34 protein-coding genes and 1 pseudogene (1 of these 35 only partly in view) are annotated in these 41,426 nt (G+C 68.8%); 9 read left to right on the forward strand and 26 right to left on the reverse strand.

The features are described 5' to 3' along the window. From Pka01_RS22185 to Pka01_RS22220, 8 genes are all read right to left on the reverse strand, one after another. On the reverse strand, positions 1 to 789 hold the 5' portion of the coding sequence (locus Pka01_RS22185) for a hypothetical protein (RefSeq protein ID WP_203884748.1). 36 nt of this gene lie to the left of the window's left edge; 789 of the gene's 825 nt are visible here — the first part of the coding sequence; its start codon is at positions 787 to 789; its stop codon lies off the left edge, out of view. Positions 790 to 841: 52 nt separating this feature from the next. Further along, positions 842 to 2,710, reverse strand: coding sequence for a hypothetical protein (locus Pka01_RS22190; protein ID WP_203884749.1), 1,869 nt, complete (start codon positions 2,708 to 2,710; stop codon positions 842 to 844). After that, positions 2,707 to 3,693, reverse strand: a complete 987-nt coding sequence (locus tag Pka01_RS22195) for a PD-(D/E)XK motif protein (protein WP_203884750.1) — start codon at positions 3,691 to 3,693, stop codon at positions 2,707 to 2,709. The genes Pka01_RS22190 and Pka01_RS22195 overlap by 4 nt, the downstream gene beginning before the upstream one ends. Then, positions 3,690 to 6,251, reverse strand: a complete 2,562-nt coding sequence (locus Pka01_RS22200) for a Z1 domain-containing protein (protein WP_203884751.1) — start codon at positions 6,249 to 6,251, stop codon at positions 3,690 to 3,692. Before Pka01_RS22200 ends, Pka01_RS22195 begins: the two co-directional genes overlap by 4 nt. 160 nt (positions 6,252 to 6,411) lie before the next feature. Further along, positions 6,412 to 7,713, reverse strand: a complete 1,302-nt coding sequence (locus tag Pka01_RS22205) for an AAA family ATPase (protein WP_203884752.1) — start codon at positions 7,711 to 7,713, stop codon at positions 6,412 to 6,414. After that, positions 7,710 to 9,161: a hypothetical protein gene (locus Pka01_RS22210; protein WP_239115193.1), complete on the reverse strand. Its 1,452-nt coding sequence runs from the start codon at positions 9,159 to 9,161 to the stop codon at positions 7,710 to 7,712. The genes Pka01_RS22205 and Pka01_RS22210 overlap by 4 nt, the downstream gene beginning before the upstream one ends. Before the next feature lie 5 nt (positions 9,162 to 9,166). Next, complete coding sequence (locus Pka01_RS22215; RefSeq protein ID WP_203884754.1) at positions 9,167 to 10,258, reverse strand: hypothetical protein; 1,092 nt, start codon at positions 10,256 to 10,258, stop codon at positions 9,167 to 9,169. Beyond that, positions 10,255 to 11,022 carry a hypothetical protein gene (locus Pka01_RS22220; RefSeq protein ID WP_203884755.1) on the reverse strand — a complete coding sequence of 256 codons (768 nt, stop codon included), beginning with the start codon at positions 11,020 to 11,022 and terminating at the stop codon, positions 10,255 to 10,257. The genes Pka01_RS22215 and Pka01_RS22220 overlap by 4 nt, the downstream gene beginning before the upstream one ends. A gap of 109 nt (positions 11,023 to 11,131) precedes the next feature. On the opposite strand from Pka01_RS22220, the gene Pka01_RS22225 reads away from it, so the two are divergent. Next, the gene (locus Pka01_RS22225) at positions 11,132 to 11,590 is read left to right on the forward strand and encodes an NYN domain-containing protein (RefSeq protein WP_203884756.1); all 459 of its coding nucleotides are present in this window, start codon (positions 11,132 to 11,134) and stop codon (positions 11,588 to 11,590) included. A gap of 122 nt (positions 11,591 to 11,712) precedes the next feature. On the opposite strand, the gene Pka01_RS22230 is transcribed toward Pka01_RS22225, so the two are convergent. Together Pka01_RS22230 and Pka01_RS22235 are read right to left on the reverse strand one after the other, a co-directional pair. Beyond that, positions 11,713 to 12,222, reverse strand: a complete 510-nt coding sequence (locus Pka01_RS22230; RefSeq protein WP_203884757.1) for a hypothetical protein — start codon at positions 12,220 to 12,222, stop codon at positions 11,713 to 11,715. Positions 12,223 to 12,462: 240 nt separating this feature from the next. Continuing rightward, the gene (locus Pka01_RS22235) at positions 12,463 to 13,635 is read right to left on the reverse strand and encodes a hypothetical protein (RefSeq protein WP_203884758.1); all 1,173 of its coding nucleotides are present in this window, start codon (positions 13,633 to 13,635) and stop codon (positions 12,463 to 12,465) included. Here Pka01_RS22235 and Pka01_RS22240 point away from each other — a divergent pair. Then, positions 13,625 to 14,524 carry a hypothetical protein gene (locus Pka01_RS22240; protein WP_203884759.1) on the forward strand — a complete coding sequence of 300 codons (900 nt, stop codon included), beginning with the start codon at positions 13,625 to 13,627 and terminating at the stop codon, positions 14,522 to 14,524. The two genes, Pka01_RS22235 and Pka01_RS22240, sit on opposite strands and share 11 nt — an antisense overlap. A 105-nt stretch (positions 14,525 to 14,629) precedes the next feature. On the opposite strand, the gene Pka01_RS22245 is transcribed toward Pka01_RS22240, so the two are convergent. The 8 genes from Pka01_RS22245 to Pka01_RS22280 all read right to left on the reverse strand — a co-directional run bounded on the left by Pka01_RS22245 (position 14,630) and on the right by Pka01_RS22280 (position 23,453). Then, on the reverse strand, positions 14,630 to 15,019 hold the full coding sequence (locus tag Pka01_RS22245) for a hypothetical protein (RefSeq protein ID WP_203884760.1): 390 nt from the start codon (positions 15,017 to 15,019) through the stop codon (positions 14,630 to 14,632). Positions 15,020 to 15,159: 140 nt separating this feature from the next. Next, a complete protein-coding gene (locus Pka01_RS22250) occupies positions 15,160 to 15,390 on the reverse strand; it encodes a formate dehydrogenase subunit delta (RefSeq protein WP_203884761.1) in 231 nt (76 codons plus the stop codon). A 4-nt stretch (positions 15,391 to 15,394) separates the two neighbouring features. Continuing rightward, positions 15,395 to 18,190: a formate dehydrogenase subunit alpha gene (gene fdhF / locus Pka01_RS22255; protein ID WP_203884762.1), complete on the reverse strand. Its 2,796-nt coding sequence runs from the start codon at positions 18,188 to 18,190 to the stop codon at positions 15,395 to 15,397. Further along, entirely contained in the window at positions 18,187 to 19,749 is a 1,563-nt protein-coding gene (locus tag Pka01_RS22260) for a formate dehydrogenase beta subunit (protein WP_203884763.1), read from the reverse strand. Before Pka01_RS22260 ends, fdhF begins: the two co-directional genes overlap by 4 nt. Then, positions 19,746 to 20,183 carry a formate dehydrogenase subunit gamma gene (locus Pka01_RS22265; protein WP_203884764.1) on the reverse strand — a complete coding sequence of 146 codons (438 nt, stop codon included), beginning with the start codon at positions 20,181 to 20,183 and terminating at the stop codon, positions 19,746 to 19,748. The genes Pka01_RS22260 and Pka01_RS22265 overlap by 4 nt, the downstream gene beginning before the upstream one ends. Before the next feature lie 228 nt (positions 20,184 to 20,411). After that, positions 20,412 to 21,230 (reverse strand): MerR family transcriptional regulator, encoded by an 819-nt coding sequence (locus Pka01_RS22270; protein WP_203884765.1) that lies wholly within the window; start codon positions 21,228 to 21,230, stop codon positions 20,412 to 20,414. 20 nt (positions 21,231 to 21,250) lie between these two features. Then, positions 21,251 to 22,573 carry a glycosyltransferase gene (locus Pka01_RS22275; protein WP_203884766.1) on the reverse strand — a complete coding sequence of 441 codons (1,323 nt, stop codon included), beginning with the start codon at positions 22,571 to 22,573 and terminating at the stop codon, positions 21,251 to 21,253. 124 nt (positions 22,574 to 22,697) lie between these two features. After that, positions 22,698 to 23,453: a FadR/GntR family transcriptional regulator gene (locus Pka01_RS22280; protein ID WP_239115194.1), complete on the reverse strand. Its 756-nt coding sequence runs from the start codon at positions 23,451 to 23,453 to the stop codon at positions 22,698 to 22,700. A 92-nt stretch (positions 23,454 to 23,545) separates the two neighbouring features. Between Pka01_RS22280 and Pka01_RS22285 the strand changes: the two genes are divergently transcribed. The 5 genes from Pka01_RS22285 to Pka01_RS22305 all read left to right on the forward strand — a co-directional run bounded on the left by Pka01_RS22285 (position 23,546) and on the right by Pka01_RS22305 (position 28,023). Next, the gene (locus tag Pka01_RS22285; RefSeq protein ID WP_203884767.1) at positions 23,546 to 24,412 is read left to right on the forward strand and encodes a carbon-nitrogen hydrolase family protein; all 867 of its coding nucleotides are present in this window, start codon (positions 23,546 to 23,548) and stop codon (positions 24,410 to 24,412) included. A gap of 12 nt (positions 24,413 to 24,424) precedes the next feature. Next, positions 24,425 to 25,789, forward strand: coding sequence for an APC family permease (locus Pka01_RS22290; RefSeq protein ID WP_203884768.1), 1,365 nt, complete (start codon positions 24,425 to 24,427; stop codon positions 25,787 to 25,789). A gap of 92 nt (positions 25,790 to 25,881) precedes the next feature. Then, the gene (locus tag Pka01_RS22295; RefSeq protein ID WP_203884769.1) at positions 25,882 to 26,373 is read left to right on the forward strand and encodes a GyrI-like domain-containing protein; all 492 of its coding nucleotides are present in this window, start codon (positions 25,882 to 25,884) and stop codon (positions 26,371 to 26,373) included. Positions 26,374 to 26,554: 181 nt separating this feature from the next. Further along, positions 26,555 to 27,103, forward strand: coding sequence for an RNA polymerase sigma factor (locus Pka01_RS22300; protein WP_203884770.1), 549 nt, complete (start codon positions 26,555 to 26,557; stop codon positions 27,101 to 27,103). Then, positions 27,100 to 28,023: a hypothetical protein gene (locus Pka01_RS22305; protein ID WP_203884771.1), complete on the forward strand. Its 924-nt coding sequence runs from the start codon at positions 27,100 to 27,102 to the stop codon at positions 28,021 to 28,023. Before Pka01_RS22300 ends, Pka01_RS22305 begins: the two co-directional genes overlap by 4 nt. Before the next feature lie 102 nt (positions 28,024 to 28,125). Here Pka01_RS22305 and Pka01_RS22310 read toward each other — a convergent pair whose 3' ends face one another. Then, entirely contained in the window at positions 28,126 to 28,572 is a 447-nt protein-coding gene (locus tag Pka01_RS22310) for a protein-tyrosine phosphatase family protein (RefSeq protein ID WP_203884772.1), read from the reverse strand. A gap of 238 nt (positions 28,573 to 28,810) precedes the next feature. Next, complete coding sequence (locus Pka01_RS22315; RefSeq protein ID WP_203884773.1) at positions 28,811 to 29,824, reverse strand: CU044_5270 family protein; 1,014 nt, start codon at positions 29,822 to 29,824, stop codon at positions 28,811 to 28,813. A 121-nt stretch (positions 29,825 to 29,945) separates the two neighbouring features. Here Pka01_RS22315 and Pka01_RS22320 point away from each other — a divergent pair. Next, positions 29,946 to 31,148 (forward strand): annotated as a pseudogene (locus Pka01_RS22320) (RNA-guided endonuclease InsQ/TnpB family protein); the annotation flags it as partial. A gap of 19 nt (positions 31,149 to 31,167) precedes the next feature. Here Pka01_RS22320 and Pka01_RS22325 read toward each other — a convergent pair. The 5 genes from Pka01_RS22325 to Pka01_RS22345 all read right to left on the reverse strand — a co-directional run bounded on the left by Pka01_RS22325 (position 31,168) and on the right by Pka01_RS22345 (position 35,500). Then, positions 31,168 to 31,758 (reverse strand): RNA polymerase sigma factor, encoded by a 591-nt coding sequence (locus tag Pka01_RS22325; protein ID WP_308442265.1) that lies wholly within the window; start codon positions 31,756 to 31,758, stop codon positions 31,168 to 31,170. A 135-nt stretch (positions 31,759 to 31,893) separates the two neighbouring features. Further along, entirely contained in the window at positions 31,894 to 32,526 is a 633-nt protein-coding gene (locus tag Pka01_RS22330) for a response regulator (RefSeq protein ID WP_203884776.1), read from the reverse strand. Then, positions 32,519 to 33,772 carry a sensor histidine kinase gene (locus Pka01_RS22335; RefSeq protein ID WP_239115195.1) on the reverse strand — a complete coding sequence of 418 codons (1,254 nt, stop codon included), beginning with the start codon at positions 33,770 to 33,772 and terminating at the stop codon, positions 32,519 to 32,521. Before Pka01_RS22335 ends, Pka01_RS22330 begins: the two co-directional genes overlap by 8 nt. 26 nt (positions 33,773 to 33,798) lie before the next feature. After that, positions 33,799 to 34,539, reverse strand: a complete 741-nt coding sequence (locus Pka01_RS22340; RefSeq protein ID WP_203884777.1) for an ABC transporter permease — start codon at positions 34,537 to 34,539, stop codon at positions 33,799 to 33,801. 1 nt (position 34,540) lies between these two features. After that, the gene (locus Pka01_RS22345) at positions 34,541 to 35,500 is read right to left on the reverse strand and encodes an ABC transporter ATP-binding protein (protein ID WP_203884778.1); all 960 of its coding nucleotides are present in this window, start codon (positions 35,498 to 35,500) and stop codon (positions 34,541 to 34,543) included. Positions 35,501 to 35,723: 223 nt separating this feature from the next. On the opposite strand from Pka01_RS22345, the gene Pka01_RS22350 reads away from it, so the two are divergent. Then, a complete protein-coding gene (locus Pka01_RS22350; RefSeq protein WP_239115196.1) occupies positions 35,724 to 38,537 on the forward strand; it encodes an ATP-binding protein in 2,814 nt (937 codons plus the stop codon). A gap of 269 nt (positions 38,538 to 38,806) precedes the next feature. On the opposite strand, the gene Pka01_RS22355 is transcribed toward Pka01_RS22350, so the two are convergent. Then, entirely contained in the window at positions 38,807 to 41,023 is a 2,217-nt protein-coding gene (locus Pka01_RS22355; protein WP_203884780.1) for a M4 family metallopeptidase, read from the reverse strand. Positions 41,024 to 41,426 lie beyond the last annotated feature (403 nt).

The raw sequence follows: 41,426 nt of genomic DNA on the forward strand, positions 1-41,426 counted from the left end.
AGCACCCGAGACCTGAGTCCTGAAATCCGCCAGGTCGCCCGGCGACGGTGGGGTGACGACGGACAATGGCGACGCTGCGAGCGTTCTTGCCAGGACGTCGCCGACGCTGTCCGGCGGCCATTCCTCGCGCTCGGACAGATCTGTACGGAGATGCAGGGCGAGTTCCAGTAGCAGCGCGGCGACTCCCGACTGCAGTTCGTCGAGCAGGGCCTGTTGTCGCTTGTCCTTGCCGCCTCGGGCGACAGCCGCGGTCAGTTCACGGTCGCGCTTATTGATGAGTACGCGGAACGTTCCGTAGAAGGGCGCGATCAGGTCTGTGCTCGTTTCCAGATGCCAACTGGCAGTGGGCGAGAGCCGCGTGTGCGTGAAGTCGATCTCATGGACCGGGAACATGGAGGACATGCTCTCCAGCACCACTCGCTGAACATGTTCTGCAAGAACCGAACCGGGGATTGCGGCCACGCCGACTCCTCGCCCCGTCGGGGGGTGAACCAGGCTGATGGTGCTACGAAGCGTCAGGATTCCGGACAGGCGTTCGCCGACGAGAACGGTGTCGAGGACTGCCGCGCCCAAAGGATCGAACCTCACCGGAGGCGCGGCTTCCGTCATACCAGTCGTCGAACTGGTCCAGGAGATGATCAGGGCGACGTCGCCGAGGTGGAGTCCCGTCTCTTGTACGAAGCGGTCGACGTCGATCTGGACTCGTCGTGCGGTTCTCAGGTCCGTCCCAGGATCCCAACCGTCGACCGCGTCCGGCAACGGACTCCACTCTGTCGCGTCCAGCAACATCCATGGTTCCCACGCGACCGTCCCCGGACTAGGCACTAGGTACGGTCGGACGTCAGCCGGCATCGGACGTCACCTGGCTCACGCGGAAACGAACTACGGCGTCCGGCACGTGTGTGGCGAAGACGTACCAGTCCGATTCCTCTCCTGGGGATATCCGGATGGTCTTATCTTGCACGACGACATCTCCAGAAAACGACTGCCATTGCATGATCCGGGGCACGGAGGCACCCAACGGGGGCTCACTCTCGCGGCCACCCCCTTCCAGGACGACTTCGACGTCCGCGGACAGGACTCGCGCGACGTCCGCCGCAGGGACCTTGACGACGGCGACCAAGTACGGTTGCTGTTGGTGGACCCGCAACATCGGTGTTCCGATCAACCGGGGCTTCCCCCCTCGTCGCAGCGTCGTACCGCCGTTCGAGCCGTTACCGCCGTTGCTGCCGAGCCCACCTCCGAAACCACCGGCATCGTGGCCTGTATCACCGGTCTTGTGCTCGCCGCTCAACCGAGCGGGGACGAGGCCGGCGAGCAGTGCCGATAATTGCCCCAGGCCTTGGCCACCTGGGCCGCCAGCCTGGGGTCCAATGCCGAGGCGCTCGTCCAACTGCTTCTGCACGAAGGTCCGTGCTCCCACGACGACCCCTCGCGCGGCTCCGCTGAGTCCCTTGGACACCCAGTCGTCGTGCGTCGGTGGCTCGGCGGACGCGAACAACGCATCGGCGTCCTCTGACGCCTTGAACACGCCACCGTAGGCCAGGCGTGGGTCCGGATGCAGCGGCCCGGGAAGGTAGTCCACCACGAGTTCAGCGACGCGCATACGGGCGACATGGTGCGAAGGTCCTTCGAACGGCCTCGCCGCCGCGATCACCAGACGCGTACTTTCACCGCCGGCGGCTCCCAGAGCCATCGCGAAGGAACCGGCATGCTTTGGAGGGACAGTCCGTGAGTAAGCGGCACCCTTACCCGCCCGAACCTCACGTAGAGCTTCGGCGAAGGGCGCCAACTCGTCGAAGCTGTCAGGTTCGGGAACGGGAACCCCCGCGCCATCGACACCCACAACGAAGTGCATCCGATGTCCGTGCTGATCCGGGACCATCTTCGACCACAGGTTCCACAGGATTGAAGACGAGATGAAGGTCGCGGCCTCCTGGGGCGTACGCTCACGTGCATTCGTCTCGGATCCGTTAGGCCCCAGATCGGCGGCGAGAACCACGATGTCCGTGCCGGTGCGGCCATCTGCGAAGCCCGGCAATTTCAATCTCTTCGAAACCGCGTCCGCCTGTTCGGCGAGCACTGGGTCGGGCACGTCGTCCTTTGCTACGAGGCCCCACCAGTGGCGACCGGTGAAAAGGCGATCGTCGAGATGCCAACTGTGTCCAAGCGCGGCACCCATCAATCGACGACCAGAGGCGCCCCCTGCGGCCGTGTGGGTATCCACGAGGATCGCGCCCACCTGACTGAGCCGATAGAAGATTCCCTTCCCGAATCCATAGGTGCCGCCGCCGAACTCGTGATCGCTCGGCTCACCAACATTACGGATGAACTGGACGAAATCCGGCGTCTCCCCATGGGATCGTTCACCTGCGCGAAGCGGACCGCCCAGCCCTCTGGTATTCCGGTCAGAGATCACCAGCACAACTGATTCGGGTCGTAGAGCCTTGTCGAGGTCGACGTTCGACCCGCTCTGTGGTCCGGGCAGCAGCAATTCGCGCCAGGCATGAACGTCGTCGCCGAGCACGCGAACATCGACACGGAACTCCACCACACCATCGGGCAGGTGTGCATCCCAACTGTTCTGCGCCGCCTCGCGTACCAGGACGGTCAACGGATCCAGCGCCGGCCGACCCAACTGCTTGACGATGCCCTCAGCCGCAGCCGATCCTTCCGGTGCGAACGGCTGTGACCACCAGCGAACACTCAACGAACGGCCTCCTCGGCGATTTCAGCCAGCGATGCCCCGGCGCTGAATGGAAGCAACGAAGCCAGGTCGACCTGATAACTGAGGTTTCCGATGCCCAGCGGGAGTGAACCCGCGACGAGGGACGACGGTACGACGCGGGGTGTGTTGAACCCGACCACAAGTCGGAGTACCTCATCGATCGAAAAAGTGTCGAGGTCAGGGCGATCAGGTTGGTTCGACCAACCTGCAGCCGATAATCGCGTGCGAAGGTCCGCGCGCGATGCGACCGCACCGCGGAGTTGATCTACAAGGTCGCTTACTGTTCGGCCGTCAGGGTCTTCCACCACGCTTAAGAGGACGAGGTCCAGTGGGCGTTCGTCGTGGGTGTTGAGTTGCTCCAACCCATGGATCACGATGCTGTCGCTCACAGCGCTGAGCCCCTTCACCTCAAGACACCGGGTGGTCGCCTCGAAGTCGTGCGGTTCGTTGAGCGGTCCCCGCCACGCATCCACAGGGAACGCGGGATCCGCTTCGACAAGAGATGAGAGGACCGTGAGCTCGGCGAACAGGCCCAACTTCGCTTGACGCGACAGACCGCGAAGCAGACTGCTTCGAAAGAGCCGCCTCCATCGCATGACCGCATCGATCGCCGCCGATGCCGGTCGCTGGGCATCGGACACGGCCTCCAGCACATCGGTCACGATCTCGTCGAACTCCGAAAAGAGGTCCGACTCTGCGCACGATACATCGACGTACGCGAGCGCCGGGCCTCCGAAGTGCAGCTTACGAATCGCCATCTCGAGCACCGCCGGTTTGGGGTCGACGGACACTGTCTCGTCGATGGCAGGAACAAGGAGATGGCGAGCGCCCTTGCCGTCGAGCGCCACGCGGCACGGCTCTGCACCGCACACGACGTCCAGCGGGAAGGAAGAGAGATCCCTTGCGCGCGGGGGCATCAGAACAGCCCATGCTCGCTCCAGCATGCTCGCTTCGATCTCCGTCACGACATCTCCTCGGTGTCGGTGTCGAGAGCCTCGTCGACGTTCTCGCTCTCGACATCCGTCAGGTCAACCGCGACATGGGTGGCCTGAACGCTCTTCGTCCGAACGTCTCCGGGGAAGGTGATTCCCAAGCCGACCACCGCCGCCACCGCCCCGAGCGCTACACGCAGCGGAGTCGCCGTATCGGTGTCCTGCTTCGGGTTGACGGGCTCACTCGTCGGCTCGATCAGGTAGAGGACGACCAGACCCCGGTCGTGATGGATCGGATCGCTGTTACGCAGTGCGACGAGATCGCTCTCGCTCAGTGCTCGTGCTTCCGCGGCCGTAAGACCAAGATCAAGCGCGCGATCCTGCTTGCTCATCAGCGTCTTGATGTCGGCGCGTTCGGCGTTGAGGTCGTGCGGGTTAAGCCGGGACCGAATCGAGTACCTGACGTCCAGGCCGCCCAGCTTGGCATCTCCGCCCTCACCGATGACGACGGCGACGGACCAGGTCGCCAGGCTCGGGGGATCGCTCGTGAGTTGCTGGTCGATGTACTTGACCATGAGCGTTGGATCCAGGTCGGGGGAGTCCTCGTGCACTTGGTATCGCGAGAGGAAGGTCTTCACGAGCGACACCGGAACGTCGCGAATCAGCCGGGCCCCACCCACGTCCTCGATCCGACCGTGCCGGACCGCCTCCTGGACCAGGTTCTCCGCGGCCTGGCGGTTGCCGTCCAGCCAGTCGGTATCTTCGTGCTTGAAGTACCGGGTTTGCAATCGACGTCCGGCGTAAGAGATGAAAGCCGGCTGGGCCGCGCCCATCTTGGCCGTGATCCGGAGCGCCGGGTGCGTTCGGATCCTCACCGCCACCTGGGTCGGCGTCAGGTTCTCCCGCTGATAACGGTCGATATCGTCCCGCATCTCGTGTTCGACGGTGGCGAGATGCCGGAACGCCGCAGAGAGGCTGGGCGTCATCCAGATCCTCGGAAGATCCTCGAATCCGGTCCGATACCCGAACCAGCGTCCCATCTGGAGCAGGGTGTCGTACGCCGTAGCACCCCTGACGAAGAAGCTGACGACAAGGCCTTCCAATGTCAGCCCTCGGGACAGGGTGTTACCGCCCACGGCGATGGCGACCACGGAGGGGTCGGAGTAGTTGAGTCGGTCCTGACTCCGGTAGTTGTCGAGAATGATGCGCGTGGCCGCGAGGACGTCGTCCAGGTGCGGCAGCACGTCGTCGAACGAGTTCTGCTTCCGGTCGAAGTCCTCGGCCGGAACCCGTGACGACTCCTTCTCCCATAGGTTTCGCCACTCATCGAGGGTCTCGGGACGACCGGAGGCGAGTCCCTCCCTGGCCTGTTGCCGTAGCGTCTCCAAGGGCGCCCGATAGCTCTCGTGAACGGCGATCTTGACGGATGTGTGGATGAGCATCGTGCTGTGGCCGCTGTCACCGCGCGCCCGGCGAGCGGCCGTGGCCAACCAGAACCAGCGGACTGCCGTCACCAATTCGTCGATCATGGTGGGAGTGAACCCATCCGCGGGTTCCTTGCTGCCAGGACGTAAGAGGGGGACGTCCTCCTCCGCAACGAGGCGGACCATGTCATAACCGTCCGGCGGACCCTGATCGTCGGCGGGCTCCCCTTCGACCGCATCACGACCGAAAATCTTTTCGGGGCCGAAGTATCCGTCGGGACGTGGCAAATTGAGAATGAACGACTTCGGATACAGATCGTCTTGCGTGGGATCCACGAAAACGTTGGCGAAAGGCGTTGCGGTGTAGCCGACGTACGTGCACCGCGGCATCAGGCTCAAGAGTCTTCGGATGAGCGGGTTGATTCGGCCCGTGGCCACCGAGGCCTGATCCGCCTCGTCATCGATGATCAGGACTGGTGCGGCCTCGAGCGCTTTCCGCCCGTTGGGCGTGTCCAGCCACTTGATGAGCTTGCTGAGTACAGCGGCGTTCTTCTTGACGACCGCCAGAACCGTCTTTTCTGGACTTAGTGCGGCCGAGGCGTCGTGTGACGGCTTCACGAAGTCGCGAGACTCCTCCGTCAGCGTCACCCAACGGTCGGGGTTGAGGTCCTTCAGATACTGGTCAAGGCGCACCTGCGTCTGACGGCGAAGTCCGTTGTGGATGCCGGAGAGCACGATGACAAGGCGGTACTGCACGTCCGCCAACTTCGCGATGACGGCGGTGAAGTTGGTGGTCTTTCCGCTCTGTACGTAGCCGACCACGAGTCCCTTCGCGTCCCACTTGGAACGTTCCGGCCGTGGAGTATGGGCGACAACGGTGCTGGAGGAATGATCCACGGAGGAAGTCCGGTCGTCCGGCCATCCTTCGGCCTTGAATCGGTCCTTCAGCGCCAGCCAATAACGGTCGGACTCCCCTGGTCCGCTGTACCAGTCGTCTGATCCGGCCGTGATGATTGGCGGACCACCGGCCTGTACCTTCGCCTTGTCGGCCTCGAACTGACGGCGAAACTCGTCGACGGTTTCTTTCGGTAGCGACGAAAAGCTGGCCACAGCCGCCTCGACGCCGTTTCGCCTGGCCCAGTCCGCGAAGACGGTGTAAAGGCCCAAGGTTCACCACCTTTTTTCCCCATCATAGGGGAGATATTCGGTCGAAAAGAAGCCATCACAAGCGAGCTTTCTGTGACGGGCGCACATCGAGTAGTTGATTTGTGGCGAACTATCCTGTGTCGAATTCAGTGGGGGTCGATGGTCATGCTGGCGGCTCCGGTCATGCTCTAACGCGGTGGATGGACAGGTGGGCGAGGACGGCGTGGTTGGCCTCCCAGCCGTCGGGGAACTTGACGGGCACGTTGAGCTGGACGCGTCCCGTGGACGGATGGTTGTCGAGCAGCTCGGCGATCCCCGCGCGGGCGACGACGATGCAGGCCTGGCGGTGGCGTGAGGTGAGCACGCACAGGCGGCCGGATTCGAGGTGGAACGCGGTGGCGTCGCGCCGTCCCGACAACGGGTGCAGGACGATGGTGACGTCGTATTCGCGGCCCTGAAGCCGGTTGGCGGTGTCGACGGTGACACCGGCCGGCACGCCGGCGGCGCGGATCGCGGCGACCTGGTCGTTGTGGGCGCAGCCGATGGCGATGCGGTCGGGACCCACGTCGTGTGAGCCGTTCTCGTCGCGGGCGACGGCTCCTCGCTGGAGGAGGCGGGTGGCCAGGCCGGCGCAGGCCTGTACGGCCTCGGCGTCGGTGCGGATCGTGTGGCGGCTCGGAAGCTCATGCAGTGCCCACCCGGTGGCGGCGGCCTCGTTGAGCGTGCGGTCCCACGGCACCGGGAAGCCGGCGGTGGTGAGCTGAAGCTCACGGTCGCCGGCGGCCGTACCGGACCGGAACGACGCGAAGGGATAGAACGCCTCGGACACGAGGGGAGCGGCGCTCGCCGGGAGCCGCCACGAGACGGGCAGCCGGTGTACGGGCAGGTCGTTGAGGCGTCCGATGACGGCGACGGCGCTCTGCATCGGGTCCCAGGCGAGGCCGGCCCAGCGTTCGGTGTCGACGACGGAGAACGGGTCGAGCTGGCCGGGATCGCCGACGAACAGGGCGCGGTCGAACAGGGCGGCGATGGCCAGCAGCTTGTCGGAGCGCATCTGGTAGGCCTCGTCGACGATCGCCCAGGTCCAGGTGCGGTCGGACACGTAGGCCCACTTGTCGGCCGTGGCGATCACCACCGTGCAGGCCTCGACCTGGTCGATCTTGTTGGAGGCGGTGACGCCCGGGTGGCGCGTCACCCTGGGCGGCACGGAGAATCCGTCGCTGTGCAGGCGGCCGATGGACAACGTGGGGACCTTGGTCGCCAGTTTGTCTGTGAGGTCGTCAACCTGCTCGTTGGTCTGCGCCACGATCATGAGCCGCTCACTGGCGTCGGCGAGGGTCGTGGCCGCGGTGACGACCAGGGTCGTCTTGCCGGCTCCCGGCGGGGAGTCCACGATCACTCCCCGGTGCGGGCCGCCGATGAAGTCGGCCAGGATGGCTTCGGTCGCCTCCGCGGCCGCCTGCCCGGGAGTCGTCGTGATCATGACCAGGCCTCCTGGGCGTCCTCGTCGGTGGGCATGTAGGGCTCGGGCGGGCCGCCGTGTGTCCACGGGGTGTCCTCGCCGGCGGGCAGGCGCGGACGTTGCCCGCCGCCGGGGTCGAGTTCGGCGTAGCAGACGACGTCGCCGACCACGGGCAGGCTGCCGGGGGCCGGGGTGGCGCCGCGGCCCATCTGGTCGTTGACCTGGATGACGACGAGGTCGCCGGTGATGTCGACGATCTCGGTCTTCTGCTTGCGGTTGCGGCTGGAGACGAGCCTCCTGCCCGGCGAGAGCCGTACGGGATCGCCCGTGCGGATCGTGACGAGGGGCCGGGGCGCCGGACGAGTTTTGCCGGCGGGGACGATCCGCCGGGTGGCGTCCACCGCGACGACCTCGCCGGAGAACGCCTTGCCGGCGACCCGGTGCTCGGTCATGACGAGGGGGTCGTCGAAGGCGCGTTGCGCCTCATAGGCCTGCAGGGCGGATTCCAGGTCGGCCAGGCGGATGGCCGCGCTGACGGCGCCGTCGACGCGGCCCCGTGGGAAGCCTCCGTCGGCGAGGCGGGCGGTCTCACGGGTGAACTGGTCACGGTCCCTCGCCCAGCGGGCCTCGACCGTCGCCGCTTCGGGAAGCCCGCGCAGTAATCGGACGCCCTGCCACATGAGCGTCCAGGTCGGCTCCAGCTGGCTCCGCAGCGCCTCGCGGATCTGGGCCGGCGACCCCGACGTCTCGTACGCCTGAATCGCGTGCACCAGCACCTGGCCGTCGAAGTCGGGATGCGTCTCGGGCCCGGCGGGCGGTGAGGTGAGCGGGTCCTCCGCGGCCAGGGCGGCCTCGGGCCCGTTCTTGCCGTCAGGTGGAGCGATCCACGCGAGCTGCGTGGCGAGGCTGGCGTCCTCCATCGAGCTCTGCCCGGTGGCCCAGTGGAGGGCGAGCGCGTCGGTCATGGAGACCAGCGACGACGATCCCGCGTATTCGGCTCGCTCGGCGAGGAAGGTCAGCCACTGGCCGAGGACCGGCACGGAAGGGTGAACCGGGTAGGGCCCGTCGGTACGGCGGAACCTGGTCGAGCGGCCGAGCAGTTTGGCGAAGGCGACGCCGCCGCGGTTGGGCACCAGGAGTTGCGGCGCGTCGGCGCACCGTTCGTACGGAGTCTTCGCCTCGACGGTCTCGGTGACCCCGGCGAAACCCTCGATGTAGGGCAGCAGCACTTCTGCGAGTTCGGCCATGAAGGCGAAGCGCAGGTCACGGTTGCGCGGTTGGGGGACCAACAGGAGTCGCGGGTTCGCCGGGTCGGTGCCGACGAGCGCCCCCAGCGGCGCCGCGGCCTCTCCGGCGAGCTTCAGGGGGATGAACACCATCGGTGCGGCGGACAGATGCACGTGCCGTACGGTCGCGACGGGCTGAGCGCACCCGGTCTGTACGGCCAGTGCCCGCGCGTAGGAGCTCATGATGCTCAAGCGACGGCCTCCGTGTAGATCCGCCGGACGTAGCGCAGCTGTTCGGCGATTTCGAGCTGTTCGGTGGACGGCAGCCGGCTCCCGTCGGCGAGGCCGAGGACGGCGGGGACGGACTCGATGCCACCCAGTTCGTCTCTGGCTGCACGCCCGAGCATGTCCGTCGACCCGTTGTCGCGCGCTTCCGCACGGCAGAAGAGGGACATTTCACAGCTCGCCAGGCATTCGGGTGCGAACCGCGCGTCGACGGTGGCGACCGCCTTGCTCACCTCGTCCGGCGACTGCGTCTCGAGGTCGAAGGTGATCCCGAGCGGCAGTTCGTCGAGGATGCGGTCGATGCGGGGCAGCCGGGACAGCTGCCGCTCGAGTGCGGCCAACTGCTGGCGGACGTCGAGCAGCGTCGCGGTGGGGTGGTTGGCGAAGTCCTTGGGGCAGACCAGCACGACGTTGTGGGAGACCCGCTCGGGGTCGAGCCCCTCGGCGGCGAACAGCGCACGCAGCGCGTGCACGTAGACCGCGGACTGGCGGGCCGCCGCCGCCACCTGTCCGGCGTCGGCCTGGTCGTCGATGACGGCGAAGGACTTGATCTCCACGATGTGGAAGCGGCCCTCGATCTGGAAGGCGATGACGGCCGGCTCGAGGTAGACCTCGTGGCCCGCGACGGTGAGCTTGAGCAGCGGGTGGTCGAAGAGGGTGCCGGCTCCGTCTCCGTCGGTGGCGGCTCGCTTGAGCAGCGCCCGCGTGCGGGTGTGCCGTACGTGGTGGTCGTCGTTTCCCCCGACGTCGGAGATGTCGGCGTAGGACGCCTCGGAGATCGACAGGTCGAGCGTGTCGCGCAGCAGACGCAGCAGGTGAGCGCAGCCGTTCGCCTTGACGAGGGCGTCGAAGGACTTGGCCCGGGTGATCGCGAACGGGGACTGCCCGAAAGGAGCAGGAAAGCCGACGTGGACGGCCGTCTTCTGCTTGTCGACCCCGGCGGCGTCCAGCAGGGCGCGCCGGTCGCAGCCGGGGTTGACGGCGAGCGCGGCGATGGTGCGGGCGTTGTGGTCGAGAGGCTCGGCGGGGCCGCGGAGCGTGTCGAGACGGGTCACGCGGTCCTCGCCGTCTTCAGCCCGGCGCCGAACAACTGGGTGACCTCGTTCAGTTGCCGCTCCGCGCGTTGGGCGGCCTCGCCGCGGTGACTGATGTCGCTCTCCTCGTGTACGGCGAGTTCGGCGCCGGCGGCGGCGATCACCTGGGTGGGATCGGCCTGGTCGAAGCCGTCGACGGCTCCCGGGATGTTCTGTGCCATCCGCGTCAGCAGGCGGTAGGCGGACGGCGAGGCGTCCTCGCCCGCGCCGGTGAGCCGCATGATGTGCTCGGCGATGCGGGTGGCCGAGGTCAGGAAGTCCGCGCGAGGGCTGAGCGGTCCGATGATGCGGTTCTGCATCGGCCAGGTGCTGACGGCCAGCAGCCCACGCGCCGGCGACAACAGCTCGGAGGTCAGCGCCGCACACAGGTAGTACGGCCGGGCGTACGGCGAGCCGCGGAAGGACTTCTCCTCGTCCCGGCGCAGGCTGGTCAGCTGGCTGGTGGTGATGTGGCCGGCGAAGAAGGCCTCGTTGACCGTCACGATCATCTTGGTGGCCGTCGGCACGCCGAGCAGGGTCAGCGCCTGATGGACCTGCTCGCGTACGGGGAGGAGGGGGGCCTTGGCCGGCTCGGGCTCGGGCTCGAGCGCGTCGTCCCAGGCCCGCTCGGCGGTGCGGAGCTCGGCACGCAACGTCCGGACGGTCGCGTGATCCCCGGCGGCTTTGGTGGCCCGTATCTCCGAACGAAGCTCGGCGATCCGTTTTTCCAGAGCGTCTAGTTCCACGGTCCCGCAGCGTATCAGAGGTCCCACGGGAAACCTATGAATTCCACTTGCTTCCATGGATTTCCAGTATTACCGTTTCATGGCACAACGCTGGTGATGGGAGTGAGCGATGCGACCTCTGCGACAGGGACGTGCGATCCATCTGCTGGACATCGAGAACCTGGCGGGTTGTCCCCAGCCCAGTACGGAAGAGGTCGAGCACGTCATGGACGCCTATCGCCGGCTGGTGCTGATCGGCCCGATGGACCAGTTCATGGTCGCGGTCAACCACAACGCGCTCGTCGGAGTCGGCCTGGCCTTCCGCGGCGTGCAGTTGCTCACGCGTTCCGGCCCCGACGGCGCGGACAGCGCGTTATCGGAGACCGCGCTCGCCGATCGGGTGGATCTGCGGTTCGAGCGCGTCGTCATCGGGTCGGGTGACGGCTACTTCGCCGACCTGGCGCGGTGGCTCGCCGATCACGGCGTCCAGGTCTTCGTCGTCGCCCGCCCCAGGAGCCTCAGCTGGCGCCTGTACGCGGCGGCCCGCGAGTTCGCCTACCTCGACCCCGCTACGCACGAGGCAGCCTGAGCGTGGATGCGGGATGAGATCGGCGACTCGAGTCTGCGTACGGCCGTGCCGAATCCGAACCCGCGACCGTGGCAAGGGTGGCGTAATGCGGACCACATTGTTGCTGGGCCGGTTCGGCGCGATCAGTCCTTCTGCAGCAAGGTGATTGTCGACTTGTCCTGCCGATCGACGAACATGACGACGAGGTTCAGCCGTTCGTGTGCGAGTGGAGGGAGTCGCTCTGCCAGGCGGCGGAACTGCGGATTGTCCGGCAGGGCGAGTCCGTACTTGGCGGTGGGGTCCCGCAGTCGTTGGACCAGTTCGCCGAGGGCTCCGATGAAGTAGTTGGCCTGCTGCGCGGGATTGCCGGCTTCACCTTTCGCTTCCAAGTAAAGGTGCTCACGACCACGATGCGCTTCGATGTCGACCCCATGATTGCGCCCCCACGCCACGGTGACGCTCCAGCCGGCGCCTTCTAGATAGGCCTTCACCGCCGCCTTGACGGAGTCTTCGCTCAGCAGATCGCCGGAACGACGGACGGCCTCGTGACCTGCTGGACGGAGAGGAGTCGGTGGGGCGACTTCGGTTGTGGGAACAGTCGAGACGAGTGAATTAACGATCTTGCCGTCCGGGCCTACTCTGCGCGCGAGCATGCCACGGGCCTCAAGTCGCCGACAGACCTGATTGATCGTTTGCCTTTGTGGCGCACCCAACCGAAACGCAAGGGTGTCATCGTCCAGAGGTCGGCTGGATATGCGCAAGGCTTCTACAATGCGCTCCGCCCAAGAGGCCATCACGGAAACTCACGCTAACTGCGGTCGATGCGATCGGCCAGAGGCGATCATGACTGAGGGCGTGTTTCCGGACGTTTTGAATTCAGGTCCAGTGGCCAGTCAGCGGTTGGCCGGATCGTGCACACTATCGCTGAACCAGATAAGGCTTTCGACCACGGTGTTGTAGACATCGGGTTCCGTCAGCTCTGCGATCTTGAATGTCGGATAGAGTTCCAGCCTGGTCGCAGGAATGTCGATGCCGGGTGCCTCGTTGAGGCGCTGACGCAGCTCTTCTCTGAACTCGGGGTTGTCGAAAGGGCGTCTGTTTTTGAGCGTGCCGAAGGGCACCTCCACGGTCGTGGTGTACAGGCGGACCATGTTCAGTGACTGCTTGCCGCGTCGAATCGTCAGCGCACAAGATGGGCTGGCGGCTTGACTGAACTGGGTGTCACCTCCGCGCTCCCTCCACCAGTCGAGCAGGGTGCGTACCGCCGTGGCCGTCTGCCGGCCGTTCGCGTCCGCGACCTGTGCGAAAAATCGCGCTTCGTGCTCAGCTGCATCCCCCGGCGTTTCTTCGATCAACTCTGGATCGATCTGTTCTGTTTCTGGACTCGGAGGAAGCGCCTGGACCGGACCGTCCAACGCGACCAGAATTGCCCTGGCCACTTGTTCCAGCCGTTCGATGACCGAGTAAGTCGTGTCGGCGTCGATGGGAATCTTCTGGCCAGAACGATCCGGATCGCGGTCGGCCTCGTGGGAGATTTTGTTCCTGCGGTTCACGATTGTTGAGATCTCATCGATCACATGTTCATGCCTGATCTTCTCCCCGTCGGGGTCATCAGAGGAAAGGACCTTGGCTACTTCCGGCCATAGCTGGACATCGCTCACCATGGCGAAGCCTTCTCGGATCTTGTTCGGATTCTGGTATGACCTCCATCCGAGTGCCTCTTTCAGATGGCTGCGGAAGGCCACCTCCAGTGACGTAGTGCCGAGATGGACCGCCTCGAAAAGTTTCATCGAAACCTGGATGTCCAGGAATTTCCGAGGCTTGGCGGTCTCCGACTGCTGCGCGATGACCGGTGCCCGATGATAGATCTCCTCATGGACCCAGTGATCGATCGCCGCCACTGCCTGCACCCATGCCGCCCGATAGAGGTCGTCCACATCGAAGGAACCGACCCCGAGGCCGGAGAGTAACTTGCCGCCCTCGACCAGGCGCTTGGCATAGTCGAGATTCCGCTGAAGATCGGCGAATGCGGGCGTGGGAGGTGAGTGCAGCACGATGATCCTCATGCTTGAGTGGCGTGTCGACTATCCGGATTATGCGGGGGGCGGCAAGCCCGTACCTCGACGTTGGCCTAACCGCAATATTCCGAGGTCCCCTCAACAGTTCTCGGAGATGCTGGAGGGCAACTTGCCCCAGGAGGGACTCCAGCGCCAATGGTTGGGCGGGCATCGCTATTGCGCTGTGGAGCGTCAGGTAATCACGCTGATTCCCATGGTGCAGATGTACCTCCGCCCGACCGCCGCCGTACGGCTCGCGGTAGAGCCCCAGTTAGCCAGTTGGGATCGTATCGGGCATCCTAGCCAGCTCCGATTGGCTCGTTTTCTGACGCATGTCGACGCCATCGCCAGGCCCATGATGACCACCACCAACAGCCGACTCGCGGTGGAACTGGTCGTAGGTTCGGCCGACGGCGCGTCGCTCACGACGGGCGGTCGTGACTTGGACAACTATTTGTTCCCGATTGCGCAGCATCTGGGTGCGACGCGGCTGGCGGCCGTGTTCGGGCGAAAAGTGTACGGGCCGTCCTCGTTCGCAGTCGGTCCCGCGCTGCCCAGCAGTATCGTGCGTCCCCCTCGATTCGCGACCCGGATGGTCGGCTCCTACTCCCGGAAGGAGTGGAAGCAGAATCTTCGAGACCGGCTGTTGCAGGCGGGAGTGGGCCGAGCCGCTCCCGGTCCGTTGGCGATGGATATCGCCGTCATCACCGGTCCGGGCCGAAACTGGGCAAATGTCTGGAAGCCGCTCATTGACTCTCTTGGTCCAATCGTGGGAGAAGACCCGTGGAAGCCTTTCCATCCCAATGATGACCGTATTGTCAGCCTCGGATTACACCATGAGGTGGACGGCGGCGTCAGGCACGATGTGATCATCGAAATCCGGTGGGCCAACCTCTGAGGACGGTCGCCGCCCAAGCGTTGAGCCCGTGGCGGCTCGCTGTGAGCTGACGGACATGCCTGAGCGGACGAGCCGGGCGGGGCCCGTCCGCTCAGATGTGGTCGCCTATCCGGAGATCATGCTGCCCAGCGCGCTGCGCGCCTCGTCCATCCTGTCGACGGACACCGCCATGACGGCTCGGCCCTGGCAGATCGACATCGGCACCAGCCACTCCACGTTGACGTTGGCGTTGGCCAGCTTGCGGGCGAACCTGCCCCCCTCGCCGGGCTCGTCGACGCAGGTGATCTGAAGCGCGGGGTGAGCCGAGTAGTCGATGCCCGCGCCCTCCAGCGAGGCGGTGACGGCCGACTCGTCGGATGCGGTGAAGCAGACGACCCCGTGGTCGCCCGCGGTGACTCCGGCCAGTTCGATGTTGACGCCGTCGCGGCCGAGCACCTCACAGACGTGGGCCAGCTCACCGGGCTGGTTCTTGAGTTCGACGGTATAGATGTTCATGGCGACTCCCCCTCGGTCGTGGCCAAATCACATCTCCATTGCGACGTTACTCCCGCCCCGCCGGCCGCCGGGCCGAGGTCTCCCCGCAGACGCCGAACGCCGGCCCGCGATCGTACGGCGGGCCGGCGTCAAGCCCTCGTTCAGCCGTGGACGGCCGGGGGCAACAGGGCGGCGGCGGCGACGGCGAGGGGGTCCAGGCCGCTGCCGGGGGCGCCCGCGTCGGCGATCAGTTTGGCCCGCATCCGGGGATCCCAGAAGGACTGGATGTGCTGGGCGATCTCCTGCGCCGCGGCGGCCGGATCCCGCTGCTGGAACTGCGCCGAGATCTCGTTGGCCAGGCGGATGTGCGGGGGCGTGTGCGTCGTCGTCACGGTGTCACTCCGCCATCGCCGGAGCGGCCGTGGCCGGGGTGGGATTGCGCAACGCGACCTCGACCGCGGTGACCTTGTACTCGGGGCAGTTGGTCGCCCAGTCCGAGTGTTCGGTCGTCACCACGTTGGCCCCCGTCACCGGGTGGTGGAAGGTCGTGTAGACGACGCCGACCGGCATCCGGTCGTCGATCTTCACCCGAAGACTGGTCTCTCCGACCCGGCTGGTCAGCGAGACCGTGTCGCCGTCGCGGACGCCGCGCACCTCGGCGTCGTGCGGGTGCATCTCCAGGAGGTCCTCCGGATGCCAGGCCGAGTTGCCGGTGCGCCGGGTCTGCGCGCCCACGTTGTACTGCGACAGGATGCGGCCGGTCGTGAGGATCAGCGGGAACTTCCTGGTGCTGCGCTCCTTCGTCGGCACGTAGACCGTGTCGACGAACCGGCCCCTGCCCCGGACGAACCCGTCGATGTGCATGATCGGCGTGCCCTCGGGCGCGTTGTCGTTGCAGGGCCACTGCACGCTGCCGACCTGGTCGAGCTTGGCGAACGAGACGCCCGCGAAGGTGGGCGTGGTGATCGCGATCTCGTCCATGATCTGGGCGGCGTCGTCGTACTTCATCGGGTAGCCCATCGCCTGCGCGATCTCGCACACGATCTGCCACTCGTGCTTGCCGGTCTTCGGCGCCATCACCGGGCGCACCCGGTTGATGCGGCGCTCGGCGTTGGTGAACGTGCCGTCCTTCTCCAGGAACGACGTGCCGGGCAGGAAGACGTGGGCGTACTTGGAGGTCTCGTTGAGGAAGAGGTCCTGCACCACGACGAGATCCATGGCGGAAAGGGCCGCGGTGACGTGCTTGGTGTTCGGGTCCGACTGGACGATGTCCTCCCCCTGCACGAACAGCGCACGGAAGGAGCCGTCGATGGCCGCGTCGAACATGTTGGGGATGCGCAGCCCCGGCTCCGACTGGAGTGTGCGGCCCCACAGCGTCTCGAAGACATTGCGCACCGCGTCGTCCGACACGTGGCGGTAGCCCGGCAGTTCGTGCGGGAAGGAGCCCATGTCGCACGAGCCCTGCACGTTGTTCTGGCCGCGCAGCGGGTTCACCCCGACGCCCTCGCGGCCGATGTTGCCGGTGGCCATGGCGAGGTTCGCCATGCCCATCACCATGGTCGAGCCCTGGCTGTGCTCGGTGACGCCCAGGCCGTACATGATGGTCGCGTTGGGCGCGCTCGCGTAGAGGCGGGTCGCGGCGCGCACGTCGGCGGCCGGGACGCCGGTGATCTCCTCGACGGCCTCGGGGCTGTGCTCGGGGCCGGAGATGAACCTCTCCCACTCGTCGAAGTCCTCGCAGCGCTCCGCGACGAACTCGCGGTCGACGAGCCCCTCGGTCACCACGACGTGCGCCATGGCGTTGATCAGCGCCACGTTGGTGCCGGGCATCAGGCGCAGGTGGTGCTGGGCCTCGATGTGCGGAGACCTGACCAGGTCGATCCTGCGCGGGTCGGCGACGATGAGCTTGGCGCCCTGACGCAGCCTGCGCTTGATGCGGGAGGCGAAGACCGGGTGGGCGTCGGTCGGGTTGGCGCCGATGACGAGGATGACGTCGGCCTTCTCGACGGACTTGAAGTCCTGGGTGCCGGCGGACGTGCCGTACGTCTGCTTGAGGCCGTATCCGGTCGGCGAGTGGCAGACCCGGGCGCAGGTGTCCACGTTGTTGTTGCCGAAGGCCGCGCGCACCATCTTCTGCACGGCGTAGACCTCCTCGTTGGTGCAGCGGGAGGAGGTGATGCCGCCGATCGCGCCGGCGCCGTGTCCGGCCTGGATCTCCAGCATGCGCTTGCCGACGTACTCGACGGCCTCCCCCCACTCCACCTCACGCCACGGGTCGGTGATCCGCTCGCGCACCATGGGCTTGAGCTGCCGGTCGGGGTGGGAGGCGTAGCCGAAGGCGAAGCGGCCCTTGACGCAGGAGTGTCCCTCGTTGGCCTTGCCGTCCTTGTACGGCACCATGCGGACGACCTCGTCGCCGCGAAGCTCGGCCTTGAACGAGCAGCCCACGCCGCAGTAGGCGCAGGTGGTGAGCACGCTGCGGGTCGGCATGCCCAGCTCGACCACGGTTCGCTCCTGCAGCGTCGCCGTCGGGCAGGCCTGCACGCAGGCGCCGCAGGACACGCAGTCGGACTCCATGAAGCTGCCGCCGGCGCCTGCGGCGATCTTGGTGGCGAAGCCGCGGCCCTCGAGCGTCAGGGCGAACGTGCCCTGCACCTCGTCGCAGGCGCGTACGCATCGTGAACAGGCGATGCACTTGCTGGCGTCGTAGTCGAAGTAGGGGTTGGAGCTGTCGGTCGGCAGGTCGAGGTGGTTCTCGCCGTCGAAGCCGTAACGGACCTCGCGCAGGCCGACGACCCCGGCCATGTCCTGCAGCTCGCAGTCGCCGTTCGTCGGGCAGGTCAGGCAGTCCAGGGGATGGTCGGAGATGTACAGCTCCATCACCCCGCGGCGCAGCTCGGCCAGCTTGGGCGTCTGGGTGCGCACCTTCATGCCGGGCGTGCAGGGAGTGGTGCACGACGCGGGGGAGCCCTTGCGGCCGTCGATGTCCACCAGGCAGAGCCGGCAGGAGCCGAAGGGTTCGAGGCTGTCGGTCGCGCAGAGCTTGGGGATGTCGATGCCGGCCTCGGCGGCCGCGCGCATCACCGAGGTGCCCTCGGGGACCAGCACGGTCTTGCCGTCGATCTCCACGGACACGGTCGCCTCGCCCGGTCGGGCCGGCGTTCCGTAGTCCTGTTCCTTGATCAGGCTCATCGGCCCTCCTCCGTCGTCGTCGTTGCGAAGTCATCCGGGAAGTGCGCGAGGGCGCTCTTCACCGGCATCGGGGTCAGGCCGCCCATGGCGCACAACGAGCCTTCGGTCATCAGGTCGCACAGGTCTCCGAGCACCTTCAGGTTCTTCTCCCGGTCCACGCCCGCGACGATCCGGTCGATGACCTCCACGCCACGTACGGCGCCGACCCGGCAGGGGGTGCACTTGCCGCACGACTCGGCGGCGCAGAACTCCATGGCGAACCGCGCCTGGCCCGCCATGTCGACGGTGTCGTCGAAGACCACCACGCCGCCGTGGCCGACCATCGCGTCCGCCGCGGCGAAGGCCTCGTAGTCCATGGGCAGGTCGAACCGCGACGTGGGCAGGTAGGCGCCGAGTGGTCCGCCCACCTGGACGGCGCGCACCGGCCGTCCCGACCGGGTGCCGCCGCCGTACCGCCCGACCAGGTCGCCGAGGGTGATGCCGAAGGCGGTCTCCACGATGCCGCCCCTGGCGATGTTGCCGCCGAGCTGGAAGACCTGGGTGCCCCGGGAGCGGCCCACCCCGAGGTCGGCGTACGCGGCGGGGCCGTCGGCAAGGATCATCGGGACCGAGCCGAGCGTCAGCACGTTGTTGACCACGGTCGGCTTGCCGAACAGGCCCTCGAGCGCGGGGATCGGCGGCTTGGCGCGGACCATGCCGCGCTTGCCCTCCAGGCTCTCGAGCATGGAGGTCTCCTCGCCGCAGATGTACGCCCCCCCGCCGACGCGCACGAACAGGTCGAAGGAGAGCTCGGAGTCGAGCACCCGTTTGCCGAGCCAGCCCTGGTCGTAGGCGGTGCCGATCGCGGCCCTGAGGGTGTCGATCGCGTCCGGATACTCCGAGCGGACGTAGATGTAGCCTTCGCTAGCCCCGACCGCCCAGGCGGCGATCGTCATGCCCTCGATGAGGGTGAACGGGTCGCCCTCCATCAGCATGCGGTCGGCGAACGTGCCGCTGTCGCCCTCGTCGGCGTTGCAGCACACGAACTTCAGCTCGGATCCCGCCTCGAGGACGGTCTTCCACTTGATGCCCGCGGGGAAGCCGGCGCCGCCGCGGCCGCGCAGACCGGACTCGGTGACCTCGGCGACGACCTGTGCGGGGCTGAGGGACAGGGCGCGGCGCAGCCCGGACAACCCGCCGTGCGCGACGTAGTCCTCGGCCGAGACAGGGTCGACGACGCCGACCCGGGCGAACGTGACGCGTGTCTGATCGCGCAGCCAGTCGATGTCCTCGGTCGGGCCCAGGCAGAGGGGGTGGCCGGTGGCGCCGTCGAGAATGCCGGCCGCGACCAGGCCCTCGACGTCCTCCGGCGCGACCGGGCCGTACGCGATCCGGCCGGCGGGAGTCTCGACCTCGACGAGCGGCTCGAGCCACAACATGCCGCGAGAGCCGTTCCTGACGACGCGCACCGGCCGTCCGGCCTGGGCCGCGACGGCGTCGGCGACCTCGTCGGCGCCCACGGAGCGGGCCGCTGAGTCGCGGGGCACGTAGACGGTGGCGACCTGTCCGGAGGCGGTCATGCGCCCACCTCCAGCATGCCGTCCAGCTGCTCGGGACTGACCCGGCCGTACAACCGGCCGTCGACCTGGACCGACGGGCCGGTCGCGCAGTTGCCGAGGCAGAAGACCTGCTCGAGGGTCACCGCGCCGTCGGCGGTCGTCTCGCCGAAACCGACGCCGAGCCGCGCCCTGGCGTTGTCCGCCAATTGCGCGGCGCCCACGGCCTGACACGCCTCGGCCCGGCAGATCCGTATGGTCTTGCGACCAGGCGGAGTCTGCCGGAAGTCGTGATAAAAGGTGATGACGCCGTACACATCGGCCCGCGACAGGTTCAACTCGTCGGCCAGGATCGGGATCGCCGCCGGATCGACGTGTCCCATTTCTTCCATGACGGCGTGGAGAATCGGAAGCAGGGCGCCCCGGTCGTCGCGATGTTCCGCGACGATGGAGCGCACCCGATCTTCCAGAGATTGCGGGGGCGACGACGTCATGGACAGCCCTTCCCAAATCGCAGGACCCTTATAAGGGCACGGTCCTGCTGTTTCCCCCTCAGGTCCAATCGAAATCCGCTATCGCCTGATAGACGCCGCCTATCAGATGTGGTCAGCCGGGTTCGCTGCTGCGAATTTTTTTCGGGTTATCGGGGCGCCGGGCTGTAATCCCCCGCTCATCAGGGGGATTTCCTACGCGAGTCGAGTGACCGCCTCCTGCAGTTCGGTGACCCAGGACGCGGGGTCACCATCGCCATAGTGGAGATACACCTCGCGAGCGATTCCCGAGCTTTGATAGCCGTTGTCTTCGATCCACCGGGCGAGTTGTTCGTACGTGCCGCTCACGTCGTCCATAGGCCCGTGATGGATGGTCGTGGCCGCCTGCTCGACGGACGGCAGGTCGACGACGTCGAAGTCGTAGGTCCTCCCCGGCTCGAGGTTCGCCGGGGCGCCTGCGTGCGCCCGCACGCCATCGGGGACCGGCTCGTACCAGGCGACCGCCGGGCCCGTGATGGTGAGTCCGGCGTCGTCCAGCCGTTCGACCAGGTCCGCGTACAGGTGCTGGATCACCGGGCCGATCTTGTCGGACTCGTAGCTCTCCGCCGTGGCGCTCAGCTCGGCGAGGCGAACCCCGGAAACACTCTTGATCACGACATCCGCGGGCATGGCGCCCTCCGTTTCGATCATTCGGAGCCTCGCCTCGACCCTCGCCAGCCGTGCGATGTCGTCGGCCACCTGAGCCTCCAGCTCCGCGTGGCGCAGCCGCAACATGCCGCGCAGCTCGGCGGGACCGACCTTCTCCTCGAGGATCGGGCCCACCTCATGGAGGCTGAGGCCGAGGTCCTTGAGCGCGAGCAACCGGTTGAGGCGGGACAGCTGCCCCGCCTCGTAGTAGCGGTAGCCGCTGGCCTGGTCGACCCGTGCGGGCCGGAGCAGTCCGAGTGCGTCGTAGTGCCGCAGCATGCGCACGGACACGCGGCCGAGCCGGGCGAAGTCTCCGATACTGAACATGGTGCCTCCGGTCTACGGCCTCACACCGTGTCAGGGTCAACCGAGCGGTCCGCCGGGCGCCACACCCCCTCGGGACAGACCCACGGCGCGCCGCCGTCCGCGGCCGACCGCAGATCGACGGCCTCCAGGAACAGCCGCGCCCGCTCCGCGGCGGGCAGCCCGACATGGTCACGTGGTCCGGCGGCGCGAGGGTCCTCGCGTTCGAGAGTTCGCAGTATTCCGTCGCCGAACCCACGCGGCTCATGGAACCCCGCCTGCCGTTCCTCGAAGACCTCGGGGGTCTCGCCGCGCAGGGCGTCGTCTCTCGCGACGACGGGAAGTCCCGCGAGAGACGCCTCCCACGCCGCGATCCCCTGGGTCTCCGTCAGTGAGGCGGTCGCGAAAACGTCCACCCTGCGGTAGAGGTCCAGCAGGGCCCCGCGGTGCACACCCCCTGTGACGACCAGGTTGGGGCCGAAGCGTGCCCGCGCCGCGTCCAGCCGTAGTCCCGTGGCGCGATCCTTGCAGGGGCCGACGAGGATCAGCGTCGCGTCGCCGCGCCGGGTCAGCACGTGACCGAACGCGTCCATCAGGAAGTCGATCCCCTTCTCCCTGCTCATGCGTCCGACGTAGACGATGCGCGAGCCGCGCGGGCGGCCCTCGACGGACTCGCGGACGTCGTCCGGCAGCGTCTCCCCGCCGATCTCGGACGCCTCGACGCCCGTCGGCAGGACGAACACCGGGGCCTCGATGTTCAACAGGTCGGTGTACTGGGCCGTCTTCTCCGACGGGACGATCAGGAGGTCGGCGGTCCCGGCCCCCCGGGTGAGGATCTTCCTGAACGCGTGCGGCTCCCGTCTTGCGACCGCGGAGAGGATCTCCCGCCGCGAGGGGCGGCCGTGGCCGTCGTCCACGCTGAGAGCTGCGGGGAGCGCGAACAGCCACCCCAGGGGGTACTTCTCGACGTAGGCCTCGAAGTCGGTGTGCCAGGAAAGGGCGACAGGGGTCCGGGTCCGGTCGGCGGCGCGCAGCGCCGCGACTCCCAGGGGGCCGATGGTCTGAACCGAGATCACATCAGGCTCGAACTCCCGGATCCGCCGGGCGATCCACGCCGCCGACGCCAGGGACAGCGGGTAGCCGTCCACCGGCGTCCTGATCGAGCGCACATCCCATCGGACGGCACCGAGCGCGTCCGTTCCACCCCCGCGGCGCCGGCCCGGGGCGATGACCGCGACGGCGCACTTCTGCTCGACGAGACCGCGGATCATCGAGCCGGTCGAGGAGGCTATCCCGTCGACGCGGGGGGCGGCGGAGTCCGTCACCACGAGCACGCGGCGCCTGGACGGGTCATCGACGTCGGTCATGGCGACTGCATCCCTCGATCCGGGGGCGGATGTCGTCAGATCAAACGATCAACTCCCTCGGATCGTAACCGTTCGCCCGCCGTCGCGAAGGGGTCGCGGACAGACGAGGGACGAGTCAGACGAGTCAGACGAGTCCGACGAACATCGTGGTGTGCAGGATCTCCACATGCCGCCTGGCGACGTCGACGGCGGCGCGGGGATCCCTCGCGGACAGGGACTCGACGAGCTCCCGGTGTTCGCCGTTGGACTCGCGCAGGTACTCGACGGGGTAGGGCAGGTAGAACTGGTACAGGTCCTGCAGGACCTTCTGATACTCCGGTACGGCTCCCGCCAGCCCGGTGGCCTCGGCGACCAGGACATGGAACCGCTCGTCGAGCGCGTGGAAGTCCGCCCAGTCCTTGACCGCGTCCATCTGGCCGACCACGTCCGTCAGCGCGGCGATGTGGCCGGCGTCGGCACGCAGGGTGGCGAGGTGCGCGACTCCGCACTCCAGGAGCACGCGATGGTCGATCAGACGGTGGACCTCCGCGGCCGACTCCTGGTAGGCGGCGATCTCCGACACGACGCCCGTCGCGGGCGCCGACTCCACCAGGGTGCCCCCGGTCCTGCCGCGCACCCGGCGCAGGACCCCGTCGGCGCACAACGAGACCAGGGCGCGGCGGACCGTGATCTCGCCGACGTCCAGGGCGGCGGCGATGTCGGCGGCCGGCGGAAGCCGTTCGCCCGGCTTGAGCAGGCCGAGATCGACGGCGAGGCCGATGCGCGCGCGAACCGTGTCCAGAGCCGACAGCCGGCGGATTCCCGCGAGCGCCGGGGCGGCGAGGTCGACGGGCTCACCGGGCATGGGGGAGCCGGCGCGCTCACTGGACGCGGGGGACATGCGATCACGGTAGCTCACCGGCCAGAATCCGGAAAATGAATCATCTTGAGCACTATTGCGAAAACTGCTCAACATGACTTATTTTCGCCGTCATGTCCCGTGTGCTCCCCCTGGCGCTCGTGCAGGACCCGCCCGCCGCAGACCTCGACGACTTCGCCGAGGCCGTTCACGCGAGCGTCGCGAGCCTTCCGCAGACACGCCTGATCGCCTACCCGGAGCTGCACCTTTGCGGCACGGACGGCACACCGGAGGAGCGGGACGCCCAGCTCACCGCGATGGCCGAGCCGCTGGACGGGCCACGTGGACGCAGGCTCGCCGAGCTCGCGGGAGACCTGGGGGTCTGGCTGCTGCCCGGGACGGTCGTCGAACGCGGTCAGGGCGGAGCGATCCACAACACCGCCCTCGCCTACTCTCCGGAGGGACGGCTCGTCGCCTCCTACCGGAAGATGTTCCCGTGGCGGCCCTACGAGCCCTACCAGCCCGGTGACCGCTTCGTGGTCTTCGACGTCCCCGACGTCGGCCGCCTCGGCTTCGCCATCTGCTACGACGCCTGGTTCCCCGAGGCCGCGCGGCATCTCGCGTGGCTGGGCGCGGAAGTGATCGTCAACCCGGTCAAGACGACCACCTGCGACCGGGCGCAGGAACTCGTGCTCGCCCGCGCCAACGCCATCGTCAACCAGGTCTTCGTCCTCAGCGTCAACGCCGCCGGACCGGAGGGCGTGGGGGAGAGCGTGATCGTCGACCCGGAGGGCAGGGTCCGCGCGGCCGTCGGCCACGCCGGCGCCGTCGTGCTCACCGACGCGATCGACCTCGACGACGTCACCCGCGTCCGGCGGTACGGCACGGCCGGCCTCAACCGGATGTGGTCGCAGTTCCTCCCGGGCGACGCACCCATCGACCTCCCGCTCTATGAAGGCCGCCTGCACCCGGACCGCTGGCGGCCTCGGACCCCCCGATAGAAAGACCGGCACATGTCCCAGCCACCCACCCTCACGAGGTCGCTCGGCCTCAGTTCCGTCGTGTTGTTCGGCCTGGCGTACATGACGCCGCTGATCGTCTTGGGCATCTTCGGCATCGTCGCGGAGACCACCGGCGGCGCCACCCCTTCGGCGTACCTGATCGCGCTGGTCGCGATGCTCTTCACCGCCCACAGCTACGGGCGGATGGCGGCGGCCTACCCGGTCGCGGGATCCGCCTACACCTACGTGCGCGGCGCCATCGACTCGCGCGCCGGGTTCATGGTGGGCTGGGCGGTCCTGCTCGACTACTTCTTCCTGCCGATGGTCATCTGGCTGATCGGCGGCGCGTACCTGTCGGCGCAGTTCCCCGCTGTCCCCTTCGCCGTGTGGATCCTCGGCTTCATCGTGCTGACGACGGTGCTGAACCTGGTGGGCGTCAAGGTCGCGGACAAGGCGAACGGCCTGCTGATGACCTTCCAGATCCTGGTCATCGTCTTCTTCCTCGTCCTGGCGGTCGGCCACCTCGTGGGCGGACCGGGCGCCGGCAGCCTGTTCAGCATCACCCCGTTCTCCGGGACCACGGCCACGTTCTCCGGCATCACGGGCGGGGCCGCCATCGCGGCCTACTCGTTCCTGGGCTTCGACGCGGTGACCACCCTGACCGAGGAGACCAGGGACCCGCGCAGGACCATCCCGCGCGCCATCCTGCTCGTCGCGCTCATCGGGGGCGGGATCTTCGTGGTCGTCGCGTACGTCGCGCAGCTCCTGCACCCGGGCGGCGCGTTCGCCGACTCGTCGTCGGCCGCGTTCGACCTCGCCAAGCTCATCGGCGGCAGCCTGTTCGGCTCGGTCTTCCTGGCCGGGCTCGTGGTCGCCCAGTTCGCGTCAGGACTGGCCGCGCAGGCCGGCACCGCCCGCCTGCTGTACGCCATGGGACGGGACGCGGTCCTCCCGCACAAGCTGTTCGGCTACGTCCACCCCCGCTTCCGCACTCCCGCGTTCAGCATCCTGCTCACCGGCGCGGTCGGCCTCATCGCCCTGACGCTCGACGTGGCCACATCGACCTCGTTCATCAATTTCGGCGCCTTCGTCGCCTTCACCTGCGTGAACCTCAGCGTGATCGCCTACTGGCTGCGGGAGCGGAGGGCGGGGCGCGCGCTCGGCGTCACGGGGCACGTGGTCGTCCCGGTGATCGGGGCCGCGGTCTGCGTCTGGCTGCTGACCAACCTGGACTCCAAGGCCATCACACTCGGTCTCGCCTGGCTCGCGATCGGCGTGGTCTATCTGGCGGTCCTGACCGGAGGCTTCCGCCGTCCGACGCCGGAGATGCGGTTCGGTGAGGCCGAGCCGGACCAGGCGTCCGCCGGCACCAGCTGACCGCATCGGGACTTTCCCCGTCGAACCCGGGGCTTCGGTGGCATTCTGACCGGAGCCCCGGAGATCCTCCGGGCCTGAGCCGGGAGGTCGCGATGCTGGAACCCACGGTCGTCGCCCGTGCCGATCAGCCGTACGTGGCGATCAGAGGCCGGGTCTCCATGGACACCATCAGTGAGATCGCCGACCGCTTCCCCGAGATCTTCGGCTGGCTGTACTCCCGCGGCATCGCGCCCGCTGGAGCGCCCTTCTTCCGGTTCAACGTCATCGACATGGCCGAGAGCCTGGAGATGGAGGCGGGCGTGCCCGTGACGGACGCCGTCCCAGGTGAAGGGGCGATCATTTCGGGCGTACTGCCCGCGGGGCGCTACGTCAGCGTGACCCACGTCGGCCACCCCGACGACCTGATGGACCTCACCGCCGAGGTGCTGAGGTGGGCCGCCGAGCGCGACCTGCGATGGGACATGACGCCGACCCCCGAGGGTGAGCGGTGGGGATGCCGGCTCGAGCTGTACAAGACCGATCCCGCGGTGGAGCCCGACATGGGCAAGTGGGAGACCGAGCTGGCCTTCCGGCTGGACGACTGACCGTCTCCCGCTGCGCGGAGTGAATCGCCTCCGCCGGACTCGCCCAGGCGCCGGCCCGAGCCACACGGGCTCCCGGCGCTGAGATTCCGCGGGCCGGCGAGAAATGATGGGCCCCTTCCGTACATAAGGAGAGCGTCCGCATATCTCGCCTACGTAGGGAAATCAGTCATGGGAACCGCTTATGGATGACGAGCGGCCGGCCAGATTCGAAGTCGTCTACAAGCGGGCGTACGGCCAGATCACGGCTTACGCCGCGCGCCGCTGCGATTCGCCGCAGGACGCGGCGGACCTGGTGGCGGAGACCTTCGCCATCGCCTGGCGGCGTGTGGACGAGCTGCCGCCGGGAGAAGAGGCCACGCTCTGGTTGTACGGCGTCGCTCGCAACGTGCTGGCCAACCATCGGCGCGGCGAGGTGCGCCGCCAGGCGCGCAGTGTCGAGCTCGACGCCGAGATGGCCGACCTCTACGGGGACTCCCCGGACAGCGGGGTAGAGCTGGAGGCGATCGCCCAGGTGTTCCGCACCCTGCCCGACGACGACCGTGAGCTGCTGTCACTGGTCGCGTGGGAGGGCCTGGACCGTCAGGAGATCGCCACGGCGCTCGGACTGTCACGCAACGCCGTACGCATCAGGCTCCACCGTGCCCGGAGGCGCTTCTCACGCGCGCTCGACGAGGCGGGCGTCCGGGTCACCTCCCAGAGCCGGCTCATCCCGGCGGAGAGGACGCTGTGAAGCACATCGACGAGATCGAAGTCTTGATGAGATCCCTTCCCCGGGTTCGACCTGGAAGGCCGGGAGGCAGTCCGTCCGACGCGGGGGCGCGGACGTTGCTGGCCTCGATCCTGGAAGAGGAGCCCGGCACGACCGTCATGGAGCCGCGACGCCGGCACGGCTTCCGGCGCCTGGCTCTGAGCCTGGCCGCCACCGTCGTGCTCGTCACGAGCGTCGTCGTCGGTCCGAGCCTGCTGCAGGGGGGTGGGGCCGCGAGCTCCTACGCCAGCTCGGAGATCGAGATCCAGCGGGAGGGGGACCAGTACGTCGCCCGGATCAAGGATCCCTACGCCGACGCTGAGAAGTACAGCAAGGCGTTCGAGGCGGTCGGCCTGGATGTGGACCTGCTCATCGTCCCCGTCTCCCCGAGCCGGGTGGGCATGGTGGTGGAGGGGAGCCTGGGCGAGGAGAGACCCGGGATCGCGAGGACGTTCACCTCGGCGATGGTGGGCCGGGACGAGGAGATGTGCAAGGCGGGACAGAAGGGCTGCTATCTGCTGCTCCGGCTGCCGGCAGACCTGACGGGGAAGTCCTGGTTCAAACTGGGACGCCAGGCCAGGCCCGGTGAGACCTACGACAGCCCGGGGCGGGCCACAGGCGCGGGCGAGGACCTCGCCGGAGCCAAGGTGCACGGACGTCCGGTCGGCCAGGTCATGGGCGAGGTGCGTAAGCGGGGTCTGACGGCCGGGTTCGAACTCGTGGAACCTTTCGGGCCGGACAAGGGCTACGCGCTGGATCCCCTGACGGCCGACCAGGTGGGAGACGACTGGACCGTATGGGACGCCGAGTCGGTCAGGGCGGGGGCGGTGCGGTTGCTCGTCACCCGCGAGCATCTGACCTACAACCCGATCTACGGCATGGACTTCCAACCGGAATCCTGACGCCGGCCGCCCCGCACCTCGCTGTGTCCCGGAGAGCAGACCGGCACGGGACACGGCGAGGTTCCGGCTCGTCAGTCGCGTCGGGCCGATGGGGACGGCCCTTCACGACGCGGTGGAGCCGGCGAACCACGCCACCCATCGGCGTTGCCAGGGCGTCTCGACCGCCCTGTGGTGGTAGTTCGCCCGAACCCAGCCGACGGCCTCGCCGGGCGGCAGGCCCGTACGGGTGACCAGGCAGGCGATGGCGGTGCCGGTTCTGCCGACGCCCCCGTTGCAGGCGACCTCGACGCCGAGGCCCGATCGTGCGCGGTCGTGCAGCAGGACGATGGAGCGGGCTGCGGCGTCACGGTCGAGGGGGAGCAGGAAGTCCGGCCAGGAGACCCATTCATGCGGCCAGGTCAGGGACGCGTCGTGGCGGCGCCGGAGAACCGCGGCGCCGAGGTAGAGGCCGAAGTCGGGCACCGGGCCCTCGGGCAGGCGATCGCGCAGCCCGCGACCGCGGATCCGGACCCCGTCGGGGAGCTGGATCGAGCCTGAGAGCGATGCCATGCGTATGCAGCTCCTACGGGCGTTCTCGAGGTTCGGCCGTCACCGGCGCCTGTGCCGGTTCGGGCGCGTTCCTACGATGCCCCCCATGATCGCGGGATCGACACGGCAAGTATTCCGGTCGTCTCGGTGTACGTCCACGCGTGGAAACCGTCGGCGCCCGGGACGGATCCGCCGTCCGGCGGGCACGACGCGGGCTGGACCGGCGAGGTGCGCCACCGTCGCACCTCGCCGGTCGTTTTCAGGACGTCTGACCCGCCCGGTCCACGATCGCGATCTTGATGATCGCGGTGGAGTCGAGCACCTGACCGGCCGTGAGCCCGTCCTGGTCCCTGACCTGCGTCGAACGTTCGCCGAGGAAGGCGTGGGTGCGCGCATCGAAGATCAACTCAGTCCTCGAGCCCTGCACCTGGGTCAGCGCCACGGCGACGCCGGTACGACCGGCCTCGTCCTTCACGTCGCCGACCACCGTCACCCCCGGAATCCGCGCCACCGCGTCGAAAACCGCGGCCAGCGTGGGAGGCGAGAGGTACGCCTCGCGGATCAGGTCGCCCGCCGCGTTGAACGCGTCCTGGTCCCGGGGATTCTTGGTGCCGCCGCCGGCCCGGTAGAGATAGGCCAGCATGCCGTCGGCGTCCGCCGGCAGATCCCTCCTGTAGTGGGCCTCCGGCTCGCACGGCTGGGTCCCGGTCTTGCCGCCCTTGCTCTGGACGCGGACCCCGTCGCGGCATCCCGGCATCTCGATGACCTTCGCACCGCCGCCGGACTTCGCTCGCTCACGGATCAGCCCGTCGCGTGTTCCGTCGGCCGAGAACCAGGCCTGGCGCCGCTGGGAGATGACGGTCATGTCGCCGGGGTCGGCGCCCTGTCCCTGTGGCATTCCGACGGCCGTGGTGATCGACTCCGCGTAGACGAACTGGTCGCCCCGGACCACCACAGCGGGCAGGTTCCGCGCCGCCGACGCGGCGCCCTGGAGGATGCGCACCGCCGCCGAGGCGGTCGACGCAGGCGGGTTCCCTCCGACGTTCACCACCTGGGTCGTCAGCACGCCTGCCGTGAGCGCGGCGGCGAGCCCTCCGGCCGCGGCGATCCGCCGGCCCGTCGAGGGCATCGTCAACCGCGGCAGCCGGAACCCGGCCCGGCCAGAATCCCGGGCGGTCTCGGCCAGCACCCGCTGACGCAGCCGCTCGGGCGGGGTCGCGGAGGCCGGGTCCAGCGCCGTACCCAGGTCGTCCAGAGTCTTCAGCTCGTTCATCAAATCTCCTTGAGCGTGGAGAGTCCCGCTTTCAGGCGGGGAGAAGACGCGGCACGGTGCCGCACGGAATAATCTCGAACACGCGTTCGGTATTGCCTGGCCGTGCCTTAGAGTGCTGGACATGTCGCAGATCGTGAAGCGGGCATTCAAGTTCCGCTTCTACCCGACCCCGGATCAGGCCGACGAGCTTGCCCGGACGTTCGGCTGCGTCCGCCTCGTCTACAACAAGGCACTTGAAGAGCGGACCCGCGCCTACACGATGGAAGGCCGCAAGGTCTCCTACGCGCAGTCGTCGGCCGCGCTGACTGAATGGAAGCGTTCGCAGGAGTCGGCGTTCCTCAACGAGGTGTCCAGCGTTCCGCTTCAACAGGCGCTGCGCCATTTGCAGGCGGCGTTCGCGAACTTCTTCGCCAAGCGAGCCAGGTACCCGGCGTTCAAGTCCCGCAAGAAGTCCCGACTGAGCGCCGAATACACCCGCAGCGCGTTCCGCTGGCGGGACGGGCGGCTGTGGTTGGCGAAGATGGACGGCCCGCTGAACATCGTTTGGTCGCGTGCGCTGCCCGACGGTGCGGAGCCGTCCACGGTGACGGTGTCGAAGGACACGGCCGGACGCTGGTTCGTGTCCATCCTGTGCATGGACCGGATTCGGCCGCTCGATCCGACAGGGACGATGGTCGGTGTGGACGTGGGGGTCACCGCTTTGGTGACGCTGTCCACCGGGGAGAAGGTCGTGAACCCTCGGCATGAGCAGGCCGACCGACGCACCCTGGCCAAGGCCCAGCGGGCACTCGCCCGTAAAGCCAAGGGAAGCGCGAACCGGCAGAAGGCGAAGCTGAAGGCGGCCCGGGTGTACGCCCGGATCGCCGACCGTCGCCGCGATCACCTGCACAAGCTGACCACTCGGCTCGTCCGTGAGAACCAAACGGTCGTGATCGAGGACCTCACCGTGCGCGCCATGGTGAAGAACCACACGCTGGCCCGCGCCATTTCTGACGCCTCCTGGCGGGAACTGCGGTCCATGCTGGAGTACAAAACCGTCTGGTACGGGCGGGAACTGGTCGTGATCGACCGATGGTTCCCCAGTTCGAAACTGTGCTCGGCGTGCGGCACCCTGCAAGGCACGATGCCGTTGAACGTCCGGGAGTGGGTGTGCGCCTGCGGCGCGGTTCACGACCGGGACGTCAACGCAGCGATCAACATCCTCGCCGCCGGGCTGGTGGAGAGGTGAAACGCCTGTGGAGCTGGTGTAAGTCCTCAAGGGAGTTCTCCTGGCGGGCGACTGGCGGTGAAGCAGGAACTCTCACGGGCGACCGTGGGAACCCCTTACTCCAAGAAGGGGAAGGTCAACGATCCTCCTCGATCACCGTGGTGGGGTTGCTTCCGCCGAGCGCTTCCCGGATCCGCCGCCGCGCCCGGTGCAGCCGTGACCGGACCGTGCCGATCTTGATCTGCAACGTCTCGGCGACCTCCTCGTAGGTGAACTGACTCCAGGCGACGAGCAGCAGCACGTCGCGGTCGGCGGGGGAGAGCCGCCCCACGGCCTGGGCGAGCGGGCCGCGCAGCGCCTGGGCGGTCACCGCCGCGGCGACCTGGTCGGCGAGCCCGTCCACGACGTCGCCCGCGCCTGCCCGGGCCAGCGTCCGGTAGCGGGCCTCCTCGGCCCGGCGTCGGCGGGCGATCTCCCTCGTGACGATGCCGAACAGCCACGGCCGGGCGTCCGGCCTCGTCAGGTCGTACTTCCGGCGCTGCCGGAACGCCGCGAGGAAGGTCTCCGCGACGACGTCCTCGGCGTGCTCAGGACCGACCCGGCGGTACGCGTACCGATAGAGCTGGGCCGAGTACCGGTCGTACAGCACGGCGAATTTCTCGGTGTCGCGCAAGGACGCCTCGATGACCGCGGCGTCATCGGCGTCCCGCGTCGTCGTGATCGTCACCACAGCGAAGCGGACTGGTGTAACCGGTTCATTGACTTCCTCCCGTCGTAGCGACATCGGACACCCATGTCTCTGCGGCAGGGAGGTTTCGAGTTCACGCTCGGCGCGCAGGACTGCCGTCCGTACGCAGGCGGATCAGCCGAGGATGCCCCGCTCGTACGCGACCGCGACGGCCGCGGCCCGGTCCTTGACCCCGAGCTTCGCGTAGAGGTGGGTGAGATGGGTCTTGACGGTCGCCTCGCTGATGAACAGCACGACGGCGATCTCACGGTTGGACGTGCCCTTGGCGACGAGGCCGAGCACCTCGCGCTCACGAGAGCTCAGAGGCTCGCCGCCGGGCGCTCTCACGCGTGAGACCAGGCGGGAGGCGATGGCGGGCGACAGGACCGTCTTGCCCTCGGCGGCGGCACGCACGGCGGTGAAGAGGTCGTCGCGCGGCGCGTCCTTGAGCAGATAGCCGGTGGCGCCCGCCTCGATCGCGGGCAGGGTGTCGGAGTCGGTGTCGTAGGTGGTGAGGACGAGCACCTTGCAGCGCAGGCCGCGGCGGGTCAGCTCGGCGATGGCGTCGACTCCGCCGCCGCCCGGCATCCGCAGGTCCATCAGGACCACATCGGGATCGAGGAGGGCGGAGAGCTCGACCGCCTGCTGTCCGTCGGCGGCCTCGCCGAGGACCTCGAACTCGGGGTGCGCGGCGAACATGCCGCGCAGCCCGTCACGCACGACGGGATGGTCGTCGACGATCAGGAGGGTGATTGCGCGCTCAGCCATGGCGCACCAACGGTACGCGAGCGGAGATGGCCGTGCCGCGTCCCGGCTCGGACTCGACGTCGAACGTCCCGGCGAGGCGTTCGGCGCGGGCGCGCATGCCGCCGAGGCCGAAGCCGCGCGCGGTCTCGCGGCGGGGCAGCGTGAGCGGGTCGAAGCCGCGGCCGTCGTCGCGGACGTCCAGGCTCACCTCGTCGTCCATGTACGACAGGGTGACGCCCACCCGCGTGGCGTGGGCGTGCCGGTCGGCGTTGGCGAGCGTCTCCTGGGCGATGCGCAGGACGGTGGCCTCGACCTCGTCGTGCAACGGCTCGACGATGCCGGTGACGGTGAACTCGGCCCGTACGCCCGTCGAGGCCGACCACGTGGTGACGAGGTTCTTCAGCGCCTCGGGGAGCGTGTGGTGCTCAAGCGCGCCGGGACTGAGGTTCTGCACCGACCGGCGGGCCTCGCCCAGGCTGTGGCGGGCGAGGGCGGCGGCGCGGTCGACGTGGTCGCGGGCGGTCGCGGGGTCCGCGCTGTCGGCGGCGGCCTGGAGTTGGGTGATGATGCCCGCCAGGCCCTGCGCGAGGGTGTCGTGGATCTCGGCGGCCAGGCGCCGGCGTTCGTCGTTGACACCGGCCTCCCTGGCCTGGACGAGGAGCCGGGCGTTCAGTTCGGCGTTCAGCTCCATCGCCTGCTCGAGACGGGCGTTGGCGTGCTCGAGCTCCGTGATGGTGGCCGCCTTGGCCTTGGCGGTCTCGGCCTCCCTCAGCCCGATCGTGCCGAAGACGATGGTGAGCGAGGCGTTGACGACGTACAGCGCCGCGAAGGCGATCCACTGCGTGCCGTCCTTGATCGGCAGACCGCCGGACTGCGAGCCCGCCATGGTCACGGCGGTGGCCAGCAGCCCGGCGTACATCAGACGCCGCGGCAGCAGCCTGGCGGAGTCGAAGTAGCCGAGCGCCGCGTAGATGGCGAAGAACGGGTTCAGCCAGGTGAGCGCGAAGCCGAGCGCGAACCGCACGACGTAGTAGGCCCGCCCCCGCACGTCGAACTCGGGCAGGCCGGGGCCCGTCCTGCTCCACCACAGGTGCAGTGCGAGCGCGGCCACGACGAGCACCCCCGCCGCGTACTGCTCGCCACGCGTCATCATCAGCAGGCCGCTGGAAAGGGCCGAGATCAGCGTGGCGAGGCCCAGCATGATGTAGGGGATCCAGCGGAGGGGCCGTTCCCCCCAGTTCGCGGCCGCGGTGTCGGCTTGCGTCACCTCGTCCTCCTCACGTTCTCTACTCCCTACTCCCACCGGAACCAGCGTGCCGCAGCGCCGACGAGGACGACCGTCCACAGCGCGGTCACGCCGAGGTGCGACCAACTGGGCCAGTCGCCGGCCGCCGCCTCGTTCAGCGCCTGCGAGGCCGCCCCGAACGGGGTGAGCAGGACGACGCGCTGCAACGCGTCCGGCATGACCTGGACGGGGAACCAGACGCCAAGCGTGAACATCGACGGGAACAGGACGGCCGAGCCGACGGCCGTGGCGATCTTCGTGGTCCGTGAGACCGCGGCGATCGTCGCGCCCGCCGCGAGGGCCGCCAGCGCGGCGAGGACCAGCGCCAGCGCGTACCCGAAGAGCTGCGCGGGCAATGCCACGCCGTAGACGAGACGGCCCACGGCCATCGCGATGACCGCCGAGCACACCGACGCCGCGCCGTGCAGCACGATCTGCGCCGTCAGCAGCGACGCCGGCCGCACCGGGGTGGTCGACATGCGGCGCAGGATGCCCATCTCCCGGTAGCTGGTGAGGACGGGCGGTATGGCCTGCACCCCGGCCATGACGATGGCGAGGAGCACGACGATGGGGACGTACAGGTCGATGACCCTGAGGCCGTCGAGCGCGGGGTCGACCGTGCGGAAGGTCGGGATCAGGCCGAGGATAGCCAGCAGCACCGAGGGGAAGGCGACGATCCAGAAGACGCTGCCCGGTTCGCGGCTGAAGAGCCGGGCCTCGGACTTCAGCACGGCGGCGGATGCGGACATGTCAGGCCTCCTGCTGGGTGAGATCCGCTGCGCGGTGCGCCGCAGGCTCCGACGGGCCGGCCGCGTCTTCCGTCGTCAGGTCGAGGAAGGCGTCGTCGAGCGTGGAGTCGGTCACGCGCAGCCGCTCGGTCGTGATCTGGTGCCGCGCGAGCAGCGTGATCACCGCGTTGACGGTCTCGTCGGTCCCGTTGACGACCACCCGGCCGTCCTTCAGTTCCACGGACGTAGCGGCGGGCAGCGCGGCCAGGTCGGCGTCGTCGAGCGGCCGGGAGGGAGTGAACGCGATGACGGTCGACGACGCGGACCTGCTGATGAGGCCCGCCGGGGTGTCCAGCGCGGCGACTCTGCCCGCGTTGATCACCGCGACGCGGTCGCACAGATGCTGGGCCTCCTCCATGATGTGCGTGACCAGCAGGACGGTCACCCCGGAGGCGCGCACGTCCTCGATCAGCTTCCAGGTGTCGCGGCGGGCTCGCGGGTCGAGTCCGGTGGTGAGCTCGTCGAGCACCACGACCCTGGGGTTGCCGATGAGCGCGAGCGCGATGAACAACCGCTGCTTCTGCCCGCCGGAGAGCTTGCCGAAGCGGGTGGTGAGGCGGTCGGTGAGGCCGAGCCGTTCGGCGAGGGACCCCCAGTCGGCCGGCTTCGGATAGAAGGCGCTGTAGAGCTCGAGCGCCTCGCGCACGGTGAGCTTCGCCTGCAGGGCGCTCTCCTGTAACTGGGTGCCGAGGATCCGCGTCAGCTGTGCGTGATCGGAGACCGGGTGGAGACCGGCCACCTGGACGGTGCCGGAGTCGGGGACCCGCAGACCTTCGACGCATTCGACCGTCGTCGTCTTGCCCGCGCCGTTCGGGCCGAGGATTCCGAATATCTCGCCTTCCTCAACGGCGAAGGACACCCCGTCGACAACGGGTCTGCCCCCGTACGCCTTGCGCAGGCCGTTAACTTCGATAATCGCCATGCACCGATGATCCTTGTGGGCCCCGTTCGTGTACATCGCCTGTCGCGCTGGGACGGCATCATCCGATCGGATGATCCACGTCTACGACCGGCCCGGCCGCCGGGGTCCCGGCGACTTGACAAGATTCGCAACTGGTCCGTAACGCCCAAGGGTTGACCTCGGCCGAACGTGCGTGGATAACTGTCCCGGGGGGTCCAGCACACCCGTTACCTTGGAGCGGTTGATGAGCGTGCCCTCGCCCGCACTGGTCGGACGCATCTCCGAGTTGCGGATCCTGGCCGGTGCGATGACCCGCCCTCCTGCGGTCGTGCTGGTGGAGGGCGAGGCGGGCATCGGCAAGACCCGGCTCGTCCGCGCCGCGCTCGGCCGCCTCCCGGCAGGCGACAGGGCCGTGCTCCTCGGCTACTGCCACCAGATCCGCGAACCCTTCCCGTACGGGCCCGTCTTCGAGGCGCTGCGCGACGTCGCGGGCCGGTTGCCGCCGGACCGTCCGCTCAACCCCGTCACCGGGGTGCTTCGCGGGCACCTTCCCGAGCTCGCCGCGGTGCTGCCGCCCTCGCCGCAACCCCTGGACGATCCACGGGCCGAACGGCACCGGCTCTTCCGTGCGATACGCGCGTTGCTCGGCGCCGTCGGGCCGGCCGTGCTGGTCATCGAGGACCTGCACTGGGCGGACGACGGCACCGTCGACCTGCTGCGTTTCCTGGCCGGGCAGCCGCCGGAGGGGCTGACCGTCGTGGCGACCCACCGGAGGGAGAGCCGCGGCGCCGCCCGCTCGCCCCTGGGGCGCGCCTACCGGCACCAGCCGGACACGACCAGCGTGGTGGTGCCCCTCGGCCCGCTGGACATGACCGACGTCGGCAACCTCGCCCGCGCGCTGCTGGAGCGCTCCGATCTGCCGCACGAGTTCGTCGTGCGGCTGCACGAACGCACGGCGGGCATCCCGTTCGTGGTCGAGGAGACGGTCAGGTCCCTGCCCGACGCGGAGGGCCCCGACGCGCTCGACCGTGCCGGCGTCCCGCTGCTCCTGCGGGAGGCGATGGCCGAGCGGATGGCCGGTCTGTCCGCCGCCGCGGCGGGAGCGGTGCAGGCCGCCGCGGTCCTCCGGCTCCCCGCCGGGGAGCAGCTCATCTCCGCGGTCGCGGGCCATTCCGCCGGGCTGGGCGAGGCCTTGCTCGCGGGCGTCCTGCACGAGCACCCCGGCGGCCGGTACGGCTTCCGCCACGCGCTCGCGCAGCAGGCCGTGTACGACGCCGTCCCCGGTCCCGACCGCCGGGCGGCGCACGAGCGTGCGATGGCCGCCCTCGGCGCCGTGGACTCGCCGCCCCTGGTGCAGCTCGCGTTCCACGCCCGTCAGGCGGGAGACACGGGCGCCTGGCTGCGCCACGGAACCGCCGCGGCCCAGCACGCCGCCGCCGTCGGCGACACCGCGCTGGCCGTCGAGGTCATCGAGGGCATGCTCGGCGATCCCGACCTGCCCGCGTCCCACCGGGTGCCCCTCGCGCTGATGCTGAGCCGTTTCGCCGCCACCGGCCTGTCCCACCAGAGGGTCGTACGGCTGCTGCGGCACGTCCTGCGCGACGGCTTCCTGTCCCGCGACGCGAGGGGCGAGGTGCGGCTCAACCTGGGCGTGGTGCTGTCCAACCAGGCGGGGGACACCGCCGCAGGACGTGCGGAGATCATGGTGGCCCTCGGTGAGCTGAGCGACCGGCCGACGCTCGCCGCGCGCGGCTGGGCGTTGCTCGCCATGCCGGCATGGGGCATCGAGCCGGTCACGACGCAGGACGAGTGGATGTCCCGCGCGGAGGCGCTCGTCGCCACGGCGGACACCCCGGAGCTCGCGGCAGCGGTGCTGGCCAACCGGGCCTCCTTCGAGGTGGCGCTCGGCTCGCCCGGCGCGTTCGCCGTCGCCGGCACGCTGCCCGTCGCCGACCCGCGCATCGCCGTACGCCGGCAGGTGGCGCGCGCCTACTGCAACATCCACGACGAGCTGGTCACCCTGGGGCTGCACGCCGAGGCAGAGAGGTACGCGCAGGAGGGGCGGCGCCTGGCCGTGGAGACGGGCGCGCAGTATCAGGCCTACCTGCTCGACGCGTCGGCGATCCGCGGCGACTGGCTGACCGGGCGATGGGACGGGCTGCGCGACCGGGCCGCGTCCCTGGCCGAGTTGGCCACCGAGACCCCGCTGATCGCGGTGGACGCCTGGCTCGTGCTGGGCCTGCTCGCCCTGGCGACGGGCGAATGGGACGAGGCGACCGGGCACTTTCACACCGCCGGGCTCGACGCGCCCGACGCCCGCTACCTGCCGATCGTGACGGCCGCCTCCGGAGGGCTGGTCGACCTGCGCCTCGCCCGTGGCGAGTTCGACGCCGCGGTCACGGAGGCAGAGGCGGCGGTCGCGCGACTGCGCCGCAAGGGCGTATGGGTCTGGGGCGCCCATCTGGTCCCGTCCGCCGTGGCCGCGTTCACCTGCGCCGGACGGCTGAAGGTGGCGGCCGACCTGGTCGCCGACTACGCCGACGGGATCGCGGGCAGGGTCGCGCCGGCCGCGCACGCCGCCCTCGACATGGCCCGTGGCGTGCTCGCCGCCGCGGAGCGGAGGTACGCCGACGCCGTCGGATGTCACGCGCGCGCCCAGGAGGCCTACGCCGTGCTGCCCCAGCCGTACGCGGCGGCGCGTGCGGGTGAAGGGGAGGCCCGCGCCAGGCTCGCGCTCGGGGACGCGGGTGCCGCGGCGGCCTTCATGGAACTCGCGGCGCGCTTCGCGCGGCTCGGCGCGACGCATGACGCGGCCCGCTGCAGGCGTGCGCTGCGGGACATCGGCGCCGAGGTACCCCTCCCACGTGGGAGGAGGGGCAACGCGAGCACGCTGTCCGAGCGGGAGAAGGAGGTGGCCAGGCTCGTCGCCCTCGGCCGTACGAACAGGGAGATCGCCGACGTGCTCTTCCTGTCGACGCGCACGGTGGAGAGCCACGTGGCCACCGTTCTGCGCAAGCTCGGCCTGCGTTCGCGGACGCAGGTCGCCCCGCCCGGCTGAACTGTGACACCGGCTGAACCGTGAAACCAGCCGCGACGGCGAAGCCCCCGGGACGCGTGGTCCCGGGGGCCTGTCCGTTCCAGGGGCGCCGCTCCGGCGGAGCCGTGCTAGGTCCTGTCTGCCAAATCAAGCCCTGCTGCGCGCGGCCCAGATGGCGCCTCGCTTCGTTGTCGTCGTCGGCCGGAGGCTCCGCTCCGACCTCCTCCTCCGCCTTGCGATGCATCCATCTGGATCCACGCTCGCGACGGGCAGCATTTGTCAGACACTCCCTAGACGGTGATGCTCCAGGTGTCGAGGACGCCGGTGTCGAGGCGGTACTGGTCGGCCACCTCGAGGACCCACTGCCCGGCCGCCTGCTGGGAGACGGGCACCGAGTAGGTCCTGGTGCCGTACTGCGTGCAGCTGGACCCGCCGCTGGTGTCGATCGTGTAGTACGTCCCGCTCGGGCCGCGGAGCCGGATCCGCAGGTCCTCGGCGCAGGTGTGCGAGATGGTGACGCTCACCCGGACCGGGGAGACCGCCGTGCCGGTCGCCGTGGACGTGATCGGGCTGGTGATGGTCGACAGGTCGTTGACCGCGTAGTCGGTGCCGTTGGTGAAGGTCCGGGTGCCGCCCGAGCCGGTGACGGTCAGCGTGAACGTCGCGGTGTGGGAGGCACTGGATCCGGTGCCCGTGACGGTGACGGTGTAGGTCCCCGCCGGCGTCGACGTGCCGGTGGTGATGCGGAAGGTGGAGGAGGCGCCCGAGGTCACCGACGTGGGCGTGAAGCTCGCGGTGGCGCCCGAGGGAAGGCCGGAGGCGCTGAAGCCCACCGTCTGCGCGCCGCCCGCGGTCGTCGTCGTGCCGACCGTGGCCGTGGCCTGCCCGCCGGGCGCGACCGAGCCGGATGTCGGGTTGAGCGACAGCGAGAAGTCGCTGGTCGACGAGCCGCATGTCGGCTCACCCGACTGCACGGGCACGCTCACCGCGTTCCACGCCGCCTTGGTGGCGGCGCACTCGGGGCTGTTCGCGCCGTACAGCTCGACCGCCGCCGCGAGAGTCGCCGACCTGACGTTGGCGTATTTCCAGGTCGATGTCTTGCGCTGCAGGGCGCCCATGTAGATCCTGCCGGCCTTCTGGAGGGAGACGCCGGTGACCGAGGAGGGGCCGCCCGAGCAGATCGGGCTGTTCGGCTTGCCGCCGCCGGGGGAGGAGCCCTCGGCGAGCAGGTAGAACCAGTGGTTCAGCGGACCGGCAGCCGAGTGCACCTCGGTGCCGGGGATCGACGACGACCAGCAGTTGGGGTCGCCGGCGAGCGACGGGTTGTACATGTAGCGGATCGGCCCGTCGCCGACGAGGTCGACCTCCTCGCCCACCTGGTAGTCCGGCGGGTCGTTCGGGTTGGCGGCGTAGGCCTCGGTGAGCGCGCCGAAGATGTCGCCCGTCGCCTCGTTGAGGCCGCCGTTCTCGTTGCCGGACCCGGCGCCGCCCGGAGTGGTCTGGAAGATGGCGTGGCCGAACTCGTGCGCCACCACGTCGATCGGCGTGGCCTGGCGGGCGCTGTCCTGCGAGTGCCCGAAGTTGGTGTAGCTGCCGTTCCAGTAGGCGTTGACGTCGTTCAGGCCGACGCGGGCAGGGAAGCCGCCGCCGTTGCCGTTGATGCCGTTACGGCCGAGCCAGGAGCTCAGCATGTCCCACTCCCGCTGTACGGCGTAGAGCGCGTCGACGCAGGCGGTCTCCAGGTTGGTGCCGGAGCCGTTGCCCCACGCGTTGTCGGTGCCGGTGTAGGCGGAGCCGTTCTGACCGCCGCAGCGCAGGCCGCTGCGGGTGGGGTCGGTCATCGAGTACGAGGAGCCGGAGCCGCTCGTGTCGATGGTGACCTGGCCGTAGTAGTAGCCGGTGCCGGTGCCCGCGCGCACCTCGTCATAGCCGTCCGCGATCTCGCCGGTGGCCGCGTCGACGAAGACGTGCTGTTTGCTCGGCTTGCCGTCCGAGATGCCGGACACGAGGCTCTCCCACGCGAGCCGCGGCGCCGCGCCCCATGCGAGGACCACCAGGCGCGGCGCGGCGCTGTCGTCGACCCGGTCCAGCCTGGTCTTCGCCGTCTCGAGGGCCTGGTCGGCGGTGACCGCCGGAGTGGTCGTCACGGCCTTGGTGGTGGAGGCCGCCGCCGCGGTGTCGCGCACGTGCCCGCTGGAGTCGGTGACGACGACCGCGTCGCCGCCCACGACGGGCAGTCCCTTGTAGGAGCGCTCGTAGGTGACGAAGTACATGCCGCCCGCGCTCGGCGTCACGGCGGTGCGGCGATAACTCTCGTCCGACCTCTTGCGCAGTTTGTCGAAACCGCTCGCCACGGCCTGGTCGGCGGCGGCCTGGGCGAGCTGGCGGGGATCGGACAGGCGGGTGGTGCTCGCGGACGGCGCTGTCGCCGCCGCGGGAGTGGTGGGCGCCGCCACGGCGATCGTCGCCAGGGCTGCGGTCACCGCGAGTAGGGCTCTGCGCCTCATGGGCGTCTTCCTTTCTCTGCCTCCCACACCGCGGTCCGCCGATGAGCGGGCATGACGGCTCACGCCGTCGGGCGGCACCCGGCGGCGGACAGGTGGGAGTCGGGGGGTGATGAGAGAAATGGACGGTTCTCACCGGCGCCGGGCACGGGGCCGGCTCATCCGGCGGGCATGTCTCCCATGGCGGGAACAGGGGGCTACGGGGGGAGGCGGGGAAGGGTCACGGCGCTCCTTCTGCGGGGAGTCCGGGCGAGCCGGTCATGCGCGCGACGCTAGGTCCACCGCAGGACGTTGAACATCCGTAGTGAGATCCGTATATATACGGAAAAAGTGTTGAACCTGGGTAAACCACGTGGTCAGATCGTGAACTCGGTGTCCTGAGCAGCGAGAACGCCCCGAGCCGAGT

The sequence above is a fragment of the Planotetraspora kaengkrachanensis genome (assembly GCF_016862895.1).
Lineage (GTDB): Bacteria > Actinomycetota > Actinomycetes > Streptosporangiales > Streptosporangiaceae > Planotetraspora > Planotetraspora kaengkrachanensis.

Coding starts and splice junctions, on each gene's coding strand:
- Pka01_RS22350 (WP_239115196.1), top strand. CDS start 35,724: ATGAGCGTGCCCTCGCCCGCACTGGTCGGACGCATCTCCGAGTTGCGG.
- Pka01_RS22275 (WP_203884766.1), bottom strand. CDS start 22,573: ATGACCGACGTCGATGACCCGTCCAGGCGCCGCGTGCTCGTGGTGACG.
- Pka01_RS22310 (WP_203884772.1), bottom strand. CDS start 28,572: ATGGCATCGCTCTCAGGCTCGATCCAGCTCCCCGACGGGGTCCGGATC.
- Pka01_RS22315 (WP_203884773.1), bottom strand. CDS start 29,824: ATGAACGAGCTGAAGACTCTGGACGACCTGGGTACGGCGCTGGACCCG.
- Pka01_RS22205 (WP_203884752.1), bottom strand. CDS start 7,713: ATGATCACGACGACTCCCGGGCAGGCGGCCGCGGAGGCGACCGAAGCC.
- Pka01_RS22270 (WP_203884765.1), bottom strand. CDS start 21,230: ATGTTCAGTATCGGAGACTTCGCCCGGCTCGGCCGCGTGTCCGTGCGC.
- Pka01_RS22245 (WP_203884760.1), bottom strand. CDS start 15,019: ATGAACATCTATACCGTCGAACTCAAGAACCAGCCCGGTGAGCTGGCC.
- Pka01_RS22235 (WP_203884758.1), bottom strand. CDS start 13,635: ATGAGGATCATCGTGCTGCACTCACCTCCCACGCCCGCATTCGCCGAT.
- Pka01_RS22230 (WP_203884757.1), bottom strand. CDS start 12,222: ATGCTCGCGCGCAGAGTAGGCCCGGACGGCAAGATCGTTAATTCACTC.
- Pka01_RS22280 (WP_239115194.1), bottom strand. CDS start 23,453: ATGTCCCCCGCGTCCAGTGAGCGCGCCGGCTCCCCCATGCCCGGTGAG.
- Pka01_RS22355 (WP_203884780.1), bottom strand. CDS start 41,023: ATGAGGCGCAGAGCCCTACTCGCGGTGACCGCAGCCCTGGCGACGATC.
- Pka01_RS22340 (WP_203884777.1), bottom strand. CDS start 34,539: ATGTCCGCATCCGCCGCCGTGCTGAAGTCCGAGGCCCGGCTCTTCAGC.
- Pka01_RS22330 (WP_203884776.1), bottom strand. CDS start 32,526: ATGGCTGAGCGCGCAATCACCCTCCTGATCGTCGACGACCATCCCGTC.
- fdhF (WP_203884762.1), bottom strand. CDS start 18,190: ATGAGCCTGATCAAGGAACAGGACTACGGAACGCCGGCCCGACCGGGC.
- Pka01_RS22345 (WP_203884778.1), bottom strand. CDS start 35,500: ATGGCGATTATCGAAGTTAACGGCCTGCGCAAGGCGTACGGGGGCAGA.
- Pka01_RS22285 (WP_203884767.1), top strand. CDS start 23,546: ATGTCCCGTGTGCTCCCCCTGGCGCTCGTGCAGGACCCGCCCGCCGCA.
- Pka01_RS22260 (WP_203884763.1), bottom strand. CDS start 19,749: ATGACCGCCTCCGGACAGGTCGCCACCGTCTACGTGCCCCGCGACTCA.
- Pka01_RS22210 (WP_239115193.1), bottom strand. CDS start 9,161: ATGAGCTCCTACGCGCGGGCACTGGCCGTACAGACCGGGTGCGCTCAG.
- Pka01_RS22290 (WP_203884768.1), top strand. CDS start 24,425: ATGTCCCAGCCACCCACCCTCACGAGGTCGCTCGGCCTCAGTTCCGTC.
- Pka01_RS22240 (WP_203884759.1), top strand. CDS start 13,625: ATGATCCTCATGCTTGAGTGGCGTGTCGACTATCCGGATTATGCGGGG.
- Pka01_RS22225 (WP_203884756.1), top strand. CDS start 11,132: ATGCGACCTCTGCGACAGGGACGTGCGATCCATCTGCTGGACATCGAG.
- Pka01_RS22295 (WP_203884769.1), top strand. CDS start 25,882: ATGCTGGAACCCACGGTCGTCGCCCGTGCCGATCAGCCGTACGTGGCG.
- Pka01_RS22300 (WP_203884770.1), top strand. CDS start 26,555: ATGGATGACGAGCGGCCGGCCAGATTCGAAGTCGTCTACAAGCGGGCG.